Annotated in this window: 57 protein-coding genes and 1 pseudogene (1 of these 58 cut by a window edge); 34 read left to right on the top strand and 24 right to left on the bottom strand. The window is 68.0% G+C overall.

Annotated elements, in window-relative coordinates:
• Positions 1–46: 46 nt before the first annotated feature.
• The 3 genes from glnX to ACJH6H_RS16025 all read left to right on the top strand — a co-directional run bounded on the left by glnX (position 47) and on the right by ACJH6H_RS16025 (position 4,628).
• The gene (gene glnX, locus ACJH6H_RS16035) at positions 47–1,363 is read left to right on the top strand and encodes a protein kinase G-activating protein GlnX (RefSeq protein ID WP_061003639.1); all 1,317 of its coding nucleotides are present in this window, start codon (positions 47–49) and stop codon (positions 1,361–1,363) included.
• 8 nt (positions 1,364–1,371) lie between these two features.
• Positions 1,372–2,325, top strand: coding sequence for a glutamate ABC transporter substrate-binding protein (locus tag ACJH6H_RS16030; protein ID WP_061003644.1), 954 nt, complete (start codon positions 1,372–1,374; stop codon positions 2,323–2,325).
• Positions 2,326–2,453: 128 nt separating this feature from the next.
• Complete coding sequence (locus ACJH6H_RS16025) at positions 2,454–4,628, top strand: serine/threonine-protein kinase PknG (protein WP_406775280.1); 2,175 nt, start codon at positions 2,454–2,456, stop codon at positions 4,626–4,628.
• 36 nt (positions 4,629–4,664) lie between these two features.
• Here ACJH6H_RS16025 and ACJH6H_RS16020 read toward each other — a convergent pair whose 3' ends face one another.
• The 4 genes from ACJH6H_RS16020 to fgd all read right to left on the bottom strand — a co-directional run bounded on the left by ACJH6H_RS16020 (position 4,665) and on the right by fgd (position 9,806).
• Positions 4,665–5,474 carry a cytochrome c oxidase assembly protein gene (locus tag ACJH6H_RS16020; protein ID WP_406775279.1) on the bottom strand — a complete coding sequence of 270 codons (810 nt, stop codon included), beginning with the start codon at positions 5,472–5,474 and terminating at the stop codon, positions 4,665–4,667.
• A 71-nt stretch (positions 5,475–5,545) separates the two neighbouring features.
• Positions 5,546–6,670, bottom strand: coding sequence for an acetate kinase (locus tag ACJH6H_RS16015; RefSeq protein ID WP_406775272.1), 1,125 nt, complete (start codon positions 6,668–6,670; stop codon positions 5,546–5,548).
• Positions 6,667–8,766 (bottom strand): phosphate acetyltransferase, encoded by a 2,100-nt coding sequence (pta, locus tag ACJH6H_RS16010; RefSeq protein ID WP_212807154.1) that lies wholly within the window; start codon positions 8,764–8,766, stop codon positions 6,667–6,669. Before pta ends, ACJH6H_RS16015 begins: the two co-directional genes overlap by 4 nt.
• 29 nt (positions 8,767–8,795) lie before the next feature.
• Positions 8,796–9,806: a glucose-6-phosphate dehydrogenase (coenzyme-F420) gene (fgd, locus tag ACJH6H_RS16005; protein ID WP_318986971.1), complete on the bottom strand. Its 1,011-nt coding sequence runs from the start codon at positions 9,804–9,806 to the stop codon at positions 8,796–8,798.
• A 60-nt stretch (positions 9,807–9,866) separates the two neighbouring features.
• Between fgd and ACJH6H_RS16000 the strand changes: the two genes are divergently transcribed.
• On the top strand, positions 9,867–10,604 hold the full coding sequence (locus ACJH6H_RS16000) for an MBL fold metallo-hydrolase (protein WP_406775271.1): 738 nt from the start codon (positions 9,867–9,869) through the stop codon (positions 10,602–10,604).
• A 12-nt stretch (positions 10,605–10,616) separates the two neighbouring features.
• Here the strand turns inward: ACJH6H_RS16000 and ACJH6H_RS15995 are convergent, their stop codons facing one another.
• A complete protein-coding gene (locus tag ACJH6H_RS15995; protein ID WP_135356045.1) occupies positions 10,617–10,934 on the bottom strand; it encodes a hypothetical protein in 318 nt (105 codons plus the stop codon).
• Between the two features lie 182 nt (positions 10,935–11,116).
• Here ACJH6H_RS15995 and ACJH6H_RS15990 point away from each other — a divergent pair, with 182 nt between their 5' ends.
• Positions 11,117–11,839: a hypothetical protein gene (locus ACJH6H_RS15990; protein ID WP_226519744.1), complete on the top strand. Its 723-nt coding sequence runs from the start codon at positions 11,117–11,119 to the stop codon at positions 11,837–11,839.
• A 9-nt stretch (positions 11,840–11,848) separates the two neighbouring features.
• On the opposite strand, the gene ACJH6H_RS15985 is transcribed toward ACJH6H_RS15990, so the two are convergent.
• Positions 11,849–13,057, bottom strand: coding sequence for an FAD-dependent oxidoreductase (locus ACJH6H_RS15985; protein WP_406775270.1), 1,209 nt, complete (start codon positions 13,055–13,057; stop codon positions 11,849–11,851).
• Between the two features lie 76 nt (positions 13,058–13,133).
• On the opposite strand from ACJH6H_RS15985, the gene ACJH6H_RS15980 reads away from it, so the two are divergent.
• Together ACJH6H_RS15980 and ACJH6H_RS15975 are read left to right on the top strand one after the other, a co-directional pair.
• Positions 13,134–13,988: an SDR family oxidoreductase gene (locus tag ACJH6H_RS15980; RefSeq protein ID WP_406775269.1), complete on the top strand. Its 855-nt coding sequence runs from the start codon at positions 13,134–13,136 to the stop codon at positions 13,986–13,988.
• A 75-nt stretch (positions 13,989–14,063) separates the two neighbouring features.
• Positions 14,064–15,335, top strand: a complete 1,272-nt coding sequence (locus ACJH6H_RS15975) for an HNH endonuclease signature motif containing protein (protein WP_406775268.1) — start codon at positions 14,064–14,066, stop codon at positions 15,333–15,335.
• Positions 15,336–15,388: 53 nt separating this feature from the next.
• Here ACJH6H_RS15975 and ACJH6H_RS15970 read toward each other — a convergent pair whose 3' ends face one another.
• Positions 15,389–15,832: a VOC family protein gene (locus ACJH6H_RS15970; protein WP_133427863.1), complete on the bottom strand. Its 444-nt coding sequence runs from the start codon at positions 15,830–15,832 to the stop codon at positions 15,389–15,391.
• A 128-nt stretch (positions 15,833–15,960) separates the two neighbouring features.
• Between ACJH6H_RS15970 and ACJH6H_RS15965 the strand changes: the two genes are divergently transcribed.
• On the top strand, positions 15,961–16,392 hold the full coding sequence (locus ACJH6H_RS15965; protein WP_061004523.1) for a PaaI family thioesterase: 432 nt from the start codon (positions 15,961–15,963) through the stop codon (positions 16,390–16,392).
• Between the two features lie 3 nt (positions 16,393–16,395).
• Here the strand turns inward: ACJH6H_RS15965 and ACJH6H_RS15960 are convergent, their stop codons facing one another.
• Positions 16,396–17,199, bottom strand: a complete 804-nt coding sequence (locus tag ACJH6H_RS15960; RefSeq protein WP_061004525.1) for a helix-turn-helix domain-containing protein — start codon at positions 17,197–17,199, stop codon at positions 16,396–16,398.
• Between the two features lie 105 nt (positions 17,200–17,304).
• Here ACJH6H_RS15960 and ACJH6H_RS15955 point away from each other — a divergent pair, with 105 nt between their 5' ends.
• The 5 genes and pseudogenes from ACJH6H_RS15955 to ACJH6H_RS15935 form a co-directional block, all read left to right on the top strand.
• On the top strand, positions 17,305–18,195 hold the full coding sequence (locus ACJH6H_RS15955) for an alpha/beta hydrolase (RefSeq protein WP_061004527.1): 891 nt from the start codon (positions 17,305–17,307) through the stop codon (positions 18,193–18,195).
• 12 nt (positions 18,196–18,207) lie between these two features.
• A complete protein-coding gene (locus tag ACJH6H_RS15950) occupies positions 18,208–19,047 on the top strand; it encodes an MBL fold metallo-hydrolase (RefSeq protein ID WP_061004530.1) in 840 nt (279 codons plus the stop codon).
• Positions 19,048–19,060: 13 nt separating this feature from the next.
• A complete protein-coding gene (locus tag ACJH6H_RS15945) occupies positions 19,061–19,771 on the top strand; it encodes a flavin reductase family protein (protein ID WP_061004532.1) in 711 nt (236 codons plus the stop codon).
• On the top strand, positions 19,768–20,163 hold the full coding sequence (locus ACJH6H_RS15940) for a nuclear transport factor 2 family protein (protein WP_406775267.1): 396 nt from the start codon (positions 19,768–19,770) through the stop codon (positions 20,161–20,163). Before ACJH6H_RS15945 ends, ACJH6H_RS15940 begins: the two co-directional genes overlap by 4 nt.
• Before the next feature lie 78 nt (positions 20,164–20,241).
• A pseudogene (locus ACJH6H_RS15935) lies at positions 20,242–21,261 on the top strand (YbfB/YjiJ family MFS transporter); the annotation flags it as partial.
• Between the two features lie 39 nt (positions 21,262–21,300).
• On the opposite strand, the gene ACJH6H_RS15930 reads toward ACJH6H_RS15935, so the two are convergent.
• On the bottom strand, positions 21,301–22,227 hold the full coding sequence (locus ACJH6H_RS15930; protein ID WP_406775266.1) for a LysR family transcriptional regulator: 927 nt from the start codon (positions 22,225–22,227) through the stop codon (positions 21,301–21,303).
• A gap of 120 nt (positions 22,228–22,347) precedes the next feature.
• On the opposite strand from ACJH6H_RS15930, the gene ACJH6H_RS15925 reads away from it, so the two are divergent.
• Positions 22,348–23,061 carry an SDR family NAD(P)-dependent oxidoreductase gene (locus ACJH6H_RS15925; RefSeq protein WP_064857502.1) on the top strand — a complete coding sequence of 238 codons (714 nt, stop codon included), beginning with the start codon at positions 22,348–22,350 and terminating at the stop codon, positions 23,059–23,061.
• The gene (locus tag ACJH6H_RS15920) at positions 23,048–23,407 is read left to right on the top strand and encodes an SgcJ/EcaC family oxidoreductase (protein ID WP_306307986.1); all 360 of its coding nucleotides are present in this window, start codon (positions 23,048–23,050) and stop codon (positions 23,405–23,407) included. Before ACJH6H_RS15925 ends, ACJH6H_RS15920 begins: the two co-directional genes overlap by 14 nt.
• Before the next feature lie 9 nt (positions 23,408–23,416).
• Here ACJH6H_RS15920 and ACJH6H_RS15915 read toward each other — a convergent pair whose 3' ends face one another.
• Genes ACJH6H_RS15915 through ACJH6H_RS15890 form a run of 6 tightly spaced genes read right to left on the bottom strand, consistent with a single transcriptional unit; the run spans position 23,417 to position 27,418 of the window.
• Positions 23,417–23,809: a hypothetical protein gene (locus ACJH6H_RS15915; protein WP_061004543.1), complete on the bottom strand. Its 393-nt coding sequence runs from the start codon at positions 23,807–23,809 to the stop codon at positions 23,417–23,419.
• Positions 23,810–23,820: 11 nt separating this feature from the next.
• Entirely contained in the window at positions 23,821–25,035 is a 1,215-nt protein-coding gene (locus tag ACJH6H_RS15910) for an O-succinylhomoserine sulfhydrylase (RefSeq protein ID WP_061004558.1), read from the bottom strand.
• 5 nt (positions 25,036–25,040) lie between these two features.
• Entirely contained in the window at positions 25,041–25,454 is a 414-nt protein-coding gene (locus ACJH6H_RS15905; protein ID WP_061004545.1) for a rhodanese-like domain-containing protein, read from the bottom strand.
• 20 nt (positions 25,455–25,474) lie between these two features.
• Positions 25,475–25,924: a lumazine-binding protein gene (locus ACJH6H_RS15900; protein ID WP_133427871.1), complete on the bottom strand. Its 450-nt coding sequence runs from the start codon at positions 25,922–25,924 to the stop codon at positions 25,475–25,477.
• Positions 25,925–25,926: 2 nt separating this feature from the next.
• Positions 25,927–27,060, bottom strand: coding sequence for an ATP-grasp domain-containing protein (locus ACJH6H_RS15895; protein WP_406775265.1), 1,134 nt, complete (start codon positions 27,058–27,060; stop codon positions 25,927–25,929).
• Between the two features lie 49 nt (positions 27,061–27,109).
• Positions 27,110–27,418: a UBP-type zinc finger domain-containing protein gene (locus ACJH6H_RS15890; protein ID WP_082762320.1), complete on the bottom strand. Its 309-nt coding sequence runs from the start codon at positions 27,416–27,418 to the stop codon at positions 27,110–27,112.
• A 59-nt stretch (positions 27,419–27,477) separates the two neighbouring features.
• Here ACJH6H_RS15890 and ACJH6H_RS15885 point away from each other — a divergent pair, with 59 nt between their 5' ends.
• From ACJH6H_RS15885 to ACJH6H_RS15860, 6 genes are all read left to right on the top strand, one after another.
• The gene (locus tag ACJH6H_RS15885; RefSeq protein ID WP_133427873.1) at positions 27,478–29,070 is read left to right on the top strand and encodes a Na+/H+ antiporter; all 1,593 of its coding nucleotides are present in this window, start codon (positions 27,478–27,480) and stop codon (positions 29,068–29,070) included.
• Between the two features lie 155 nt (positions 29,071–29,225).
• On the top strand, positions 29,226–29,630 hold the full coding sequence (locus ACJH6H_RS15880; RefSeq protein WP_133427874.1) for a helix-turn-helix transcriptional regulator: 405 nt from the start codon (positions 29,226–29,228) through the stop codon (positions 29,628–29,630).
• Positions 29,627–30,112, top strand: coding sequence for an SRPBCC domain-containing protein (locus tag ACJH6H_RS15875; protein ID WP_406775264.1), 486 nt, complete (start codon positions 29,627–29,629; stop codon positions 30,110–30,112). The genes ACJH6H_RS15880 and ACJH6H_RS15875 overlap by 4 nt, the downstream gene beginning before the upstream one ends.
• 35 nt (positions 30,113–30,147) lie before the next feature.
• On the top strand, positions 30,148–30,609 hold the full coding sequence (locus tag ACJH6H_RS15870; RefSeq protein ID WP_064858708.1) for a VOC family protein: 462 nt from the start codon (positions 30,148–30,150) through the stop codon (positions 30,607–30,609).
• A 99-nt stretch (positions 30,610–30,708) separates the two neighbouring features.
• The gene (locus ACJH6H_RS15865; protein WP_061003966.1) at positions 30,709–30,903 is read left to right on the top strand and encodes a hypothetical protein; all 195 of its coding nucleotides are present in this window, start codon (positions 30,709–30,711) and stop codon (positions 30,901–30,903) included.
• Complete coding sequence (locus ACJH6H_RS15860; protein ID WP_064858707.1) at positions 30,900–31,736, top strand: GH25 family lysozyme; 837 nt, start codon at positions 30,900–30,902, stop codon at positions 31,734–31,736. The genes ACJH6H_RS15865 and ACJH6H_RS15860 overlap by 4 nt, the downstream gene beginning before the upstream one ends.
• Here ACJH6H_RS15860 and ACJH6H_RS15855 read toward each other — a convergent pair whose 3' ends face one another.
• A complete protein-coding gene (locus tag ACJH6H_RS15855; protein WP_064858706.1) occupies positions 31,737–32,252 on the bottom strand; it encodes a MarR family winged helix-turn-helix transcriptional regulator in 516 nt (171 codons plus the stop codon).
• Between the two features lie 35 nt (positions 32,253–32,287).
• On the opposite strand from ACJH6H_RS15855, the gene ACJH6H_RS15850 reads away from it, so the two are divergent.
• On the top strand, positions 32,288–34,261 hold the full coding sequence (locus ACJH6H_RS15850) for an efflux RND transporter permease subunit (protein WP_064858705.1): 1,974 nt from the start codon (positions 32,288–32,290) through the stop codon (positions 34,259–34,261).
• Here ACJH6H_RS15850 and ACJH6H_RS15845 read toward each other — a convergent pair.
• Positions 34,258–34,905: a PaaI family thioesterase gene (locus ACJH6H_RS15845; protein ID WP_406775263.1), complete on the bottom strand. Its 648-nt coding sequence runs from the start codon at positions 34,903–34,905 to the stop codon at positions 34,258–34,260. The two genes, ACJH6H_RS15850 and ACJH6H_RS15845, sit on opposite strands and share 4 nt — an antisense overlap.
• Positions 34,902–36,191 carry an adenylosuccinate synthase gene (locus ACJH6H_RS15840; protein WP_064858703.1) on the bottom strand — a complete coding sequence of 430 codons (1,290 nt, stop codon included), beginning with the start codon at positions 36,189–36,191 and terminating at the stop codon, positions 34,902–34,904. The genes ACJH6H_RS15845 and ACJH6H_RS15840 overlap by 4 nt, the downstream gene beginning before the upstream one ends.
• A gap of 81 nt (positions 36,192–36,272) precedes the next feature.
• Here ACJH6H_RS15840 and ACJH6H_RS15835 point away from each other — a divergent pair, with 81 nt between their 5' ends.
• The 3 genes from ACJH6H_RS15835 (at position 36,273) to ACJH6H_RS15825 (ending at position 38,690) form a co-directional block, all read left to right on the top strand.
• A complete protein-coding gene (locus tag ACJH6H_RS15835; RefSeq protein WP_406775262.1) occupies positions 36,273–36,920 on the top strand; it encodes a peptidase M50 in 648 nt (215 codons plus the stop codon).
• A gap of 9 nt (positions 36,921–36,929) precedes the next feature.
• Entirely contained in the window at positions 36,930–37,703 is a 774-nt protein-coding gene (locus ACJH6H_RS15830; protein WP_406775261.1) for a site-2 protease family protein, read from the top strand.
• Between the two features lie 96 nt (positions 37,704–37,799).
• Complete coding sequence (locus ACJH6H_RS15825; RefSeq protein WP_064857288.1) at positions 37,800–38,690, top strand: cation diffusion facilitator family transporter; 891 nt, start codon at positions 37,800–37,802, stop codon at positions 38,688–38,690.
• On the opposite strand, the gene ACJH6H_RS15820 is transcribed toward ACJH6H_RS15825, so the two are convergent.
• Positions 38,691–39,104: a DUF3151 domain-containing protein gene (locus ACJH6H_RS15820; protein WP_406775260.1), complete on the bottom strand. Its 414-nt coding sequence runs from the start codon at positions 39,102–39,104 to the stop codon at positions 38,691–38,693.
• Between the two features lie 135 nt (positions 39,105–39,239).
• On the opposite strand from ACJH6H_RS15820, the gene ACJH6H_RS15815 reads away from it, so the two are divergent.
• Positions 39,240–39,677 carry a hypothetical protein gene (locus ACJH6H_RS15815; protein ID WP_406775259.1) on the top strand — a complete coding sequence of 146 codons (438 nt, stop codon included), beginning with the start codon at positions 39,240–39,242 and terminating at the stop codon, positions 39,675–39,677.
• A gap of 28 nt (positions 39,678–39,705) precedes the next feature.
• On the opposite strand, the gene fbaA is transcribed toward ACJH6H_RS15815, so the two are convergent.
• Both fbaA and ACJH6H_RS15805 read right to left on the bottom strand, forming a co-directional pair.
• Positions 39,706–40,752 (bottom strand): class II fructose-bisphosphate aldolase, encoded by a 1,047-nt coding sequence (gene fbaA / locus ACJH6H_RS15810; RefSeq protein WP_406775258.1) that lies wholly within the window; start codon positions 40,750–40,752, stop codon positions 39,706–39,708.
• Positions 40,753–40,844: 92 nt separating this feature from the next.
• Positions 40,845–41,858: an alcohol dehydrogenase catalytic domain-containing protein gene (locus tag ACJH6H_RS15805; RefSeq protein WP_406775257.1), complete on the bottom strand. Its 1,014-nt coding sequence runs from the start codon at positions 41,856–41,858 to the stop codon at positions 40,845–40,847.
• A 66-nt stretch (positions 41,859–41,924) separates the two neighbouring features.
• Between ACJH6H_RS15805 and ACJH6H_RS15800 the strand changes: the two genes are divergently transcribed.
• Together ACJH6H_RS15800 and ACJH6H_RS15795 are read left to right on the top strand one after the other, a co-directional pair.
• On the top strand, positions 41,925–42,593 hold the full coding sequence (locus tag ACJH6H_RS15800; RefSeq protein WP_053855402.1) for a DedA family protein: 669 nt from the start codon (positions 41,925–41,927) through the stop codon (positions 42,591–42,593).
• A 119-nt stretch (positions 42,594–42,712) separates the two neighbouring features.
• Positions 42,713–44,116, top strand: coding sequence for a DUF222 domain-containing protein (locus ACJH6H_RS15795; RefSeq protein WP_406775256.1), 1,404 nt, complete (start codon positions 42,713–42,715; stop codon positions 44,114–44,116).
• Positions 44,117–44,175: 59 nt separating this feature from the next.
• Here ACJH6H_RS15795 and ACJH6H_RS15790 read toward each other — a convergent pair whose 3' ends face one another.
• Positions 44,176–45,075: an LLM class F420-dependent oxidoreductase gene (locus ACJH6H_RS15790; protein WP_406775255.1), complete on the bottom strand. Its 900-nt coding sequence runs from the start codon at positions 45,073–45,075 to the stop codon at positions 44,176–44,178.
• Between the two features lie 42 nt (positions 45,076–45,117).
• Positions 45,118–45,873: an IclR family transcriptional regulator gene (locus ACJH6H_RS15785; RefSeq protein ID WP_346416019.1), complete on the bottom strand. Its 756-nt coding sequence runs from the start codon at positions 45,871–45,873 to the stop codon at positions 45,118–45,120.
• A gap of 148 nt (positions 45,874–46,021) precedes the next feature.
• Here ACJH6H_RS15785 and ACJH6H_RS15780 point away from each other — a divergent pair, with 148 nt between their 5' ends.
• From ACJH6H_RS15780 to ACJH6H_RS15765, 4 genes are all read left to right on the top strand, one after another.
• Positions 46,022–46,789, top strand: a complete 768-nt coding sequence (locus ACJH6H_RS15780) for a CoA transferase subunit A (protein WP_406775254.1) — start codon at positions 46,022–46,024, stop codon at positions 46,787–46,789.
• Positions 46,786–47,439: a 3-oxoacid CoA-transferase subunit B gene (locus tag ACJH6H_RS15775; RefSeq protein WP_406775253.1), complete on the top strand. Its 654-nt coding sequence runs from the start codon at positions 46,786–46,788 to the stop codon at positions 47,437–47,439. The genes ACJH6H_RS15780 and ACJH6H_RS15775 overlap by 4 nt, the downstream gene beginning before the upstream one ends.
• An 82-nt stretch (positions 47,440–47,521) precedes the next feature.
• Positions 47,522–48,754, top strand: coding sequence for a cytochrome P450 (locus ACJH6H_RS15770; RefSeq protein WP_406775252.1), 1,233 nt, complete (start codon positions 47,522–47,524; stop codon positions 48,752–48,754).
• A 97-nt stretch (positions 48,755–48,851) separates the two neighbouring features.
• On the top strand, positions 48,852–49,400 hold the full coding sequence (locus ACJH6H_RS15765; protein WP_406775251.1) for an NADPH-dependent FMN reductase: 549 nt from the start codon (positions 48,852–48,854) through the stop codon (positions 49,398–49,400).
• Positions 49,401–49,402: 2 nt separating this feature from the next.
• On the opposite strand, the gene ACJH6H_RS15760 is transcribed toward ACJH6H_RS15765, so the two are convergent.
• Positions 49,403–52,321 carry an RND family transporter gene (locus tag ACJH6H_RS15760; protein ID WP_406775250.1) on the bottom strand — a complete coding sequence of 973 codons (2,919 nt, stop codon included), beginning with the start codon at positions 52,319–52,321 and terminating at the stop codon, positions 49,403–49,405.
• A 135-nt stretch (positions 52,322–52,456) separates the two neighbouring features.
• Here ACJH6H_RS15760 and ACJH6H_RS15755 point away from each other — a divergent pair, with 135 nt between their 5' ends.
• Positions 52,457–53,680, top strand: a complete 1,224-nt coding sequence (locus ACJH6H_RS15755) for a sensor histidine kinase (RefSeq protein WP_138250768.1) — start codon at positions 52,457–52,459, stop codon at positions 53,678–53,680.
• On the top strand, positions 53,673–54,070 hold the 5' portion of the coding sequence (locus ACJH6H_RS15750; protein WP_061005779.1) for a response regulator transcription factor. 253 nt of this gene lie beyond the right edge of the window; 398 of the gene's 651 nt are visible here — the first part of the coding sequence; the start codon lies at positions 53,673–53,675; its stop codon lies off the right edge, out of view. The genes ACJH6H_RS15755 and ACJH6H_RS15750 overlap by 8 nt, the downstream gene beginning before the upstream one ends.

Genomic DNA, 54,070 nt, shown 5'->3' with positions numbered 1-54,070 from the left:
AGTTCGGCAGGGCCAACGGGTCAGGAAAGTTGAGGTCGGCGCACACGTGACGGTGGAGTTGGCGCACCCTTCGACCGAGCCGGTGGTATCTCGGTCCCCCGGGACTCCCGCGCACACTCGATGGTGGTTCATGTGGACCACCCCCGGCCGCATCCTCCTGATCGGGTTGATGCTCGCCAGCCTGGTCCTCGCGTGTGCCTTCGCCACCTCGACCACGATCCACGCCCGCCAGCAGGCCCTGACCACCGTGCTCGACCACACCGAGCCGCTGGCGTTCGCGGCCGGCCAGCTCTACACCACGCTGTCAGTCGCCGATGCCGCCGCCGCGACCGCCTTCATCGCCGGCTCGGAGCCGGTGGATCTGCGGCAGCGCTACGAGCAGGCCATCACGGACGCCGCCGTCGCCGTCACGGCCGCGTCCAGTGGCATCACCGACGAGCCCATGGTCAAGGTGCTCGGGCACATCAATGCCGAGCTGGCGGTCTACACCGGCCTGGTGGAGACCGCGCGGACCAACAACCGCGCCGGCAACCCGGTGGGTTCGTCGTACCTGTCCGAGGCGTCATGGCTCATGCAGACCCAGATCCTGCCCGACGCCCAGCGGCTCTACGAGAACACCTCGGCACGGGTGAACTCGGAGACGAGCGGCTCGTCGCAGGTGCCCGCCCCCGTGATCCTGGTGGTCGCGGCGACGCTGATGTTCGGCTTCTTCTCGAACCGCTGGCTGGCCCAGCACACCCGCCGGCGCGTCAACATCGGTTTCGTCGCCGGCGGCATGGCGGTACTGATCATGATCATCTGGATCGGCGCGACGCTCATCATCTCGACCACCGACACCCGGCATGCCCGCAACGCGGCAGCGTCGCTGCAAACTGTGACGAGCATGGCCATCACCGCACAGCAGGCGCGGGCGGACGAGACGCTGTCGCTGATCCGGCGGGGCGACGAGAGCGTCCGCAAGCAGTCGTACTACCACCGCATCGACGCCCTCCAGCAGCAGCTCGGGGATTACATGCGTCGCCCCGATGCGATCGGCAAGAAGGACCTGGACGGCGCCGATCAGTTGATCCGCCGGTGGCGTGCCGCCGACGACCGGATCAACGCCTACATCTCGACCGGCAACTACCAGTCCGCCACCCAGGTGGCGCTGGGTACCAGCGAAGACGATTCGACGCCGGCGTTCGACAAGCTCGACGAAGCGCTCTCCAAGGCCATCGACGAAAGCCGCAAGCAGCTGCGCAGCGACATCCTGAACGGACGCCAGGCGCTGTCCGGGGCGACGGTCGGTGCGGCCGCGTTGAGCTTCGCCGCGGCACTCGCGGTGGCGCTCGGGCTGTGGCCGAGGTTGAGTGAATACCGATGAGTTTCACGATGCGTTCTCGGTTGGTCCCGGCGATGGTCGCGGTGTTGGTGGCCGCCGGCTGCGGCGAGGCCCCGCCGCCCGTCGCGCCGCAGAGCATCACCATCGCGCCGCCGACACCCGCGGGCATGGAGGTGCAGTCCGCCGTGCCGGAGCTCGGCCCGGAGGACAAGTCCGACTGCACCGCAAGCCTGCGGCCGTTCCCGACGCCCGAGGCCGCCGCGGCGGCCGTCACCAACATCAAGGACCGCGGCCGGCTGATCGTCGGGCTCGACATCGGCAGCAACCTGTTCGCGTTCCGCGACCCCATCACGGGGCAGATCACCGGATTCGACGTCGACATCGCCGGGGAGGTGGCCCGCGACATCTTCGGCACCCCGTCACAGGTCGAGTACCGCATCCTGTCCGACAACGACCGGATCTCGGCGCTGCAGCACAATCTCGTCGACATCGTGGTGAAGACCATGAGCATCACGTGCGACCGGCGCAAGCTCGTCAACTTCTCAGCCGAGTACTTCTCCGCCAAGCAACGGATCCTCGCCACCCGCGACTCCGACGTCCGCAGGCCCGCGGACCTGTCGGGCAAGCGGGTCTGCGTCGTGAAGGCCACCACCTCGAAGGCACGCCTGCAGCGCATCACCCCGCCGCCGGTCCTCGTGGAAGCGGTCACCTGGGCGGACTGCCTGGTGGCGTTGCAGCAGCGGCAGGCCGACGCGGTGTCGACCGATGACGCGATCCTGGCCGGTCTGGTGGCGCAGGACCCGTACCTGCACATCGTCGGCCCCAACATGGCCGAGGAGCCGTACGGCATCGGAATCAACCTCAACAACACCGGTCTCGTGCGGTTCGTCAACGGGACGTTGGAGCGGATTCGCCGCGACGGCACGTGGAACACGTTGTACCGCAAGTGGTTGACCGTGCTCGGCTCGACGCCGAACCCACCCGTACCGAGGTACAGCGACTGATGCCCGACAGCGAAGCGACGACAGGCCCCGTTGAGGCGGGCCCGGTGGATGCGGGTCCGGTGGACGCGGGTCCCGACACCGACCCCGGCACCCAGGCCGTCGAGGTGACGTGGGATTCGCTGGCCACGATGCGGCCGATGGGCACGCAAGCCGTGTTCCGGCCACTGTTCGACGACTCGATGAGCATCCCGGTGCCGGTTCCGCCCGAACGGGATTCCGCGCCGACCGGCCTCGTCACCGCGACCACCCGGGTCTCGCCCATCCGGCGCCTGGGCGGCGGCCTGGTCGAGGTGCCGCGGGTGGTGGACCAGGATCCGCTCGCCGCGTTGATGACCGATCCCGTGGTGGCCGAGGCCAAACGGTTCTGCTGGTCCTGCGGCAAGCCCGTCGGCCGCTCCGAGAACGGCGAACCCGGCCGGTCCGAAGGCTCCTGCCCACACTGCGGCGCCGCGTATTCGTTTCTGCCACAACTGAGTCCGGGCACCATGGTGGCCGACCAGTACGAGGTCAAAGGCTGCATCGCACACGGCGGGCTGGGCTGGATTTACCTTGCCCTGGACACCAACGTCAACAACCGCCCGGTGGTGCTCAAAGGCCTGGTGCACTCGGGCGACGCCGAGGCGCAGGCCATCGCGATGGCCGAGCGACAGTTCCTCGCGGAGGTCACCCACCCGGCGATCGTGAAGATCTTCAACTTCGTCGAGCACGCCGACAAGCACGGTGACCCGGTGGGCTACATCGTGATGGAGTACGTCGGCGGCACGTCGCTGAAACAGGCCAAAGGCGCCAAACTGCCGGTGGCCCAGGCCATCGCGTACATGCTGGAGATCCTGCCCGCACTGGGCTACCTGCATTCGATCGGACTGGTCTACAACGACCTCAAGCCCGAGAACATCATGCTCACCGAGGAGCAGCTCAAACTCATCGACCTGGGCGCGGTATCGCGCATCAACTCGTTCGGGTTCCTTTACGGCACACCGGGTTACCAGGCGCCGGAGATCGTCCGGACCGGACCGACGATCGTCACCGACATCTACACCGTCGGCCGCACCCTCGCGGCCCTGACGCTGAACCTCAAGACCGACAAGGGCCGCTACGTCGACGGGCTCCCCGAGGACGATCCGATTCTGCTGCAATACGATTCGTTCGCCCGGTTGCTGCGCCGCACGATCGACCCCGACCCACGCCGGCGGTTCGGCAGCGCCGAGGAGATGTCCGGGCAGCTGCTCGGCGTGCTGCGCGAGGTCGTCGCCCAGGACACCGGGACGCCGCGGCCGGGTCTGTCGTCGGTGTTCAGCCCGTCGCGGTCGACGTTCGGCGTCAACATGCTGGTGGCCCACACCGACGTGTACATCGACGGACAGCAGCACACCGAAAAGATCACGGCCCCAGAGATTGTCCGGGCGCTGCAGGTGCCGCTGGTCGACCCGGCCGACGTCGGTGCGGCCGTGCTGTCGGCCAGCCTGCTGAGCCAGCCGGTGCAGACCCTGGATTCGCTGCGCGCTGCCCGCGAGGGCTCCCTCGACTCGGAAGGGGTGGACCTGTCCACCTCGGTCGAGCTGCCCCTGATGGAGGTGCGTGCCCTGCTCGACCTCGGCGACGTGGCGAAAGCCAACCGGAAGCTGGAGAACCTGGCCGACCGGATCGGCTGGCACTGGCGGCTGGTGTGGTTCCGCGCCGTGGGCGAACTGTTGTCCGGCAACTACGAGTCCGCGACGAAGGATTTCACCGAGGTGCTCAACACGTTGCCGGGTGAACTCGCTCCGAAGGTGGCGTTGGCGGCCACCGCCGAACTGTCCGGATCGGAAGCCGAACGGGCGTTCTATCAGACGGTGTGGAACACCGACAACGGCATCATCTCAGCCGGTTTCGGCCAGGCCCGGGTGCAGGCGCTGGCCGGCGACCGCGAGGCCGCGGTGCACACCCTGGACGAAGTTCCGGCCACCTCAAGGCATTTCACCACCGCACGGCTGACCAGCGCCGTCACGCTGCTGTCGGCGCCGACCACCGCAGAGATCACCGAACGCCAAATCCGTGATGCCGCCAGGCGCGTGGAGGCGTTGCCGGAAACCGAACCGCGCGTGCTGCAGATCCGGACACTGGTCCTCGGCACGGCTCTGGACTGGCTGGCCGACCACACCGCCAGCACCAATCACATCCTCGGTTTCCCGTTCACCGAACACGGTCTCCGTCTGGGTGTGGAGGCCTCCCTGCGCGGGCTGGCCCGCGTGGCTCCGACCAAGGCGCACCGCTACGCGCTGGTGGATCTGGCCAACAACGTGCGGCCGATCAGTACGTTCTAGGGAGTGAGCCACGCGGCGGAGTGATCGGGCGCCGGGTCAGCGGTAACGGTCACGCAGCTGCGGATCGTTCTGCCACCAGAGTCCGCTCGACGGCGCCTCGAGTTCCGGCTCGGGAGCGTCCAATTCGGCATCGACCTCCGCCGCCTTGCGCCGTTCGTCAGAACCCAGGGCGCGCATCAGCAGCAGGATGAACGGCACGCCGACGACGTCGCCCAGAATCCACAGGATTCCGGCACCGTAGCTCTGGTCCTGGCGGATGGTCGGTCCGAAGTCGCGGTGCAGGCCGGCGTAGTAGTCGTAGGCGATCACCGGGCCCAGCCACAACACCAGTCCGAGAATGCCGTCACCGAGCCCCTCGGCCACGCTGATCCCGATGGACAGCAGCGGCGGGTAGCGGTGCGGCACGAGGTCGACCTGCAGGCGGGCATAGAAGTAGCCGAACCCGAGGCCCAGCAGGACAATTCGCGTCAGCGACGCCAGCGGACCGGTCATCGACGCGACGTACCACGGCGTCAGGTACAGCAGCCACGGCGTCACCAGCATCAGCACCGAGGTCACCGGCGGTGACAGGAGTACGCGCGCGACAACGGAATTCAGCACCGGGTCGAGCACTGCGCCCACCATCGACACCGGCCGGCTCAGTGCCAGGAAGAACGGCACCACGTACAGCAGGAGCAGGACCTGCAGCGCACGTACCCAGAACAACAACGGCGCGTAGACCGCGACGGCGCCGAGGGTCGCCACCGCCCAGACCGCGATGGCGATACCGAGGCACCACCGCTGAGCACGCGACATGCGCCCGCGCAGCCCGACCAGCGCGCTGACGCCGAGCAGCGTCAGCACCACGGCGACGGGGTCGAACGTCCCGGTCAGTAAGGGCACGAGCGCAAGCTACGCCCCGACCCTGGCAGGTTCCTTCAGTCCACCTGGCAGACGTCGACGCAGGCCCGCGCGATGGCCAGTTCTTCGTTGGTGGGGATGACCAGCACGCTCACCGGTGAGCTGTCGGAGGAGATCCGCCGGGCGCCGCGGTTCGGGGAGAGGTTGCGCTCCTCGTCGACCTCGATACCGAGCGCCAACAACCCGGCCAGCGCATCGCGGCGGACCGCGGCGTCGTTCTCCCCCACCCCGGCGGTGAAGGTGATGACATCGGCTCCACCCAGCAGCGCCAGGTATCCGCCGATGTACTTGCGCAGCCGGTGGATGTAGACGTCGTAGGCCAGCTGGGCCGCTTCGTCACCGTCATCCATGCGCTTGTGCAGCTCGCGGAAATCGGTGGCGCCGCCCAATCCCGATACGCCCGAGCGGCGGTTCAGCAGGACGTCGATGTCCTCGACCGACATCCCGGCGGCGCGTGACAGATACATGATGATGCCGGGGTCGACGTCGCCGGAGCGCGTCCCCATCACCAGACCCTCCATCGGCGTCATCCCCATCGAAGTATCGATCGGCCGGCCACCGGCGATCGCCGACGCCGACGCCCCGTTACCGAGATGCAGGACAACCTGATTCACCGATTCGAGGGGCAGGCCGAGGAACTGCGCGGCCTGCTCGCTGACGTACTGGTGTGACGTGCCGTGGAAGCCGTACCGGCGAATGTGCCACTTGTCGGCCACATCCCGGTCGATCGCATACTCGGCGGCCGCGGCGGGCAGGTTATGAAAGAAGGCCGTGTCGAACACCGCGACATGCGGAACATCCGGCAGCAGCTTGCGGGCCGCGTTGATGCCCAGCAGTCCCGGCGGATTGTGCAGCGGCGCCAGCGGGGCCAGCTCTTCGATTTCGGCGATCAGCTCGTCGCCGATCAGAGTCGGCCGGTAGAACCGCCGGCCACCATGCACAACGCGGTGACCGACACACGCGATCTCGCCGGCCGACACCCCGGCCGCACTCACCGCATCGAAGACCTCCTGCAAGGCCTTCGGGTAGTCGTCCACCCGCTCGATCACGCCGTCAGCCAGCGACTCTCCCGAAGCCGGTTGCACCAGGCGGTATTTCACCGACGACGAGCCGCAGTTGAGTACCAGTACCGGCCCGCTCATTTCGCTCCTTGAGCCTGAATCGCCGTGATGGCAACGGTATTGACGATGTCTTCGACCAGCGCGCCGCGGGACAGGTCGTTCACCGGCTTGTTCAGGCCCTGCAGCACCGGGCCGATCGCAATGGCCCCGGCGCTGCGCTGCACGGCCTTGTAGGTGTTGTTGCCGGTGTTCAGGTCCGGGAAGATCAGCACCGTCGCGCGGCCGGCGACCGGCGAATCCGGCATCTTGGTCGCGGCCACCGACGGCTCTACCGCGGCGTCGTATTGGATGGGCCCTTCGACCAGCAGCTCCGGTGCCCGGTTGCGGACCAATTCCGTTGCCGCCCTGACCTTGTCGACGTCGGCACCGGTCCCCGAATCGCCCGTCGAGTAGGACAGCATGGCCACGCGCGGCTCGATGCCGAACTGCGCGGCGGTCTGCGCCGAGCTGATCGCGATGTCGGCCAGCTGCTCGGACGTCGGATCCGGCACGATGGCGCAGTCGCCGTAGGCCAAGACCCGATCTGCCAGGCACATCAGGAAGATGCTCGACACCGTCGAGATGTCGGGCGCGGTGCGGATGATCTCGAATGCCGGCCGCACCGTGTGCGCCGTGGTGTGCGCGGCGCCGGACACCATGCCGTCGACCATGTTGTTGTGCACCAGCATGGTGCCGAAATACGAGACATCGTGGATGATCTCGCGGGCCTGCTCGAGGGTCACGCCCTTCTTCTTGCGCAGTTCGGCGTACTGCGCCGCGAACTGGTCGCACAGCTCGCTGGTACGCGGATCGAGCACCACGGCGGCCGACAGGTCCAGGCCCAGTTCGGCGGCCCGCGCCCGCACCGCCGACTCATCGCCGAGGATCGTGAGGTCGGCAACGGAACGGGCGAGCAGCCGGCTCGCCGCGCGCAGAATCCGGTCATCGTCGCCTTCGGGCAGCACAATGCGCCTGCGGTCCGCGCGGGCCCGGTCCTGCAGCTGGTGCGTGAACATCTGCGGCGTGACGACCGACGGGATCGGAACCGCAAGCTGGGCAAGCAGATCCGCGACATCCACGTGCTCGTCCATCAAGGCCAGCGCGGTGTCGACCTTGCGCAGCGACGTCGCCGTCACCCGACCCTTCGCCGTCGACGCGGCGCGGGCGGTGTCATAGGTACCCAGATCCGTGGCCACGATCGGCAGCCGCAGGCCAAGGCCCGCAACCAGTTTGGCGATCGACGGGTGCAACGGCAGCCCGCCGTTGAGGATGAGACAGGAGATCGACGGAAAGCCGTCCGCCGCATGGGCACTGGCGATGGCCAGCACCACATCGGAGCGGTCGCCCGGCGTGATGACGGCCATGGAATCCCGCAGCCGCTCCAGACAGTGTTCGGCCGTCATGCCGGCGACCATCATTCCCATGACCTCGCGGGTCAGCAGCTCTTCGTCACCGCTGATCAATGTCCCCTGCACCGCATCGCGCAGCTCGGCGACCGTCGGCGCCGCCAGCAACGGCTCCTCCGGCAGCACATAGCTTTTCGGCGTGAACCGCTGCAGCGCGGCAGCGACATCGGCGAGCTCATCCGGAGCGCAGCGGTTGGCGACCACCGCAGCGGTGTGCGCGTGCTGAGCCGCGAGCTCGGCCAGGCACAGCTCGACCACGTGGGCCACCTCGGCGGGTGTGCGATCAGCGGCACGCACCGAGAGCAACACGGGCGCACCGAGATTCACGGCGATGCGCGCGTTCATCGACAACTCGCTGGGCGAGGCGACGTCGGTGTAGTCGCTGCCGACGATCACCACCGCTCCGCACTTGTCCGCGACGCGGTGGTAGCGGTCGACGATGTCGGCGATCGCCGCATCGGGATCGTCGTGCAACTGCTGGTAGGTGACGCCGGCACAGTCGTCGTACTCCAGGCCTGCGGTGCTGTGCGCGAGCAACAGCTCCAGGATGTAGTCGCGGTCGGACCCCGCGCGCACGATCGGCCGGAAGACCCCGACATTGGCGACCGTGGCCGCCAGTCGGTGCAACAGCCCTAGCGCGATGGTCGACTTGCCGGTGTCGCCTTCGGGTGAAGCGATATAGATCGCGGATGAGCGCTCGCGCGAAGACCATGTTCGGGTGGCGTCTGGCACTGAGTCAGCCTATCGAGCCCGGCCGCGCGTCAGCCGAGTTTGCGGAGGCGGGGCTCCAGGTCGGTCTTGAACAGCTCCAGGAACCGGCGCTGGTCCTGCCGCGGGTCGTGGAACACCAGGTGGTTCAGGCCCCAGTCGACGTACTGCTTGACCTTCTCGACGGCTTCGTCGGGGTCAGACGCCACGATCCACCGCTTGGCGACCTGCTCGATGGGCAGCGCGTCGGCGGCTGCCTCCATCTCGATCGGGTCGTCGATGGAGTGCTTCTGCTCGGCGGTCAGCGACAGCGGCGCCCAGAACCGGGTGTTCTCCAGAGCCAGTTCGGGATCCGGGTCGTACGAGATCTTGATCTCGATCATCCGGTCGATGTCGTCGGGGTTCTTGCCCGCGGCCTCGGCGCCCTCGCGCATGGCGGGGATGAGCTTGTCCTTGTACAGCTCCTCGCCCTTGCCCGAGGTGCAGATGAAGCCGTCGCCGGCGCGGCCGGCGTACTTGGCCACCTGCGGCCCGCCCGCGGCGATGTAGATCGGGATACCACCCTCGGGGACGTCGTAGATCGAGGCGCCCTTGGTCTTGTAGTACTCGCCCTCGAAGTCGACGCGGTCGCCGAGCCACAGCTCACGCATCAGGCGCACCGACTCACGCAGCCGCGCGTAGCGCTCCTTGAACTCGGGCCATTCGCCCTCGTAACCGGTGGCGATCTCGTTGAGCGCCTCACCGGTGCCGATGCCGAGGAAGATCCGGTCCGGGTACAGGCAGCCCATGGTGGCGAACGCCTGCGCGATGACGGCCGGGTTGTAACGGAACGTCGGAGTCAGCACCGAGGTGCCCAGGACCAGCCGCTCGGTGCGCTCGCCCACTGCGGTCATCCACGCCAGGGAGAACGGTGCGTGGCCGCCGGTATGACGCCACGGCTGGAAGTGGTCACTGACGGTGGCGCTGTCCATGCCCGCCGCCTCGGCGGCCACCGCCAGCTCGACGAGTTCACGCGGGGCGAACTGCTCCGCCGACGCCTTGTATCCCAGCCTGAGTTCAGCCATGAGTCCCGTTCCTGTTCGTCGCCTCTGCAGTTCCTTTTCTACTCTGCCTACACTCGCCACATGGCGGCAGCCCTGAGCGCGATCACCGAAAATATTCACTTCGCCCAAACCGACCTGGTGAACTGGACCCTGGTCAGCGACGACAGCGGGGTGATCCTGATCGACGCGGGTTTTCCCGGCCAGCGCGATGACGTCCTGCGTTCACTGCGCGACCTGGGCTTCGAGGCCGGCGACGTACGGGCGATTCTGCTCACCCACGCGCACGTCGACCACCTCGGCGCAGCCATCTGGTTCGCCAAAACCCATGACACACCGGTGTTCTGCCACGGCGCCGAGGTCGGTCACGCCAAACGCGAATACCTGGAACAGGTTTCACCGGCCGACCTCCTGACGCGGGCCTGGAACCCGCGGTACCTGGCCTGGTCGATGCACATCGTCGGCAAGGGCGGGCTGGTGCGCGAGGGCATTCCGACCGCGCAGGCCCTCACCGAGGACGTCGCGGCGACGCTGCCGGGCAGTCCGCAGCTGATTCCCAGTCCAGGGCACACCGGCGGACACTGCTCCTACGTCTTCGGCGACGTGCTGGTGGCCGGCGACGCCGTCGTCACCGGTCACCCCCTCCTCACCAAGGGCGGCCCGCAGCTACTGCCTCACATCTTCAACCACGACGAGGCGGCGTGTGAACGCAGCCTGTCGGCGCTCGGTCTGCTGGACACCCAGGTGCTGCTGCCCGGCCACGGGCCCGCGTGGCGCGGCCCGGTGCGGGAGGCCGCTGAACTCGCTTTGCAGCGACGCTGACGCCGGTCGCCGTCACCCGCCGTGTTTGACCAGCTCCAGGAACAGCACGAACAACCCGGCCAGGAGCAGTCCGCCGGCCACGACGACCGCCGGCAGGAAGAGCATGTGATCGAGCTCTTCGTCGTCAAAAGTGTTGTTGCCCTGGGCGTCACGGTTGATCGGGCCGTAGAACACCTTGCCGAAAGTGGACCAGCGCACCGCGCGTGCGCGCCGACGATGCGGGTGATCCTGGGGCGTCCCGCCGATGTACGTGCGCGCCGCCATGCCGGCCCCCAACACCAGCACGGCGGCGACCAGCAGCAGACACCCGACGGCCCAACCGGTAAGCACAAATCAAGCGTATCCACCTGATCGGCGGAGCAACCCGGATTCCGCAGCGCTCGGTTGGGCAGCCGGCCCGATCCTGTCCCGCTCGGTACCAGGAAGATCGCGGCCTCCCACATGCCAATCCACCGAGGCAGGGTCGAGTGTGGACCGCCACCCGGCGGCCGCCGTCTTCAAAGGAGCACGCCATGTCCCTGCTGCACGAAGTCATCTCCGCATCCGGCGGCCAGGAGCGCTGGGAGCAGGTCAACCGCATCAAGATCCATCAGCTCATCGGCGGCGGACTGTGGGGACTCAAGGGCGTCGACGGCATTCTCGATGATTCGCGGGTGGAGATCAGTCCCAAGGACCAGCTCGCCTGGCACCACCCGCTGCCCGAGCCCGGGCTGCATTCCGCGTACAGCCCCGGCCGCGTCGTCATCGAAACCGATGGCGACTCGCCAAAGACTTTGGAAACATTGGATTCTCCTCGTGATTCCTTCGCCGGACACACCCTCGAGACGCCGTGGTCCACGCTGCAGCTGGCCTACTTCGCGGGCTACGCGATGTGGACGTACCTGTCCGAGCCGTCTTCGCTGACACTGCCCGGTGTCCACACCGAAGAGCTCGGCACGTGGCACGAGAACGGCCAGACGTGGCGCCGGCTCGGTGTGAAGTACCCCGATTCCATCGCCACCCACAGCACCCAGCAGACCCTCTACATCGATTCGGACGGCCTGATCCGGCGGCGCGACTACGACGTCGACATCGCCGGCGACTCCCCGGCCGCGCACTACTCGGACAACCACACCGAGTTCGACGGCATCGTGCTCCCGACCAAGCGCGTCGTCTACGTCCGCGACGCCGACGGGCAGCCCGTGCGCGACATGGTCACGGTGACCATCGACATCGACGACGTCACCGTCAGCTGACAGCGTCCGTCATGCCGAGTGGACGTCCGGGGTCCGCACGTGTTCGGGACGGAAACCGCGGCCGACGAGCAGCGGCGGAATGTATTGCAGCGGGCCCTTTCCCACGAATGACGGCACCTTGATCGGTGACAGGTCGCCGGCCAGGTTGGATTCGATGAACTGGTTCTGCGCCAGCACCTGGCCGGCCTGGATGATGCGGGTCGGCAACTCGCGGCGGCGTTGCACCTTGGCCAGATCCGAGTCGGCGAGCAGGCCGTTACGCAGCGGACCGCACAGGATGTTGGCGGCGGCGACCGCGTCGGCCACCGCCAGGTTGATACCGACGCCGCCGGCCGGTGACATCGCGTGCGCGGCGTCGCCGATGCACAGCAGCCCCGACCGCCACCAGGTCTTGAGCCGGTCCACCCGCACATCGAGATGGCTGGTGTCGTCCCACGATTTGAGGTCCTCGACGTGCTCGCGCAGCTGCGGCCGTACAGACACGAGCCGGGCCTTGAAGTCGTCGAGTGAGCCGCCCTGCGGATTGGCGCCCTTCGGCATGAGGTACGCGACCTGCCAGTAGTCGCCGCGATAGATCATCGCCATCAACAGACCCTTGCGGAAGATCCCGAACAGCTCCTGCGGATCGCCGGGGCGCCAGCCCAGCCGGAACCACAGCACATCCATGGGGCTGTGCGCGCTCGCCATGGGGAGCCCGGACGCCGCGCGCACCGCCGACTTACGGCCGTCGGCGGCCACCACCAGATCGGCGCGCACCTCCAGCTCGGGCGTGCGCACGCCGACGACGCGGCCGCCCTCGATGATCAGGTCGGTCACCTCCGCGTTGCGGATCAACCTGAATTCCGGGTAGGCGGAAGCCTTTTCCGCGAGGAAGTCCAGGAAGTCCCACTGCGGCATCAGCGCGATGTAGGGCTCGGGGAACCGCAGCGCCTTCAGGGCGCCGAAACTGCCGAACGTCCGCAGGGTGCCGTCGGTGTCCATGCAGACCCGGTTGATCTTGGTGTGCGGCAACTTCAGGAACTCGTCGATGAACCCCAGCTCGTGCATGATGCGCAACGTGGTGGGGTGGACGGTGTCGCCGCGAAAGTCGCGGAGGAAGTCGTTGTGCTTCTCCAGTACGACGACTTCGATGCCGGCGCGCGCCAGCAGCAGTGCATGCACCAGACCCGCAGGTCCACCACCGGCTACACAAACCTGAGTCCGCAGCGCGCGCGTCATGCCCCCGACAGTAGCACGCCGGGGTGGCCAAATCAGGGCTTCATTCCAAAACTTGACACGTGTAAAGTTTGCGGCCATGGACAACATCCGCGGCAAGACCATCGCCATCACCGGAGCCGCACGAGGCATCGGTTACGCCACCGCCAAGGTCCTTCTCGCCCGCGGCGCGCGCGTCGTCATCGGCGACCGGGACGTCGCAGTACTCGAGTCGGCCGTCTCTGAGCTGGTCAAACTCGGTCCGGCCACCGGGTACCCGCTCGACGTCACCGACCGCGAGTCCTTCGAAGTGTTCCTGGACAAGGCCCGCAGCGACGGCGCCGGCCACCTCGACGTCCTGATCAACAACGCCGGCGTGATGCCGGTCGGCCCGTTCCTGAAGGAGACGGAACAGTCGATCCGGTCTTCCCTCGAAGTCAACGTCTACGGCGTCCTGACCGGCTGTCAGCTCGCGCTTCCCGAGATGGTCAGCCGCCGTAGCGGTCACATCATCAACATCGCCTCGCTCTCGGGCCTCATCCCGCTGCCCGGTCAGGTGGTTTACGTCGGGGCGAAGTACGCCGTCGTCGGCCTGTCCACGGCCCTGGCGGACGAGATGGCTCCCCACGGCGTCAACGTCTCGGTGATCATGCCGCCGTTCACCAACACCGAGCTGATCTCGGGCACCAAGTCCGGTGGCGCCATCAAGCCGGTGGAACCCGAGAACATCGCCGCCGCCATCATCAAGACCCTGGACAAGCCCAAGACCCACGTGTCGGTCCCGCCGCCGCTGCGCTTCACCGCGCAGCTGGCACAGCTGCTTCCGCCCAAGGGCCGCCGCGGGATGAACAAGGCGCTCGGGCTGGACACGGTCTTCCTGGAGTTCGACGCTGCCAAGCGCAAGAGCTATGAGGACCGGGCCCGGACCGCGCAGGGTGTCATCGAGAAGGACTGATCCGGCGTAGACCCGAGTTTCTCGCCCTGCTTCAGGGTGCGAAAACTTGTCGGACCCTTCTGCTTTGATGGTGTTATGTCCAGCACGGCAACGGCTTTCGAGGTTGAGGCGCCGTCGCCGTGTGAGCGTATGGATGCGTACTTCGCGGAGATCGGTGAGCTGACCGGTCAGCGCAACGCAATTGACGGCCGTCTGGTCGAGATCGTGGCCGAGATCGACCGCGACGGGCTGTGGGGCGCGACGGGCGCCCGGTCATTGCCGTCGTTGGTGGCGTGGAAAACCGGTGTGTCGCCGCGTAATGCGGAAGTGATGGTGGCGGTGGCGCACCGGATCGAGGAGTTCCCGGGGTGCGCTGAGGCGATGCGGGCGGGCCGGTTGTCGTTGGATCAGGTTGGGGTGGTCGCCGAGCATGCCGCCGACGGTTCGGATGAGCATTACGCCCAGTTCGCCGAGAGCGCCACGGTCACCCAGTTGCGGACTGCGGTGAAGTTGGAGCCGCGCCCCGAGCCCGAGCCGGAGTCGGCGCCGGAGCCGGAGCGGTCGATCCGCAAGACCAGCCATGAGGACGGGTCGGCCACGTACAAGATCCGGCTGCCGAAGTTGGAGGCGGTGAAGTTCGATGCCGCGGTGGCGTCGCATCAGGATGCGTTGGTGGCGGACTGGAAACGCGACCACGAGAATTCAGAAACCGGTGACCCGGTGTCGGATGTGGTGCCGCCGTTCCCGAACCAGGTCGATGGGTTCATGAGCCTGGTGGAGGCCGGCTGGGACAGCGATGTGGAACGTCGTCCGCATGGGCAGCACACCGCCGTGGTGGTGCACTTTGACCTCGAAAAGCGCGCGGCTGCATTGCATGTGGGGTCGGTGCTCACCGACGACGAACGCCGGCTGTTGTTGTGCGATGCGACGTGCGAGGTGTGGCTCGAGAAGCACGGTCAGCCGATTGGCGCCGGGCGCAGCACCCGCACCATCAGCCGGCGGCTGCGCCGCGCGCTGGAACACCGCGACCGGTGCTGCCGGGTACCGGGTTGCGGGGCGACCCGCGGCTTGCACGCGCATCACATCATTCATTGGGAGAACGGCGGGGAAACCGAGCTGCACAACCTGGTGCTGGTGTGCCCGTATCACCACCGGCTGCATCACCAGCGGGTCATCACCATCACCGGTCCGGCTGATCGGCTGGTCGTCACCGATGCCGCGGGCCGACAACTCGACGGTGGATCCCTGGCAAGGCCACCGACGACGCCCTTTCCTGATGTGCCGCCGTGCCCCGGACCGACCGGCGAACGCGCCCAATGGTGGTGGTACCAACCCTTCGAACCACCACCCACACCGTCGACCAACTGAGTGGTGCATCGAATTAACCTGGGCGCCAGTATCTTCCGTGTTTCCGCTGGCGACTATCGCCCCGGCAACCGCGTGGTGATCTCCTGCAGCACCCAACCGTTGCCGTCGGGATCCTCGAACGAGGCGTACGACGCGTAGCTGCGTCGCTCCGGGTCTGGACCGTCGACCCGGCCGGCCGTCCCGGCGCGGTGGAAGACACCACCCTCGTCGTGAAACACCTCGCTGACTGTGATGCCACGGCCAACGAGCTCAGCACGCGCCGCCACAACATCGTCGACCACCAGGTGCAGCCCGCCCACCGAGCCCGGCACCGCGTCAGAGACGCCGGTACCGAAGATGACCGAAGCACCGGAACCTGGTGGAGTCAATTGGATCACCCGGAAGTCCGCAGCGGTCTCGAAGTCGGCGTCCAGCCGCCAGCCCAACTTCTCGTAGAAGTCCTTGGCCCGGTCGACATCCGACACCGGCAGGACGGCGATCTCGAATTTCATATCCATGCCGGATCAAAGCACCCACCACCTCAGGAGAATTCCCGCCCACCCTGGGGCCACGGGGGCCAGGGTCGCCGGAATGAATACTGCGAACGTGGTGCTCACGTCAGCAGAACCCTGCGACAGGAGCAGTCATGCCAGAAACCACGACGCCCGGACCCACACTCAGTCTCGCCGAGCTCAACAACGGCAGCCCGTTCCTCACCGCGGCCGGGCTGCAAGTCACGGAGGCGACGGGCCGACTCGTCGTCGGCACCATCGAACTGGGCCCCGAGCACCACACGCCGTGGGGCGTCGTGCACGGCGGCGTCTACACGACCGCGGTGGAATCCGCGGCGAGCATCGGCGCCAGTGCGGCAGTGGCCGATCGCGGACAGTTCGCAGTCGGGGTACACAACAGCACAGACTTCGTGCGTTCCACCACCGGCGGGACGGCAACCGTCCGAGCCGTCCCGGTGCAGCAGGGCCGCACCCAGCAACTGTGGGACGTGACGATCACCGACGCGAACGGCAGCCTCCTCGCGCGCGGCAGCCTGCGCCTGCACAACCTCGACCTGCGGCGCTGACGCCTACAGATTCCGCAGCGCTTCAAGGGCTTTCGCGGAGTCGCTACCGGGGTCAGCACGGAATGTGATGACGTGCTGCCCACCCGAGTGCGGCAGGTTCAGTCGATTGCGATGCAGGAAGAGGTCACCGACCACCGGGTGGCGCATGTGGGTGACACCCGGCCGGTAACCGACGTCGGCCCGCCCCCAGAGCTCCCGGAATCGTGTACTGGCAGCGGACAATTCACCGACCATCCTCTGGAGATAGGGATCGTCGGGGTGATCACCCGTCACCTCGCGCAGACCGCCTACCGCGATCTCCGTCGCCTCGTCCCAGTCGACGAAGAAATCCTGGGCCGCGGGATCCAGGAGCCGCCAGGCCAGGATGTTCTGTCCCGGCCGGAAACCGGGCGCCAGCGCACAGGCGAGATGGTTGGCGGCGAGCACCACCTGGTAGCGGTTGGCCACGAAAGCAGGCATCGGGAACTGATCGATCAGCTCGTCCAGCCCGTCGGCGGCCTGCTCCAATCCCGATTTCTCCCAACGGATTCCGGTGGGATTCGCCAGGCGGTACAGATATTCCGTGCCGTTGATGTCCAGCTGCAGCGCCCGCGCCAAGGCCTCGAGCACCTGCGGTGACGGATTCGTGTCGCGGCCCTGCTCGAGTCGCAGGTAGTAATCGGAGCTGATCCCGGCAAGCAGAGCCAGCTCTTCACGGCGCAGGCCGGCCACCCGGCGGCGGGAGCCGGCGATCAATCCGACATCCTCGGGGCGGATCTGTTCACGGCGAGACCGCAGATAGTCGCCGAGCGCATTCCCCTTCGCCATCGTCTGAGCCTAAACCTGGCCCTGCCAATACCAGGATCACCGCGGCGTTCCCACGGACCACGTTCCGGGCTGATCGTGGACATCAGCAGACGAGGAGCGTGGACCATGGAGCGACAGGACGTCGAATTCACCGCAGCCGACGGAGTGACGCTCCGCGGCTGGCTGTTCATTCCGGACGGCGCGGGACCGCACCCGGCGATCACGATGGCCCACGGCTTCGCCGGGGTGAAGGAACACGGGCTGACGCGGTTCGCCGAACTGTTCGCCGGCGCCGGGTTCGTCGTCCTGGTGCACGACCACCGCAGTTTCGGCGCCAGCGACGGGATGCCGCGCGGTGACGTCGACCCGTGGACGCAGGTCGCGGACTGGCGGCGCGCCATCTCGTTCCTGGAGAGCCACCCGTCGGTCGACCCGACGCGAATCGGCCTGTGGGGCACCAGTTATGCTGGTGGGCACGCCATCGTGCTGGGCGCCACCGACCGGCGGCTGCGGGCCGTCGTCGCGCAGGTCCCGACCATCAGCGGCTATCAGCAGAGCCTGCGGCGCGTCGCTCCCGAACACGTGGCGGCGCTGGAAGCCGCATTCATCGACGACGAGCGCCGCCAGTTCCGCGGCGAACCACCGGCTGTGCAGGCCGTCGTCGGTGCCGACCCGGCGGTGCCGGCCGCCTACCGGTCCGCGGAGGCCATCTCCTTCTACACCCAGCCGGTGCCGGACGGCGTGTGGGACAACACGATGACGGTGCGCTCGTCACGTGCGGCGCGCATGTACGAGCCGGGCACCTGGATCGCGCGCGTCTCGCCCACGCCGCTGCTCATGATCGTCGGACTGCGCGACACCGTCACCATGACCGATCTGGAACTCCACGCCTACGAGCAGGCGCTCGAACCAAAGAAGCTCGTCACCGTCGACGGCGGGCACTTCGCCGCCTACCTCGACCAGTTCCCGAAGGCCGGCGGCGCCGCCCGCGACTGGTTCACCGAACACCTCGCCTGAAAGGACCTCGTCATGACCACCCTGAACTACGACGTGCTGGTGCACGACGGACTGCGCCGCTACCGCGACCAGCGACTGCCCGACGGCAGCCCCATCGTGTCCTCCCCGGTGTCGTCCACGCTCATCTTCGGCGACCACGACGCCGTCCTCGTCGACCCGCCGTTCACCCACGAGCAGATCAGCCGCGTCGGCGACTGGATCGAGAACTCCGGCAGGCGGCTGACGGCGATCTACGCCACGCATGGCCACGGCGACCACTGGTTCGGCACCGATGTTCTGCTGCAACGCTTTCCCGGTGCCGTCGCCTACGCGACCGCCGGCACCATCGGCAAGATGCACGAGCAGGCCGTGGCGGGCCGCGCCCAGATGTGGGACGTCGACTTTCCCGGCATGATCCCACCGAGCCCCGTTGTCTACCAACAGGTTCCCCCCGAAGGGTTCGAGTTGGAAGGTCAGCGCCTGGTGCCGATCGAGGTGGGCCACACCGATACCGACGACACGACCGTGCTGCACGTGCCGTCGATCGGACTGGTCGTCGCCGGCGACGTCGCCTACAACGGCGTGCACCAGTACCTGCTGGAAAGCGATCACGGTGGCATCCGGTCGTGGTTGCAGGCCCTCAACCAGGTCGCCGCACTCCGGCCCCGCGCCGTGGTCGCAGGACACAAGAACAAGGACCTCCCCGACGATCCGGCGATCATCGACCAGACCCGCGACTACCTGCTCGACGCCCAGCGGCTGCTGGCCGGAAAGCCCAGTCCCCGTGAGTTTTTCGACTACATGATCCGGCTGTATCCGGACCGGCTGAACGTCGGGCCCGTCTGGTACAGCGCCCTGGCCCTCCTGTCCTGAAAGGCATTCCGTCATGGTCATCGACCCCACCGATCTCGATCCCACCTCGAGCTACAAGCTGCTGATCGGCAGCGTCCTACCCCGGCCCATCGCCTGGGTCAGCACCGCCTCGACCGCAGGCGTCGGCAACATCGCGCCCATCTCGTTCTTCACCGTTGTCGGCCGCATGCCACCGATGCTGTCCATCAGCCTGCAGCCGCGGTCCGACGGCGTCACGCTGAAAGACACCTTCGTCAACATCCGCGACACAGGCGAGTTCGTCGTGAACATCGCGACGATCGACAATGCGGACACCGTGCATCGCTCGGCATTCGAATTCGACCATGACGTCGACGAATTCGAGGCGCTCGGTCTCCACAAGGCCGCGTCGGAGACCATCTCGGCACCGCGTATCGCCGAGGCCCCGATCTCGTTCGAGTGCGTGGTGGACCGCATCTTCGAGATGCCGCCCCTACCCGATCACGTCGTGTGGGGGCGGGTGAAGAAGATTCACGTCCGCGACGAGCTCTACCTGCCGAACGGACGCATCGACGTCGGCGCGCTGGGCGCGTTCGGGCGCCTGGCCGCCGAATACTCGCTGATCGACAACATCTTCACGACGCCACTGCCCGACGACGTCGTCAAGACGCTCGGCACCCGGCGGGCCGGCCGCCTCGACGGCAGGCCGACCGACTTCTCCCCCATCGACACCGCCGCCTGGTCCGCCTCCGGAGCGACGAAATGAGCGGCTGGCAGGACGGTTTCGCGCAGCAATCCCGGACCACGTTCGCCGCGGAGTTCGCCGACGACATCGTGCTGGATGCCACCGCACTGATGGCCCCAATCCGGGGCAGAGAACTCGTCGCCACCGTGATGGCCACCGCGAGTTCGATCTACGAGACGTTGGAGTTCACCGAGTCCGCGCACGCCGGGTCGACCAGCTACCTGCAGTGGCGAGCAACCGCTTTCGGTGGCCTGGCGATCCGCGGTATCACCATTCTCGATCGCGATGCCGAGGGCAAGGTGACCAGTGCGGCGATCCACCACCGGCCACTGCCGATGGTCCTGCGGTTCTCCGCCGAGCTGGGAGATCGGCTATCCGGTGTCCTCTCCGGCGAGCACTTCGTCGCGCCATGAGTCGCGTGTGAGGCAATTCCTCACAGCTGCAAGGAGAGAAGTCGTGGCGGGTGACGCCGCCGCCACACACCATGAGGCATGCCCAAGTCCGCCTGGCTCTCGATCGCCCGCGCCGCGGCAGCCCTGGCCGCGGCGATGGGCATCGGCCGCTTCGCCTACACGCCCATCCTGCCGCTGATGACGGCCGACGCCGGCCTCACCGCGCAGGCCGCTGGGCAGCTCGCCACCGCCAACTACGTCGGCTACCTGATCGGCGCGGTGGGCGCCGCGGCCTCGCCACGGCTGGCCCGCTCCGTGCTCGCGTGCCGGGTGTCGTTGGCGATCCTGGTCGCGACGCTCGCGGCAATGGCGCTCAGCACCAACGTCATCGAGTGGGGCGCCCTACGGTTGGTTGCCGGCATCGCCAGCGCACTGGTCTTCGTGATCGCCGTCAACACACTGATGGATCACGGTCATCCGGCCCACCACGCCGGCTGGGCGTTCAGCGGCGTCGGTATCGGCCTCGCGTTGTCCGCGGCCCTGCCCGCCACGAAAGACTGGCAGGTCGCCTGGTGGGCGGCGACGGCCTTGGCCGCACTGCTCAGCGCGTTCGCCTGGCACATGCGCCCCGGGACCTCCGGCGACACACCGAAAGTCCGTGCCGACCAACAGCGCAGCGCCCGTGGTCCGCTGGCGCTGCTGATGGCGAGCTACACCCTCGAAGGCGTCGGCTACATCATCGCCGGCACATTCCTGGTCGCCGCGGTCGCGCAGCAGTCGCCGGGCGGACTCGGCAGTGCGGTGTGGCTGTTGGTCGGCCTGGCCGCCGCACCGTCGGCTGCGTTGTGGGCGCGGTTCACCGGCCGCTTCTCCTATCCGGCGCTGCTCGTCGCGGCGTTGTTGCTGCAGGCTGCCGGAATCGCCTGGGCGGGAACGGGGAACAGCGTTGCCGCACTCGCCGGCGCGGTGCTGTTCGGTGGCACGTTCATCGGCATCAGCACCCTGGCGCTCGCCGCCGGCCGCGCGTTGCAGTTCCCGGGCGCCGTCGCACTGTTGACGACGGGATACTCCGTCGGCCAGATCGTCGGGCCCGTCGCGGTGGCACCCCTGCTGCACAACGGTTTTCAGCAGGCATTGCTCGCCGGTGCCGCTGTCGTGCTACTGGCGGCCCTGGCCGCGCTGTTGATGTGGATCAGTGGACGGCAACCACGCTGTGTCGTCGATCCCGACGGCGGCGTCCCGCGTGAGCGCGTCGACGACAGCGTGCACGGCAGGGTTGTCTTCTCCCCGCCGCCACACCAGTGACCAGGTCCACAGCGGAGTCGGTTGAATCACCGGACGGCGCACGAGGTCTCGCGGCAGGGCGTCGGTCTGCCCCCTGGGGTTGTTGAGCACCGGACGGCCCAGCTGGCGGACATGCTCGAAGAACGTCGGGCCTGTGACGCCGCCGTCGTCGGTGCGCATCACCCGGGCACCGGTGTCGGCGGCGAACTGCTCACCGTAGCGGTTCCACGACTCCCAACTCGCCGTATCCGAATCCACCAGCACCAGTGTGTCTTTCGCCGGCACGGGAGAGTCGTCGGCGCCGACACACAGCGCGAAGAGCCGGTCCACCCCCATCAGCCGGGCTTCCAGTTCGAGGTCCTCCAGGTCACCGGTCTGCACCCAGCAGATGGCCAGATCGAGGATGCCCTCGGCAACCCGGGCCGCCTGCGCGTGCGACGGCATCACCCACGTGTCGACGCGCAGCTGCGCGACACCGGCCGCGCGCTCGGCCAGGTCGGTCGGGCACCAGTTGACGTAGCCGATCCGGATCGGTTCGGAGTTCGACAAACCGATTGCCCGCCTGCGTAATTCATCGGCCTGCGCCACCAGGGACCGGGCGTGCGGCAACAGCGACGCGCCTGCCGCGGTCAGGCGCACCGATCGCCGGTCCCGGTCGAACAGCTCCACCTTGAGGTCACGCTCGAGCGCCTTGATCTGCTGCGACAGTGACGGCCCGGCGATACGCAACCGTTCGGCGGCACGCCCGAAATTCAGCTCATCGGCAACGGCGACGAAGTACCGAAGTTGCCGCAGCTCCATGTCGACAGCGTAGTAGGCAGAGCCTCTCAGCAGGAAGCGAACAAGTCCCGTGGCAGCGGCATCGATGTGGGCCGGCCGAGGTTGTGATGGGCAGCAACGTCAACCGAAAGGAACACCCCGATGAGCACCACAACCCGCGTCGCGATCGTCACCGGCGCATCCCAGGGCATCGGCGAAGCCCTGGTGGCCGGCTACCGCAAGCTGGGCTACGCCGTCGTCGCCAACTCCCGCACCATCGCCGAGAGCGACGATCCCATGGTTCTCACCGTCGCCGGTGACGTCGCCCAGCCGGGCGTCGGCCAGCGGTTGGTCGATGCCGCGGTCGAGCACTTCGGGCGCGTCGACACCGTCGTCAACAACGCCGGCATCTTCATCGCCAAGCCCTTCACCGAGTACACCGACGCGGACTACGACGCCATCACCGGCGTGAATTCCCGCGGCTTCTTCGAACTGACCCGCGCCGCCATCAGGACCATGGAGGCCCAGGGCGACGGCGGGCACGTCGTCACCATCTCGACCAGCCTGGTGGATCAGGCCAACTCGCAGGTGCCCTCGGCGCTGGCGTCACTGACCAAGGGTGGCCTGAACGCCGCGACCAGGGCGCTGGCCGTCGAATACGGCACCCGCGGAATCCGGGCCAATGCCGTCGCCCTGGGCATCATCCGCACTCCGATGCACGCGCCGGAGACGCACGAGTTCCTCTCGGCGCTGCACCCGGTCGGCCACATGGGTGACATCTCCGACGTCGTCGACGGCGTCCTGTACCTGGAGAACGCCAAGTTCGTCACCGGCGAGATCCTGCACGTGGATGGTGGTCAGAGTGCCGGGCACTGACGTGGTCCGCGAGGTCCTGGACCGGTGGCAGGCGGGCATCGCCGCCCACCGGCCGGACCAGGTCGCGGCGGTCTTCACCGACGACGCGATATTCCAGGGGCTGCGGCCCTACACCGTGGGGCGCCAGGGCGTCTTCGACTACTACGAATCTCAGCCGGTCGGCCTGACGGTCGACTACCGCATCAACGAGATCCGGGAGCCCGCGGCCGGCGTCGTCCTGGCCTACACCCGGGCCGACTTCACCCGCCCCGACGGCGCGGTGATCAGCCTGAACCTGAGTGTCCTTGTCACACAAGGAGACAATGGCTGGCAGATCGCGCACTATCAGGTCTCGCCCGTCGGCTGACGGTCGAAATCAGAACTGCGGAACCGGCTCCCCGACGCGGTAGGCCTCGATGACATCCAGGTTCGCCATCAACTGCTCGACCGTGAAGCTGTAGATCTCGCCGTCCTCTTCGGTACCGACGAGGATGAGCTGCGGCTGGTCCGGATCGGAGACCCAGATCCGCGTCACCAACTCACGCGGATCGTCCTCGGTGGATTCGAAGCCCGACGGCGGGTAGTACCAGATGAGGTACTCGTCGTTGGAGTAGTCCGAATCGAATACCCAACCGCGCGGCAGGATTTCGCCCGCGATCCGCCCGACGGCCTCGACTTCGGCATGCACCTCGTCGGGCAGCCAGTTGGCGTTGCGGGTGGTCTGCCGCTTCTTGCGACGGGCCTTCTTGGCCGCTGTCTGCTTGGACATGCTCCAGCCCCCTAGCTCAGCGCCTGGTCCAGGTCGGCGATCAGATCCTCGGTGCCCTCGAGGCCGACGGAAATCCGCACCACGCCGTCGCCCAGCCCGATCGCGGCCCGGCCCTCCGGCCCCATCGCGCGGTGCGTGGTGGTGGCCGGGTGGGTGATCAGTGTCTTGGAATCGCCGAGGTTGTTGGAGATGTCGATGACCTGCAGCTTGTCGAGCACCTCGAACGCCCGGTCCTTGCCGCCGTCGAGCTCGAAGGTGACGACGGTGCCGCCGCCGCGCATCTGTCGCTTGGCCAGGTCGTGCTGCGGATGTGACTGCAGGAACGGGTATTTCACCCAGTTCACGCCGCGCACACCTTCCAGGAACTCGGCCACCCGCTGCGCGGACCGGTTCGAGTAGTCGACCCGAATGGCCAGCGTCTCAAGGCCTTTCAGCATGGTCCAGGCATTGAACGCGCTGATCGCCGGGCCCGTATGCCGCATCAGCTGCTGCACCGGCCCGGAGATGTACTCCTTGTCGCCGAGGATCGCACCACCGAGCACGCGGCCCTGGCCGTCGATGTGCTTGGTACCCGAGTACACGACGACATCGGCGCCCAGTTCCATCCCCTGCTGCAGCAGCGGCGTCGCGAAGACGTTGTCCAGCACCACTTTTGCGCCGGCGGCGTGCGCCAGCTCCGAAACCGCGGCGATGTCGACCAGCGACTGCATCGGGTTGGACGGCGTCTCGAAGAACACCGCGGTGGTCGGCACCGACAGTGCCTCCTCCCACTGCGACAGGTCGTCGCCGTCGACGAAGACGGTCTCGACGCCCCAGCGCGGGAGAATCTCGTTGCACACCACGAAGCAGGACCCGAACAGGCTCCGTGCCGCGACCAGCCGGTCGCCGGCGGCGAGCAGCGCGCCCAGCGCGGTGAACACCGCCGCCATGCCGGTGGCCGTCGCGAATGCGGCCGGCGCCCCTTCGATGAGCCGCAGCCGTTCCTCGAACATCTGGATGGTCGGGTTGCCGTAGCGCGAGTACACGTAGCGGTCGATCTCACCGGTGAACGCCTGCTCCGCGGCAGCCGCCGACTCGTAGACGTACCCCGAGGTCAGGAACATCGCCTCGGCGGTCTCCTCGAACTCGGACCGCAGCAGGCCGCCGCGGACACCGATGGTCGCCTGGCTCACGCCGTCGGGCAGCGGCGCCGGGACCCGGACCGAGGGGACGCCGTCGGCGTTCAGGCCCCTCACGACTGCACCCACGGCAGTCCGATGGCGCGCCAGCCGCTGCCACCGCGATGCCCCTGCTCGTCCAGGTGACCCTCGAAGCCGTCGAGCACGTTGTACGACGGGCCGATGCCCGCCGCCGTCGCCGCCTCGGCGGCACCGATCGAACGGTTACCCGAGCGACAGAGGAACACCACCGGCCGCTCGCCGGGCGTCACACCCGCGGCCAGCAGGTCGTCGACGAAACCCGTGTTGCGTTTGCCGTCATTCGACACCCACTCGATGTACACAACGTCACGTCCGAGGCTGGAGATGTCGGGCACGCCCACCCAGCGCCATTCGGCGTCGGTCCGGCAGTCGACAAGCACCGCCTCGGGGTTCTCGCTCAGCAGTTCCCAGGCCTGCTGCGGCGTGATATCTCCCGCGTAGCTCACGGATGCGAGTCTGTCACAAACTAGCTCGGGACCGGCGAGCACACCTTCCACGCGCCGTCCTCGTTCACCAGCACCACCGGCGCCGTGGGCTTCTGGTCCGGCGTCTTGTCGAAGTGATACATCAGCACGGCGGTGGCCTTCTGGCCGTCGAACTTGATGTCGCGCACCTCGTCGACATAGCGCTGCCCGTTCTTGGCGGCCGAATCCTCCTGCTTGGCAAGCACATCCGCCTCGGTACCGGCCTGGGCCTTGCAGGTGTACGTCTGGAAGCGCGCGTAGTCCTTGCGCTGCAGCCCGTCGTTCTGGCCGACGACCGCGGTGCGCACCAGCTGCTCCGGCGTCGGATCGTTCCGGCCGAAGACCCCGATCGCGTTCAGGACGGCGATTATGACCACGAGGACCACAATCAGCGCCAGCGCGGCCAGGAACGGGCCCAGCGTCTGCCGCGGGTGCGATTCCGATTCGGTCATGGTCACGTCCCCGTCTGGTTGATCGCCGCCGAGTGGTTGAGCACAGCGGCCACCTGATGCGCGCGGTCGCGCGCCCGCACGACGTCCGGCGCCGTCGCCAATGCCACGCACACCTCACCCGAGAGCCGCACGTCGCTCTCGGCGATCGCCAGCGCATCCGGCAGTGCGCGCACGAGCGCGGCCCTGTCGGCCGCCGGCCGGCTCACCTCACCGGCGGCCGGCGAGATCATGATGGTGTCGACGGGCAGTCCGAGGATCGCCCGTGCGTGCAGGTCGAACTGCGACAGCCGCTGCGAGCGCGTCGTCACGAAGCCCGCGCCCGTCAGCATCGGATGGACCGTCGCGAAATAGACCTCCTCGGCCCCGGACTCCGGGTCGGCACCGAGCAGCAGGTCCACCGTGAACAGCCCCGTGCCGCCCAGCTTGTTGACGATCCGGGCGGCGATCGAGCGCGCCGCGTCCAGCGCCGGCTCCGACAACAGCTGCGGCTGCCACAACTCCAGCGGACCGCCCGTCTCGTGGCGGTGACCGATCGGCTCACAGAACTGCACCACCGGACCCGCCTGACCCTGCGTCCGCACCGTCAGCATGGTGAACTCCGCGGTCACGTCGACGGCCGTCTCGGCCATCACGCGGTCGCCGCCCGCGGCCACCGCACGGTGCCACGCCACGTCGACGTCCTCGAGACGCGACAGCACCGAACGCCCCGCGCCCTCGTTCGCGGCATGCGTCACCGGCGTGATGGTGAGCGGCAGCCCGGCGTGCTCGGCCACCGCGGTGAGTTCGTCGACCGATCCGGCGAACCAGAACGGCGCCGTCGGCAGCCCCAGCTCGTTGGCCGCCAGGGTGCGCAACGCCTCGCGGTCGGACGCGAGCCGCAAGGCACCCGGCGTCGGGAACACCGCGACTTCCTCGAGCCCGGCCAGCGCCTGCACGACGTCGGCGCCGAGATCCGCCGCCGGGGACTGCACGACCACCACCTGTGGGGTGTGCCGGTCGATCAGGGTCCGTAACGCCGCCGCTCCGGTCGGCGCGGGCACCGCGGTCGCCCGCGTCCCCAGCCGCTGGAACGACAGCACCAGTTCACTGCTCAGCTCACCGGCACCGAGCACCAGAACCGTTGTCCGGTCTACCAAGTCACCAACCTCCCCCGTCGCTCCGCTCGCCCCGCCGGCCAATCTCCCGTCAACCCAACCTGATGTCGACGTAGCACCACCGCCAGCTCTCCCCCGGCTCGACCGAGCGCATCACGGGGTGGCCCGTGCGACGGTAGTGCTCGTTGGCGTGTTGGTGCGGACTGGAATCACAACAGCTGACCTGTCCGCAGGTCAGACACATCCGAAGGTGCGCCCACGTATCCTCCCCAAGTGCCGCACAGTCACCACAGCGGCCGGGCGTCTGCGGCTCCGGTTCTGCTTGGCCGACGGCGTCGGCGAGGTGCGTGCAGGTGGTCGGGGAATTTTCTTCACGCGGACGCGTTGCCCGTGACTGCATCCATTTCCCCAGCATGTTGAACAAGGATAGGGCCCGGCTGACCGAGGAGGTTTGAGGACATGGGTGCCCCACTGCTGGCAGTGCTGGTGGCCTCGGTGTTGTTGGCCGCGCTGGCCCGCCGTTACGACGTCTCCGCGCCACTGGGACTCGTCGTCGCCGGACTGGCCGTCGGGCTGATCCCCGGCGTGCCGGCCATCGAGATGCAGCCGCAGTTGGTGATGTTCGTCGTGCTGCCGCCGCTGCTGTGGTCGGCCGGGCTGGAGAGCAGCTACCTGGCCCTGCGCAAGAACGTGCGTCCCATCGGGCTGCTCGCGGTCGGGCTGCCACTGGCCACCACCCTGGTCGTGGGGTTCGTCGCGTTTCACACCGTCCCGGAGCTGACGGTCGCCGCGGCGCTCACGCTGGGCGCCATCGTCGCGCCGCCCGACGCGGTGTCGGCCGCGGCCATCGGCCGGCGCCTGGGACTGCCCCGCCAGATCATGACGCTGCTCGGCGGCGAGAGCCTGCTCAACGACGCCACGGCGCTGACCGCCTACAAGGTCGCGCTGGCCGCCGCCGTCGGCGCGGCAGCGACCTGGCAGGGCGCGCTGGGCACGTTCGCGCTCGCCGCGCTGGGCGGTGTCGTGATCGGCGGGCTGATCGGGTGGCTCATCGAATTCATCCGGACCTGGCTGGACGACCCGCTGGTGGAGAGCGCCATCGGGCTCGTCGCACCGTATTTCGTCTACTGGCTGGCCGAAGAAGCGCACGGCTCCGGCGTGATCGCCGTGGTGGTCGCGGCGCTGCTGCTCGGACAGCGCGCGACGCGGGCGTCGTACGCCACCCGCCTGCAGGACGACGCGGTGTGGAAGTCGATCCAGCTGGTACTGGAATCCTTCGCGTTCCTGATGATCGGACTGCAGCTGCCGACCGTCATCGACGAGCTGACCGGCATCCGCGCCGTCACCCTCGCCGTGGCGTCGGCCGCGGTGCTGGCGACGGTGATCGCCGTCCGCATCGTCTGGGTGTACGTCATGGCCTACACGCCACGGATGCTGTTCCGCGGGGTCCGGGACCGAGAACCCGCCCCGACCCCGTCGCAGGTCTTCATCGTGGCGTGGGCAGGCATGCGCGGTGTCGTGTCACTGGCCGCGGCGTTCGGTGTGCCTCTCGTGACACTGAGCGGGGACCCGTTCCCGGGGCGGCCGCAACTGGTGTTCCTGACGTTCGTCGTGGTGATCGGCACGCTGCTGCTGCACGGCCTGACGTTGCCGTGGCTGATCCGCACGCTCGACGTGCGCAGCGAGGCCGAGGCCCATCAGGATGCCCTGGAGCAGGCCGCGGCCTCGAGTCGCGCGGCGCAGGCGGCGGCCGACCGGCTCGACGAATTGCTGGCTCGCAGTAGCGATTCCAGTGCCCAACAGCACGTCGGCGAGGTGCTGCAGAGCTGGAACGACCGGCGTCGCAACGCGGTGTGGGAACGGCTCGGGCGCAGTGACGACGACATCGGCGAAAGCCCGGCGTCGGCCATGCGCCGGCTGCGGCTCGAGATGCTGGCGGCCGAGCGCGAGACGTACATCGCCGAACGCGACGCCGGGAACATCGACGACGAGGTGCTGCGCTCGGTGCTGCACGGGCTGGATCTGGAAGAAGCGGCGCTCAACCGGGAGTAGCGCTTGGCTCCCGCGCCGAGATTCCAGTTGAGCCTGCAGTGAGGGCGCAGCCTACTCGCACAAATACGCCCTGGATACAGGGTCAACGGGCCACCGTGCACTTCGACGCAACCCGCCCTTGACGCCGCCACGACGCCGGCCTAATCTACAACCAAATGGTTGTAGATACTTTTCGCGAAGCATTCACCGATGCGGAGATCGACCGGATCTTCCACGCATTGGCGGACGCCACGCGCCGCGACATCGTCGCCCGCACCATGCGCAGCGACCAGTCGGTGAGCGCGCTCGCGCGTGGCTACGACATGAGTTTCGCCGCGGTACAGAAGCACGTCGCGGTACTGGCCGGAGCCGCGCTGGTGCATAAAGAGCGCCGCGGCCGGGAACAACTCGTGCGTGCGGTGCCAGAAACCCTGCACCGAGCGGGCGTGCTCCTGGAGCGCTACGCGGCGCTCTGGCACGACCGCGCCGCGAGCATCGAGGCGATCCTCGCCGAAGACGGCTATCCGCCCCACCAAACATCAAGCCGCACAACACCACCCAACCGAAAGGACCACCGATGACGGTGACCAGCAGCGCCGCCGACCCGCATGCCCTCACCATGACCTTCGTGGCCGAGTTCACCGCGCCGCCAGCGCGCGTCTGGCAGGTATGGGAAGACCCACGCCAGTTGGAGCGCTGGTGGGGTCCGCCGACCTGGCCGGCCACCTTCACCCGGCATGAGCTCACCCCGAGCGGGCAGTCGCGCTACCACATGACGGGCCCCGAGGGTGAGAAGGCGCCGGGCTGGTGGACGACGCTCGAAGTTGACGCACCATCGCGACTGCTCATCGAAGACGGCTTCTCGCAGCCCGACGGCGAGCCCGACCCCGAGATGCCCACCATGCGTCTGGAGGTGTCGTTCGACGCGACCGACACCGGTACCCGGATGACGATCGTCACCCGGTTCACCGACCTCGAACAACTCGAGAAGGTGACCGCGATGGGCATGGTCGAGGGCATGACCGGCGCCCTGGGTCAGATCGACGCGCTGCTGGCCGCCTGATCCACCGAAAACGACTGACAGACAAGGAGAACGACATGCCGACCGCCATCCAGCCGTGCCTCTGGTTCAACGACCAGGCCCGCGAGGCCATGAACTATTACGTCGAGGTGTTTCCGAATTCCCACGTCATCTCGGTGGAGGAGTACCCGGACGAAGCACTTGACGAACATTTCAAGGGCATGTCGGGCAAGGTGCTCAACGGCCGATTCAGTTTGAACGGTGTCGATTTCGTCTGCCTCGACGGTGGGCCGCTGTTCACCTTCAACGAATCGATCTCGTTCGTCGTCGAATGCGCAGACCAGACCGAGATCGACCACTACTGGTCCAAGCTCTCGCATGTGCCCGAATCCGAGCAATGCGGTTGGTGCAAGGATCGATTCGGGATCAGCTGGCAGATCATCCCGGCCAGGATGGACCAGCTGCTCGGCCGGCCCGAACAGATCCAGACGATGATGCGACAGAAGAAGATCGTCATCGCCGAACTGGAGAACGCCTGACCGACCCAGCCGCGGAGATCGCGCTATCGTGGAAAGTGGCCCGCCGAAACGAGATTCTAAGCGGGACAAGACCTCTACGGTAGAAGGCGAGGATTCGCTATGAACGCGGCGGGCAAACCCGAAGCCCTCGGCGAGATGTGCGAGCAGGCGGGCGCCGTCGCCACGGCGACGCATGACAGCGACGGCCGGTTGCAGTGGACGGTGCAACTCAGCGACGGATCCACCGCCGATACAAAGGCTTTGGCGAGCACCACCAGTTGGACGCCGGTGAATCCGGAGACGGTGCTGCTGTGACCCTGTACGGCCCCGACACGTCGAACAACAACTTCCGTTCGGCCGCCGACGCCATCACCTTCGTCTCCCAGCTGCCCGGACAGGGCTTTTCCTGGATCGAGCAGAAGGTGTCCGAGGGCAGCTATTACCGGGATCCGTACTGGCCGGTGATCGCACAGTGGTGCCGCGACAACCACTTTCCCCACATCGGCTATCACTACGTCACCACCAACAGCCCGGCGGCGCAGGCGCAAACGTGGCTCAGCAACAACGGTGGCAAATACGCGATGCTGGACTTCGAGGCGAATTCCGGTGACATCCACAACTTCTGGGCCGTGGTCAATGCCTTCAACGCCGTCGGCGTGACGATCTCGCTGTCGTACATCCCGCACTGGTACTGGCAACAGATCGGCTCGCCCGACATCTCTCAGGTACCGGGCCTCATCGCATCGAACTACGTCAACGGCACCGGCTACGCGTCAAATCTCTATCCCGGCAATGACAATCAGCGTTACTGGTTCCCCTACGGCGGAGCCACGCCGCAGATCCTGCAATTCACCGACGCCGCGCTGATCGGGAATCTCTCGTTGGACTGCAACGCATTCCAGGGCACGCTCGATCAACTCATCTCACTGCTGCAGGGAGGCACCGTGACTCAACCCGACCCCACCACCGCGGCTCTCAACCAGATCCTGGCCATCGTGCAGGACATTCAAACCCAGCTCCGCGGCCCGAACCTCAACGGCTGGCCGCAGCTCGGCCACAACGCCGCCGGCCAGAACCTGACGGTGGTGGACGCGCTGGCCGCACTCCGGGCAGACGTCGACGCCCTCAAGGCCTCGTCTGCCGTGTGATCACGGCGCCTCCGGTGCCGGCTCGGCCCGGAACGTCCGCATCGCACCGGTGAGCGCCAAGAAAACCCGGTGCGCCGCCTCGAGGTCCGCATCGGGCAGGTCCGCCAGGGCCTGCGTGTTGAGGTGCGCCAACGGGCTGAAGAATTCGCGGCCGGTGGCGAGGCCCTTGTCGTCGTTCCGGAGGATGACCTTGCGCCGGTCGGCCGGATCGGCTTCGCGGCGCAGATGCCCGGAAGCGATCATCCGCTCCACCAGGTAGGTGATGGCCGCACCCGACGTGCCCATCAGCTTGCGTAGCTCACCGGCAGTCAGCGGTGTCCCCGCGGATTCGGCGACCATGATGTGCAGCAGCGCCCGGAAGTCGTTGGCGCCCAGTTCGTTCTGCACCGCGAAAGCCCGGCCGATCTGGTCGGATTCAGCCGTCAACGCCCGCACGTCGGCGGCGATCTGCGCCTCCAGGTCGGCGCGGTCGGACGGCTTCGGCACGCGGAGAGCATAGCGCCCGTCGAATTTCATTTGATTAATAGTTAAGTATTTGAAATATTTTGGGGGTGTCCACCCGAATCGCATGGGCGTCGGCCCTGATCGTCCTGTTGCTCTCCGGCGTTGCCATGGCATTGCTCGGCGCCGGGGATTCGTCGTCGCAATCGCCGGTGGCGGTGCCCGCCGGTGCCGAGTCCGCCCGCGCCGACGCCCTGCGCGCGCAGTTCCCGGGCGGCGATACCGCGCCGGCGATCATCGTCGTCACCCGCAGCGACGACGCGCCCCTGACGCCGGCCGATATCGCCGCGGCCGGGGCGGACGCGCGGGTATCCGAGGACGGCAAGGCCGCGGTGCGGGTGGCGCCGCTGGCGGGCGACCTGTCCGGCTTCGCACTCCGCGACAAGGTGCAGGAGCTGCGGTCGCAGGTGTCGGCTTCGCTGCCCGACGGCCTACGCGCTCAGGTCACGGGCGGGCCCGCATTCGGCGCCGATATCGCGAATTCCTTTGCCGGCGCAAACTTCACGCTGCTCGCGGTGACCGCAACCGTCGTGGCACTACTGCTCATCGTGACGTACCGCTCCCCCATCCTCTGGCTGATCCCCCTGTTGGTGATCGGCTTCGCCGACCAGGTGGGCGCGGTCGTCGGCACCGCGGTGGCCGCGGCGACGGGCCTGAACCCGGACGGTTCGACGGCGGGCATCACCAGCGTGCTGGTGTTCGGCGCGGGCACCAACTATGCGCTGCTGCTCATTTCGCGCTACCGGGAGGAACTGTCCCGGCGCAGCGACCATCGCGACGCCCTGCGAGCAGCGTGGCGCGCGGCGGCCCCGGCGATCATCGCCAGCAACGCCACCGTGGTCCTGGCGCTGCTGACACTGCTGCTGGCCTCGGCGCCGAGCAACCGCAGCCTCGGGGTGCAGGCGGCGTCGGGCCTGGTGGTCGCGGCGGTGTTCGTCCTGCTGGTGCTGCCGCCGCTGCTCGGGCTGTTCGGCCGCCGGCTGTTCTGGCCCTTCATCCCCGAAACCGGGTCGCACGCCGCCCCACTCACCGACAGCGGCCTCTGGCACCGCATCGCGGCGGGCGTGTCCCGCAGGCCGGGCCGCGTCGCCACGGTGGCATTGGCCGGCTTGGCCGCGCTGTGCGTCGGTCTGGTGAATCTGCCCATCGGGCTGTCCCAGACCCAGCAGTTCCGCGTGCAGGCCGAGTCTGTCGCCGGCTATGACACCCTGGCCGCGCACTTCCCCAGCGGCCTGACCAATCCGACCACCGTCATCGCGGCCGCCCCCGCGGTGGGCGATGCCATCACCCGTACCCCCGGCGTGGTGTCGGCGATGCCGGCCGGGCACTCGGCGTCGGGCCTGACGCAGTGGTCGGTGGTTCTGGCCGCTGCACCGGCCTCCGCGGAAGCGTTCAAAACCATTGACACCCTCCGTGATTCGGTGCGCCAGATCGATGCGCAAGCAGTCGTCGGCGGCCCAGACGCGCAGGCCCGCGACGCCGCAACGGCGGCTCAGCACGACCGGAAGATCGTCATCCCGGCGATCCTGCTGGTCGTCCTGGCCGTCCTCTACGTCCTGCTGCGCTCGGCGCTGGCACCGCTGCTGCTGGTGGCGGTGACGGTGCTGAGCGCGCTGGCGGCGCTCGGGGTCGGCGGCTGGGCCAGTGTGCACCTGTTCGGTTTTCCCGCGCTGGACAACGGAACTCCACTGTTCGCGTTCCTGTTCCTCGTCGCGCTCGGCGTCGACTACACGATCTTCCTCGTGACCAGGGCGCGGGAAGAGACACCGGAATTCGGCAACCGCGAGGGCATCGTGCGCGCGGTCTCGGCGACTGGGGCGGTGATCACCAGCGCCGGCATCGTGCTGGCCGCGGTGTTCTGCGTGCTCGGCGTGCTGCCGCTGATCGTGCTGACGCAGCTGGGCATCATCGTCGGCCTCGGCATCCTGCTGGACACCTTCGTGGTGCGCACCGTGATCATCCCGGCACTGTTCACGTTGATCGGGCCCCGCATCTGGTGGCCCGCGCTGCGCGCCGAGCCTTAGGGCTGGCCGGGCAGCAGGCTCACCATCAGGCCGTTGGCCTCGGCCAGCAGGTTGCCCTCGGGGTCGAACAGCTCGGCGGCGACGAACGTCTTACGGCCGTCGACCTCGGTGACATGCGCCTTGGCGGTCAGCACCGTGTCGATGGGGGTGACCTTGCGGTAGTCGACGTGCAGATACGCGGTGCGGCTCATGGGCCGGTTGACGGCGTGGATCAGCATCCCGAAGGCCTGGTCGAACAGCAGCGGCAGCACCCCGCCGTGCACGGCGTAGTTGCCGCCCACGTGGTACCGGCTGAACTCGACCTCCATCTCGACACCCTCGGGCGAGAACTTCGTGACGGTCCACGGCGGCATCAGCAGGCTGCCGGCACCCGGCAACGACGGCACCCGGATGGCCGGGCCGACGCCCTCGGCGGCCTGGAACGGCCCCAGCAGCTTCACCAGCTCTTCGACGCGGTCGGCAGCGTCATCCCAGGTGTCGCTGTCCGGGTTGGCCGAGACCGCCAGATCCTGCAGCCGCCTCATGCCCTCGAGGAAGCGGCCGAACCCCGGGCCGGGGTCGGCAACCTCGAATCGAGGGAACCCGCCGTGCTGATCGATGAAACCTTCGGGTTTCCCCGTCGCTTCGCTCGCCCCGTGGGTCACCCGAGGATGTCCCGGCGCACGATCGTCTGGTCCCGGCCGGGGCCGACGCCGATGCACGACACGTGCGCTCCGGACAGTTCCTCGAGGCGCAGCACGTAGTCCTGCGCCTTGGCCGGCAGATCGGAGAACTCGCGGGCCCCGGAGATGTCCTCCCACCAGCCCGGCAGCTCTTCGTAGATCGGCTCGGCGCGGGCGATGTCGGCCTGCGTCATCGGCATCTCGTCGGTGCGCTTGCCGTCGACGGTGTAGCCGACGCAGATCGGCACCGTCTCGAGGCTCGACAGCACGTCGAGCTTGGTCAGGAAGTAGTCGGTGATGCCGTTGACGCGGGTCGCGTACCGGGCGATGACGGCGTCGAACCAGCCGCAGCGCCGGGCGCGTCCCGTGGTCACGCCGACCTCACCGCCCGTCTTGGACAGGTACGCGCCGTACTCGTCGAACAGCTCGGTCGGGAACGGGCCCGAGCCCACGCGGGTCGTGTAGGCCTTGAGGATGCCCAGCACCGTGGAGATGCGGGTGGGGCCGATGCCCGAGCCGACGGCCGCGCCGCCCGCCGTCGGGTTGGACGACGTCACGAACGGGTAGGTGCCGTGGTCGACGTCGAGCAGGGTGCCCTGCGAGCCCTCCAGCAGGACCGTCTCGCCGCGCTCCAGGGCCTGGTTCAGCAGCAGCCGGGCGTCGGCGATGCGGTGCTTGAAGCCCTCGGCCTGCTGCAGCAGGCTCTCGACGACCTCGGCCGGGTCGAGTGCCTTGCGGTTGTAGATCTTGACCAGCACCTGGTTCTTGAACTCCAGCGCGGCCTCGACCTTGGCGGCCAGCTGCTCCTCGTCGAGGACGTCGGCGACCCGGATACCGATGCGCGCGATCTTGTCCTGGTAGCACGGACCGATGCCGCGACCGGTGGTGCCGATCTTCTTGCTGCCCGCGTACCGCTCGGTGACCTTGTCGATGGCCACGTGGTACGGCATGAGCAGGTGCGCGTCAGCCGAGATCATGAGCTTCGAGGTGTCCACACCGCGGTCCTCGAGCCCCGAGAGCTCACTGAGCAGCACGCCCGGGTCGACCACGACACCGTTGCCGATGACGTTGGTGACCCCGGGTGTCAGGATGCCCGACGGGATGAGGTGGAGAGCGAAGTTCTCCCCCGTGGGCAGTACCACCGTGTGCCCGGCGTTGTTGCCGCCCTGGTAGCGAACCACCCATTGCACACGTCCACCGAGTAGATCGGTGGCCTTACCTTTGCCCTCGTCACCCCATTGGGCCCCGATGAGCACGATTGCCGGCATCGTTTTGCCTCCCGCATTACCTGCCTGAATACAGTGGCAGCCGGTGAGCAACCTTATCCCAGCAGGACGAGAGGAGAGGCCTTGACCGCCAGAGAGGTCTCCGGCGAGGTTTCCGACCGGGTCGTGGCGCTGGTCTTCGGCGACCGCCGGACACCCCGCGCGCTGGCGGATCTGACCGCCCTCCAGGTGCCGCCAACCGGCGCTCCGACGATCCCCGACGGCACGGTGCGGGTGATCGTCGTGGGCGGTCACGCCGACCTGTCAGCCACCCTGGCGCGGCTGCTCCGCGACGACCGGCTCGACGTCGAGGTCGGCTTCGTCCCACCCCTGACCCGCGGCGGGTTCGGTGCCGCGCGGCGCGCCAGAGACGGTGTCGCCCAACGTGTTCCACTGATCCGCGACGAGACCGGCGCCGTGATCGTCCGGTCCGCGCGCTGGCTGCCGACGGGCGGCGACGCCATCACCGGCGAGGCCGTCGTCGACGACACGGTGCTGTTCGACGGCGAGTCGACGGGCGTCGTGATCGAACCGCTGCCCGGCATGCCGGGGCTGCGCGCCCGGGCCCTCGGGCGCGGACGTTCGGGGCCGGGGCGGGGCTGGGTCGCCGGCCGCGCGGCGCAGCTCGGCAGCACCGGAGTTTTGGTTGAGCGCGACGGCGTGGCGGCCGCCCGTCCGGCGCGCCGGTCGGCGTTCTACCGCCATATCCAGGGTTGGCTGCGGGTCGGCTAGTTTGCAGTCATGACCATGCCTGTGCGGCGCGCTGTCCGTCCCAGCCCTGTCTTCTGGGCGATCGTGGCCCTGACCGTCGCCGGTGGCGCCGTGGCCTGGTTCTGCGGCGCCGAGGTCCGGCCGCTGGCCTACGCCGGCGTCTTCGTGTTCGTCATCGCGGGCTGGACGGTCTCGCTGTGCCTGCACGAATTCGGCCACGCCTACACCGCCTGGAAGTTCGGTGACCGCGACGTCGAGCTGCGCGGCTATCTGACGCTGAACCCCGCGAAGTACGCCAGCCCACTGCTGTCACTGGGCTTGCCGGCGCTGTTCATCGCCCTCGGCGGCATCGGCCTGCCCGGCGGCGCGGTGTACGTGCGCACCGAATACATGACGCCGCGGCAACGCACCCTGGTCAGCCTGGCCGGACCGTTCGCCAACCTGGTACTTGCCGTCATCCTGCTGGTCGCGACCGCGGTGCTGTTCGACAACGACCATCCGGTGTTCTGGGCGGGGCTGGCGTTTCTGGGGTTCCTGCAGGTGACGGCGCTGTTCCTGAACTTGCTGCCCATTCCGGGGCTGGACGGCTACGGCGCACTGGAACCGCACCTGAGCGCCGACACCCAGCGCGCACTGCTGCCCGCCCGGCAGTGGGGCTTCCTGATCCTGATGCTGCTGCTGATCGTCCCCGAACTGAACCGGATGTTCTTCAACGTCGTCTACTCCGCCGTCAGCCTGACCGGCGTGCCGCCACGGCTGGCGATGATCGGCAGCGCCCTGACCCGCTTCTGGTCCGCCTGGTAGGGATTTGTGCACGATTTTCCGCGCTCACCGCGGATGATCGTGCACAAATCCCAGGGCGCCTTGCGACATATGCGTAGTTCTGCATATATTGCTGGCATGGGTGCCGGACACGACCACAGCCATGGCCCGAACGCGCGCGCCAGCCGCATGATCATCGCCGCGGCCGTGCTCAGCGTCTTCTTCGTCATCGAGCTGACCACGGCGCTGCTGATCAACTCGATCGCGCTGTTGGCCGACGCCGGCCACATGCTGACCGACCTGGTCGCGATGTTCATGGGTCTGGGCGCCGTCCTGCTGGCCCGCCGTGGGTCGACGTCTGCCGCCCGCACCTACGGCTGGCACCGCGCCGAGGTCTTCACCGCGGTCGCCAATGCCGTCCTGCTGATGGGCGTCGCGGCGTTCATCCTCTACGAGGCCGTGGAGCGCATCGGCAACGCGCCGGAGATTCCCGGTGTGCCGATGATCGTCGTCGCCCTCGCGGGACTGCTCGCGAATCTCGTCGTGGTGCTCCTGCTGCGCTCCGACGCCGACAGCAGCCTCGCCGTCAAGGGCGCCTACATGGAGGTCGTCGCCGACACCGTCGGCAGCATCGGCGTACTGATCGCCGGCATCGTGAACGTCACGACCGGCTGGCCGTACGCAGACGTCGTCGTCGCCGTGCTGGTCGCGCTTTGGGTGCTGCCACGCGCCATCGCGCTGGCCCGCGCCGCGCTGCGCATCCTGTCCGAGTCCTCCCCCAGCCACATCGACGTCGACGAGCTGCGCGAAGCGCTCGCCGCCGTCGACGGCGTCACCGATGTGCACGACCTGCACGTGTGGACCCTGGTGCCCGGCAAGGACATGGCCACCGCGCATCTGACGTCCAGCGCGGACTCCGCCCGCGTGCTGGAATCGGCGCGCGCCGTGCTGTCCGCTCGCGGACTCGACCACGCCACCGTCCAGGTGGAGCCGCCGGAGGCCGACGGCTGCCACTGCGAAGCGGACTAGTTAGAGACCCAGCTCGCCACGGGCCGCCGGATCGCAGTCGTCCAGCAGGTCCAGGCAGCGCAAGTACTCGTCCTGCTCGCCGATGGATTCCGCGGCCTTCGCCAGCACAGCCACGCAGCGCAGGAAGCCCTGGTTCGGTTCGTGCGCGAACGGCACCGGGCCGAAGCCCTTCCAGCCGTTGCGACGCAGCTGATCCAGGCCGCGGTGGTAACCGGTACGCGCGTAGGCGTAGGCAGTGATGGTCTGACCGTCGGCCAGCGCGGCCTCGGCGAGGGCGGCCCACGCGACAGAGGCCGTCGGCTGCGCCGCAGCAACGTCGGTCGGCGATTTACCGGCGGCGAGAGCGTCCTCGGCCTCGAAGTTGGCAGGCAGCAACACCGGCTCCGGACCCAGCAGATCACCCATTCGCGTCATGAGCGCCATTGTGCCGTGCGGCCGCTCACGGAGATCCCGCAGGCGGGAGATTAAGCTCCAGGTAGGACGTCGCGGCCTGCTCCAGGACGCATCGGCCCCAGTGCGCGATCTGATCTCGGGAGGACAGTCACCCCCATGTCGAACCCAGCCGCCATGTCGAACCCGACGGGACCGGACGGCCGTCGTGATGCCGATCAGCGCGCTGCCTCGACGGGCGACGACGCCGCGGCGGCAACCGAGATCTTCGAGCCCGCAGATCCAGCGACCGACCCGACGATCCCGGTGCGGCGCTTCACCGCGCCGTCGGGCTTCGACGGCAAGACGCAGATCATCACACCGCTGCCGGACCCGGAAACCGAACTGATGCCGCCGGCCGCGCCGCAGGTGATCCCCGGCGCCGTCAAGCCGCCGAAGGACAGTCGCAGCTGGGGCTGGGTCATCGCGCTGGTGCTGGTGATCGCGGCCATCGCCGCCGTCGCGGTGCTGGGCACGGTGCTCCTCACGCGCGGCCACTCGGCCATGAACGCCGAATGGCCGGTCACGACACAGGGTTTCGCGATTCCTGCGTCATGACCGGCCAGTCGGCGGTGTCCAGCTTTGGCTACTTGCCGAGCCCCGCGGAGACACTGCGGCCCGTGCTGTGCAGGTCGTTGCACGCTTCGATGACACGCTGGGTCATCGAAGCCTCGGCCTTCTTCAGGTAGCTGCGCGGGTCGTAGACCTTCTTGTTGCCGACCTCGCCGTCGATCTTCAGGACGCCGTCGTAGTTGGTGAACATGTGCGCCGCCACCGGACGGGTGAACGCGTACTGGGTGTCGGTGTCGACGTTCATCTTCACGACGCCGTAGCGCAGCGAGTCCTCGATCTCGGACTTCAGCGAGCCCGAGCCGCCGTGGAACACGAAGTCGAACGGCTTGGAGCCGGCGGGCAGACCGAGCTTGGCGGCGGCCACCTTCTGTCCCTCGGCCAGCACCTCGGGCTTGAGCTTGACGTTGCCCGGCTTGTAGACACCGTGGACGTTGCCGAAGGTGGCGGCCAGCAGGTACTTGCCGTTCTCGCCGGAACCCAGCGCGTCGATGGTCTTCTCGAAATCTCCGGAGCTGGTGTACAGCTTCTCGTTGATCTCGGCCTCGACGCCGTCCTCTTCACCGCCGACGACGCCGATCTCGACCTCGAGGATGATGTTGGCGGCCGACGTCAGCTTCAGCAGCTCCTGCGCGATCTCCAGGTTCTCGTCGATCGGCACCGCGGAGCCGTCCCACATGTGCGACTGGAACAGCGGGTTCTCGCCGCGGGCGACGCGCTCGGCCGAGATGGCCAGCAGCGGCCGGACGAAACCGTCGAGCTTGTCCTTGGGGCAGTGGTCGGTGTGCAGCGCGACGGTGATGTCGTACTTGGCGGCGACGACGTGGGCGAACTCGGCCAGCGCGACCGAGCCGGTGACCATGTCCTTGACCCCCAGGCCGGAGCCGAATTCGGCACCGCCGGTGGAGAATTGGATGATGCCGTCGCTGCCTGCGTCGGCGAAACCTTTGATCGCCGCGTTGATGGTTTCCGACGACGTGCAGTTGATGGCCGGAAACGCGAAAGAGTGTTCCTTGGCTCGGGCCAGCATCTCCGCGTAGACCTCGGGCGTGGCGATGGGCATGTTTTTCCTCTCGGCGAACCTGCAGTCTGGGCCAGTATGTCAGTCACGTGGAGCTGAAGTGCGGCACCCGGGGACACCGTCAGCTCATGTGGTCAGACGGTCAAGACCATCCGGTAGCGCGCGTGGCCGCCGTTCATCCGCTCGAAGGCCTCGGCGGCCTGCGCGAGCGGTCGTTCCTCGATGACGGCCCGCACGCCCGTCAGCGCGGCGAAGTGCAAGGTCTCCTCGATATCGCGGGAGGTGCCCGACGGATGCCCGGTGACCGAGAAGCCGCCGTTGATGAGATCGAGCGGACTGATCGGCAGTGGCTCGGGGGTGACGCCGACCGTCACGAGTTGCCCCTCGGGTGCGAGCCCGGCGACGGTCGCGGCCATCGCCGTCGCGCTCGCGGCAGTCGCGAGCACCACAACCGCCCCGCCGAGACGCTGCAGTTCGGCGGCGACGTCCGCGGTTGTCGAATCGATGTAGTGATGGGCGCCGAGTTCCTTGGCGGCGGCCTCGCGCTCCGGCCCGCGGGCGATCGCCACGGTCTCGAAGCCCATGGCCCGGGAGAACTGCACGCCGAGGTGGCCGAGGCCACCGATCCCGATCACCGCAACCAGATCACCGGACTTGGCGCGCGTCTTGCGCAACCCCTTGAACGTCGTCACCCCCGCGCAGCCCATCGGGGCAGCCTCGGCGAACGAGAATCCGTCCGGGATTCGGGCCAGTGCGGTCGCGGGCGCCGTGACCGATTCGGCGTAACCGCCGGGATAGTGCCAGCTCGGCACCTCCATGCGGACGCACTGCATGAAATGGCCCTGGCGGCACGGCACGCACCGGTTGCAGTTGCCGCCGAACCAGCCCACCGCGACGCGATCACCGACGGTGAAGTCCTCGACGCCGTCGCCCAGCTCGGCGACGGTGCCCGCGATCTCGTGGCCGAGGGTTATCGGCCATGACAGTCCAGGAAAGTGGCCCGCGTGGAACTCGCGGTCGGTGCCACACACCCCGCATGCGGCGACCGCGATGCGGACATGGTCGCGCGGCGGCGAGACGGTGTCGATGTCCGTCAGTGCGAGCGGACCGTCGGCCTGCGCAACGTGAACTGCCCTGTGAGTGGCCATGCGCCGACCCTACGAGGGATGTGCGGTTGACGGAACCACCTGCAGACACCGGTATCTTTGGGCCCCATGACGACCACCATCTCCGCCATGCCGGGTTTCCTGGACCCGATGACGCTGATCGGCTACTTCGGGACATGGGCGCTGGTCGGGTTGCTGGTGGTCATCTTCATCGAGTCCGGCGTGCTGTTCCCGGTGCTGCCCGGCGACTCACTGCTCTTCGTCGCCGGCCTGTTCGCCGCCAAACTGGCCGCCGGCACCGCCGATGACAAGATGCAGGAGGCCAACTTCCAGCTCTGGCAGCTGCTCGTGTTCATCCCGATCGCGGCAGTCCTCGGTGGCCTCGTCGGCTATTTCGTCGGCCGGTTCATCGGCGTCGAGATGTTCAAGCCGGATGCGCGGTTCCTCAAGCAGAAGTATCTCGACGAGGCGCACGCTTTCTTCGAGCGGCGCGGCCCCTTCGCGATCGTCATCGCCCGGTTCGTGCCGATCGTGCGCACGCTGGCACCGCTGACGGCCGGGGCGGCAAAGATGAACTTCGCCGTGTTCACCATTTACACCGTTCTCGGTGCTGTGGTGTGGGGCGTCGGGCTGACGCTGCTCGGCTACTGGCTGGGCCAGTTCGCCATCATCCAGAAGCTCATCGAGCCGATCTTCATCGTCATCGTCGTCGCGTCGGTGACGCCGATGATCTGGCACTGGTACCAGCGTCGCAAGGCCGCCGCCTCGCAAGGCTGAGCCGCCTCGGCAAACGGGTTCGAAAAACTTTGGTCACTTTGTTTGCGCTGGTAACAGTGGGCAACTAGCGTCACATTTCCCGCGGCTTCTTGTCGGTGGCTCGAACTAGTGTTCGATGTATGGGATTGACCGACTTAGCTGTCATCGACGAGGTCTACACCGGCCTCGACGTGGCGCAGGCGCGGGTGGCGTGCCTGGATTACCGCACCCTGTCAGTGCCCGAGTTGTTGGCGCTGCAGTCCCACCGCGAACAGCTACGGTGTGCCGCCGAAGCCGTGGACCACCAGATCCTGACCGCGCTGCAAACCCACACCACGGCGAAAGACATCGGGGCGAAAAACTGGGCCGACGTGCTGCGCACCCGGGACCGGCTCGGCCTGGAGGAATCCCGCCGCCGGGTCCGGCACGCCGAGCTGCTCGGCCCCCGCTGGTCATTGACCGGGGAGCCACTGCCGCCGCTGCGGCCGCATGTCGCGGCCGCGGTCGCCGCCGGGGCGATCAATGGTGATCATGTCGATGTCATCGAGTCGTTCTTCACGAAACTGCCCACCTGGGCCAACTTGGTCGCCGTCGACGAGGCGGAGCTGGCGCTGGTGGCCGCTGCCCGCAATCTGACCCCCGAATCTCTGCGGTCGGTGGTCACACGCAAGCTGTACGAGCTGGACCAGGACGGCCCCGAACCCGACGGCCGGGACCCCGAACCGTACCGCGACCGCGCGCTGGTGTTATCGAATCAGCGTTCCGACGGCACCTCGGAGTTGCGCGGTGTGCTGACCCCGACCGCCCGCGCCGTCTACGAAGCATTGATGGTCAAATACGCCGCTCCCGGGATGTGCAACCCCGCCGACCCGGTGCCCTGCGTGTCGGGCGCCCCGACGCAGGAGCAGATCGACAATGATCACCGCACCCTGGCACAGCGTCAGCATGATGCCTGGGAAACCATCGGCCTGCTGCTGCTCTCCGGGGATTTGGGGGAACGCAACGGGTTCCCGGTCACCATCGTGGCGACCTGCACCCTCGAGCAGCTCGAGGACCGGGCCGGGGTCGCCGTGACGCACACCGGCAGCACACTGCCGGTCAAGGACCTGGTGAATCTGGCTGCCCGCACCGGGGCAAGTTGCTATCTCACGGTGTTCGACAACCATGGTGATGTGCCGTTGTATCTGGGGCGGGCGCGGCGCACCGCCACCACCGGACAACGCCTGGCCCTGTTCACCCGGGACTTGGGCTGCACCCGCCCCGACTGCAGTGTCCCGGCCGCGGGCTGCCAGGCCCATCACATTCCCGGCTGGACACGCGACGGTCAGACCGACGTCACTACCATGGCCCTGGCCTGTGGCGGCGACAACCGACTCGAAGACACCACCGGCTGGACCACCACCATGAAAAACGGCCGAGCCCACTGGACCCCACCACCACTACTCGACACCGGCCAACCCCGCACCAACCACTACTGGCACCCAACGCTCTACCCACCCGAGAGCGGAGACGAGGGCGGCGAAACAGACAGTCCCACAAGGTGATACGGCGCGCAAGGGCGCCGTTCATCCACGACGCCTCGCTGCGCCGCGCTGCCGGCCGGCTACAGGCCCAGCGCGCCGGCCAGTTCACGCAGGCCCGGCCGCGGGTCGGCGGTCGGATGCTCCGCGAGCACCTGGACCACGACGTGGTCGGCGCCGGCATCGAGGTGCGCCTTGACCTTGGCCGCGGCGTCTTCGACGCTGCCCATCCCGACCAGGGCGCGCGCCAGTCGCTCGGATCCACCGCGGACCAGATCGCTGTCGTCGAAGCCCTGGCGCAGCCACGAGTTCCGGTAGTTGGGCAGGCCGCTGTAGACGTTCAGGTGCTCGTGGGCGCGGCGCAGCTGGTCGGCGTCATCGCCACCGATCGCCACAGCCTGTTCGGAGACGATCCACTTGTCCGGCCCGAGGATTTCCCGCGTCGTCGCTGTGGCGGACGGCAGGACCAGGTAAGGGTGCGCACCGTCGGCCTGGCTGCCCGACAGTTCGATCATCTTGGGGCCCAACGCCGCGAGCAGTCGCGGCGGTCGGCCCACGCCGGGTTCGATGGCGTCCGGCACGGCGGCCATGCGCTCCAGGTAGCTGCGCATCGTCGCGAGCGGCTTTTCATAGGTGCCGCCCATCCCCCGCTCCACCAGCGGGCCGTGACTGACGCCGAGGCCCAGCACGAACCGTCCCGGGTACAGCGCGGTCAGCGTGCGGGCACCGGCCTCGGCGGCCGACGGCAGGCGCACGTGAATGTTGGCGATGCCCGTACCGACCACCAGCCGGTCGGTGGCCGCGAGGAACGCCGCCGATTCGGTGAGGCATTCCTTGCCGACGGTTTCGGGCAGGAACAACGAGCCGTAGCCCATGGCTTCGATGTCGCGGGCCACGGCCTGAGCTTCCGGCATGGCCCAGCTGTCGCTGGCCCACCAGACGCCGATGCGGGACGGAAAGTCGATGCGCGCGCGTTCAGTCACCAGTCCACAATCGCCTACCGCCACGCGGGCGGCGACGCGGGGTCACCCCTGCAGCCGGCCCGACAGCTCGTGAGCCTGCTCGAGAAGCAGCCGCCCCAGTTCACGTCGACGCCCGGCACGGAACCGGGTCTCGACACCGGTGAGGCTCAGGGCCCAGCCGGGCAGGCCGCGTCGGTCGAACACCGCGGCCGCCATGCCCCAGCTGCCTTCCACCAGGAGCGCGGGATTGACGGCATAGCCGGCGCGCCGGGTCTGCTCGATGCGCTTGCGGATGGCCGCTTCGGAATGATTTGGCCCCCAATTGGTTTCCGGCTGTTCGCGGGAGAAGTAGTCGTCGACGTCGGCGGCCGGTAGGTGGCTGAGGATCGCCAGCCCGGCGCTGGCCACCCCGAGCGGAAACCGGATACCGACCTGCAGGACGTGCGAGCGCAACGGGAAGCTGCCCTCCTCGCTCAGTACGCACACGGTCTGATCGCCGCGACGGGCCGAGAAGAACGCACTCTCGCCGGTCTCGCGTGCCAGCCGCGTCACCACCGCACGCGCCTGATCGGTCACGTCGTGGTGTTGGGCCGCACCGACCCCGAGCAGATACAGCTCGGGTCCGAGTGACCAGCGGCCGGTCTTCTGATCCCGGCTGACCAGATGTTCGTCGGCCAGCGCCGTGAGCAGCCGGTGTGCCGTCGGCCGGGCCAGCCCCGCCAGTTTTCCGAGCTCGGTGGTGGAGGCGCCTTCGGGTTCGGCCGTGGCCACTGCCCGCAGCATCGCCCCCACGCGGGCGACGACATTCGGACCGGTCATCACCACATCCTAGGCGTTCATTCAGTGAACGCACACAGCGTCAATGCTCGCCATGTGAACACTTTCGACCTGCTTCGAGCAGAGACTTGCCTTGTCAGCGGCGTGCCGTGTTGAGTGGGTCACGCGTTTACTGGATGAACGGAGTGTCATGACCTCGAAGGTGTACGCCTCGGCTGCCGCAGCGGTCGCCGACATCGGTGACGGCGCCACGCTGGCTGTCGGCGGATTCGGTCTATGCGGCATCCCCGACCAACTCATCGATGCCATCGCCGCGTCGAGTGCCACCGATCTCGAGGTGTTCTCGAACAACTGCGGCGTCGACGGCGTCGGCCTCGGCGTGCTGCTGGGCCTCGGCAAGGTCCGCCGGGTCACCGCGTCATACGTCGGGGAGAACAAGGAGTTCGCCCGCCAGTACCTGTCCGGCGAGCTCGAGGTGGAACTCACCCCGCAGGGCACGCTGGCCGAGCGGATGCGCGCCGGCGGCGCCGGCATCCCCGCGTTCTACACCCCGGCCGGCGTCGGCACCCCGGTCTCCGACGGCGGTCTGCCGTGGCGCTACGCGGCCGACGGTTCCGTCGCAGTTGCCTCGCCGCCCAAGGAGATTCGCGAATTCAACGGCAAGCGCTACGTGCTCGAGGAGTCGATCAACGCCGACTTCGCGCTCGTGCACGCGCTGCGCGCCGACACCGCGGGCAACCTGGTCTTCAACAAGACCGCGCGCAACTTCAACCCCCTCGCCGCGATGGCCGGCCGGATCACCATCGTCCAGGTCGAGGAACTGGTGCAGCCCGGCGAGATCGACCCCGACGACGTCCACCTGGCCGGCGTGTTCGTGCAGCGCATCGTGCACACCGGGCCGCAGGACAAGCAGATCGAGAAGCGCACCGTGCGCGCGAACGAGGGAGCCGCGAAGTGACCGCGCCCACCGGCTGGAACCGTGACCAGATGGCCGCCCGCGCCGCGGCCGACATGATCGACGGCGAGTACGTCAACCTCGGCATCGGCCTGCCCACCCTCATCCCCGGCTTTCTGACAGGCGACGTCCACGTCACCCTGCACTCGGAGAACGGCATCCTGGGGACGGGCCCCTACCCCACCGAGGACGACGTCGACCCCGACCTCATCAACGCCGGCAAGGAAACCGTGACGGTGAATCCCGGTGCGGCGTACTTCGATTCGTCGCTGTCGTTCGGGATGATCCGCGGCGGCCACATCGACACCGCCGTACTCGGCGGCATGGAGGTCTCGCGCACCGGCGACCTGGCCAACTGGATGGTGCCCGGCAAGATGGTCAAGGGCATGGGCGGCGCCATGGACCTGGTGCACGGCGCGTCGCGGGTCATCGTGCTCATGGAGCACACCGACAAGGCCGGTAACCCCAAGATCGTCCCGGTCTGCACGCTGCCGCTGACCGGTCAGGGTGTGGTCGACCGGATCATCACGAACCTGGCCGTCATCGACGTGCCCGGCGACGGCACCTTGATCCTGCGCGAGACCGCCCCGGGCGTGAGCGTCGACGATGTCATCGCGGCGACCGGCGCCGAGCTGACCGTGCAGCTCGACTAGGTGGTTAATTACGCCGTTCGGCTGATGTGTTGCGCCCCGCTCGGCCCGATAGTGACTTCTATCGGAGCCGAGGGAGACATCGATGACCATCGCCACGAACGCCGTCGTCGACGTCTCGGATGCCGGCCTGCCCAGGATCGATTACGAAACCATCGATGATCCGGCGGCGGCCCACCGGATGATCAAGGAGGTCCGCCGGCAGTCGCCCGTGGCCATCGGGCCGCACGCACCGGAGGTGCTCAGCTACGAATTGGTCCGTACGGTCCTGCGCGACTCGCGGTTTCATCAACCCGGCGTGCGCGGGCTGGTGCCGCGCGGAGTCACCGGAGGTCCGTTGTGGGATCGCATCGGCAGTGCACTGCTCAGTCTCGACGGTGATGAGCACACTCGGCTGCGGAAGCTGGTGTGCAAAGCGTTCACCGGCAAGGCCGTCGGCCGGCTCGATTCGCTGATCGACTCCATCCTGGCCGAGTTGGTCGATCCCGTTGCCGCCGTGGGGCATTGCGACATCGTCGCCGACGTCGCCCAGCCCTATCCCATCCCGGTGATCTGCGCACTGTTCGGCGCGCCGCGTACCGACTGGCGGATGATCTCGGATTGGACCGACGACATCTTCAAGATGTTCTGGTGGGATGTGGCGGCCCACGAATCCGAAATCCTCACGGCCTGGCAAAAGTTCGACGACTACATCGACGCGATGATCACGGACCGCCGCGCCGCGCTGACGGACGACCTGCTGTCGGGCCTCATCCGGGCGGAGGACGACGGCGACCGGCTCAGCCACTCCGAACTGCTCATGCTGTCCATGGGGATCCTTGCGGCCGGGACCGACACCACACGCAACCAACTCGCCGCCGCCGTCGACACCTTCTGCGACCACCCGGACCAATGGGCGCTCCTGGCAACACATCCCGAGTTGGTGCCCCAGGCGGTCGACGAGGTGATGCGGTTCGCGCCGATCGTCCTGAACGTGCCACGGTATGTCACCGAAGACGTGGAGCTGTCGGGGTTCTTCTTTCCGCGCGACTCGCTCGTCGTCGCCAATACCGCTGCGGCGAACCGTGATCCGCTGGTGTACGACAACCCCGATCAGTTCGACATCACGCGGCATGACGTACCGCCGATGCTCACGTTCGGCGGCGGTGTGCACTACTGCCTCGGCTCGCATCTCGCGCGCCTGGAACTGGTCCGCGCACTCACCGTGCTGACGCAGCGGATGCCGAACATTCGCCGCACGGGTCCGGCACCGTGGAAGCCGCTGATGGCGGTCAGTGGGCCGCAGACGCTGTCGGTGGAGTTCGACGCCGGGCATTGATTGTGTGAGTGGTTGCCATTCTTCCGCGCGGGTACCCCGAGTTCGGCAGGCTGTCAGGAGCCGCCATCGGGGTCACGACGCAGAAGAGGAGCACTACATGAAAATCGGCATCATCGTGGGATCGATTCGGGACGGGCGCGCCGGCGCCGGCGTCGGCACCTGGGTTGCCGAACAGGCGGCCGGGCGCGACGACGCCCAGTTCGAGATAGTCGACCTGAAAACCTTCGACGTGCCACTGCTCACGTCCGCGACCGTTCCCGCCGCGGCCAAGAAGCAGTACGAATCGGAGAACGTGCAGCGGTGGAGCGCGACGATCGATGCCTGCGACGGATTCATCTTCGTCACCCCCGAGTACAACCACGGTGTCCCTGGTGCGTTCAAGAACGCGGTGGACAGCCTCGGTTCTGAATGGTTCGGCAAGACAGTGGCTTTCGTGTCCTACGGTGCCGACGGCGGGGTGCGCGCCGTGGAGCAGTGGCGGCAGATCGTCGCCAACTTCCAGATGCTCGACGTCCGCGCTCAGGTGTCGTTGTCCCTGTTCACCGAGTTCGGCGCCGACGGCTTCACCCCGCTGGAGCGGCGTGCCGGAGAACTGGCCGGGCTATTGGACCAACTGATCACGTTGACCGCGAAGGTGAGCGGCTGAGTTCAGCCCGCGGCACCCTGCAACACTTCTCGACCCGGCGCCGTGCCGGCGATCAACGGCAGGTCCCGCCGCGGTCGCGACGGCCGACGCGTGAACGTCCGCGACAACACTCCGCGCACCAGGGGAACCGGGGACCACCAGAACCACCGGCCGAGCAACCCCGCGATGCCCGGCACGACGAAGGTCCGCACGATCAAGGTGTCGATGAGCAGACCGACGCCGATGGTGGTACCGACCTGCTCGATGCTCAGCACGTCGCTGGACAGCATCGCGAACATGGTGATGCCGAAGACGATTCCGGCGGTGGTCACCACGCCGCCGGTACCGCCGAACGTCCGGATCATGCCGGTCTTCAACCCCGAGTCCGGCCGGCTCACCTCTTCACGCAGCCGCATCGTCAGCAGCAGGTTGTAGTCGGCGCCGACGGCCACCAACGCGATGAGCGCGATCGACGGCACCGCCCAGTGCAGCTCTCTGCCCAGGAGGTCCTGCCAGATGAAGCTGCTCACCCCGACCGCCGACGCGTAGGACACCACGATGGTGCCGATCACCACCGCGGCCGCCACCGGGCTGCGCAGCATGATGAGGATGATCAGGAACACGAGCGCGAGCGCGACGCCCGCGAGCAACAGGAAGTCGTCCGACACATAGCCACGGAGCTCCGCGGTGCCGGTGCCGAAACCGGTGACAAAGACGGTGTTTCGGACCAGGGTGCCCTCCTTCGTGGACTCCTGGACCGCGGCCAGGATCTCGGGCGAGCGCAGCGCCCCGTCCGTGCCGAACACCTTGCCGTCGCCGTAGACGAGCAGCCGCGTCGACCGGCCGTCGGGCGCGAAGTACAGCCCGGCCGCACGCTGGAAGCGCGGGTCCTGCCACGCGCGCTGCGGCAGATAGAAGCCGCCCTCGCTACTGTCCTGGAAGTCCGCCCGCACGCCGCGCAGATAGTCCGTCAGGCCGGAGAACATGCCGCGGGTCTCGCCGACGGTCTTGGTCAATTGTGTTGTGACTGCGCCGAGTTGGTCGACCGCGGCCCGCATCGAGCGCACCGAGGCCTGCGCGCCGGTCAGCGACTTGGCCATCTCGGTGGTGCCCGCGCTGAAACCCACTGTGCTGTCAGTCAGCGTGCTGGTGGCCGCCACCACGGAATCCATGGGCTCGACGACCTTGAGCACCAGCGAGCAGATGGCATCGCCCGCGCAGTTCGGGTTGGCATTGGTGAAGCCGCGCAACGGATCCATGTACTGAGACACCGAGGTGACGTTGTCCCGCAACTGCTGCATGCCGCCGTGCATGGCGTCGATTCCCGAGCCCAACTGCCCGAGGCCACGGACGCTGCCGCCCAGCCCGTTCTGCAATTGCGTTATGGCCGAGGAGAACTGGTCCAGCGTCGCGGACAGCTGGTTGACGGCGCCGAGCCGCTTGCTCAGCTGGGCCACCCCGTCGTCGAGCTGGTCGGCGATGGTGCCGGCCTGATCGGTCAGGGCCGCCTGCTCGGGCAGCGAACCCGCCGGCCGCGATGCCGACTGCACCATGCGAATCCCGGGAATCTCCATGATCTTCCGGGTCACCCGTTCGACCGCGATGACGCCCGCCGGGTTGCGCAGGTCGTGGTCGGTCTCGATCGAGACGGTCTCGGGCAACAGCCGGTTGGGCGGGAAGTGCCGGTCCATGGCCTGGTAGCCCCGGTTGGCATGCGTGGAATCGGGTTGCGCGGCAAGCTCGTCGAAGCCCAGACGGATGCCGGCCACCGGGATGGCACAGACCACCAGAACCAGCGACGACGCCACCAGTACCGGCCCCGGCCACCGGGCGACGACGGTCCCGACCCGGCGCCAGCTCCGGCCGGGCACCTTCGCCGCGGCACGACGGCGGGGCTGCGCCAGGCCATGCCGCCCGGCCAGCCCGATGAACGCCGGCAACAACGTCAGCGATGCGAACATACCGGTGAGAATGCCTATGGCGCAGGGCAATCCGGCACTGCGCAGCATGCCGACCTGAGCGAACCGCAGGCACGACAGCGCCGCCGCGATGGTCAAGCCCGACGCGGCGATCACCGGCGCGACGCTGCGGTTCGCTATCACCAGCGCTTGCTCGTGATCGACGCCGGCGCGGCGCTGCTCGTGATAGCGGCCCAGCAGGAAGATGCCGTAATCCGTTGCCGCCCCGAGCACCATCGCCGCCAGCAGCGACACCGAGAAGATCGACACCTCGATCAGGTCCCGCTCCCCCAGGAACGCCACGACGCCCCGCGCGACCCCGAGGCCCAGGCCGACGGTCAGCAGCGGGATCGCCGACGTGATCACCGAGCGGTAGACGACGAACAGCAGCACCGCGATCAGAACGACTGTGACACCGGTGATCATCAGCATCTGCTTGTCGATCGCGCTGAGCTCGTCGGCGATGGTGGCGCCCGGTCCGGTGACGTACGCGTGCAGGCCCGCAGGTGCGGGAGCGGCCGCGACGATCCGCCGCACCGCGTCCAGTGCGGCGTTCGCCTTTGCGGCACCGAGCTCGCCGCGAATCCGCAGCATCGTGTACACCGCCTTGTCGTCGGTGCTCTGCGCGCCGGCCGCCGTCACCGGGTCGGACCACAGGTCCATCACCGAATCCACATCCTCGGTATCCGCGCGCAAGGTGCTCAGCAGGCGGTCGTAGTAGGCCCGCTCCGGCGCGCCGAGCGGGTGATCGCCCTCCAGCACCAGGTAATTGAGGTTGCCGCCGGACCCGTCATGAAACTGCTCGTCCATCTGGACGCCGGCGAGGTTCACCGGGGCATCGGCGGGCAGGAAGCCCCGCGCGTGGTTGTGCGCGGTGGTTTCCACCTGCGGCACAAGCAGATTGCCCGCCGCCGCGGCCAGCACCCACAATCCGATGATCAGGACCGCGAAGCGGCTGCAGAATCTTGCGATGACATCCCACATGGATTCCGAACCTACGAGCGGCGAAGGCCCGGAAGCGTCGTGCTGCGGACGAGACCGGGCCTCCTACCGTGGTAGGAGGCCCGAGCCGTCCCGCGAATGATGTGTAAATCCCGGCACCGGCTCTACGCTGGCGGTATGGCCTGGCTCCGTGACTTCGCGCTGCGTCGGCGCGAGCTCGTGGCCTACCAGTACCCGTTCACGGTCCCCATCGTGATGTACACCGGCACGCTGGTGGTCGCGGCAACCGCCGCGACGCAGCGGGATTTCACCAAGCCGTGGCTGCTGCTCGTCGCCGTCGGGCTCGTGTTCGCGCCGATCCTCGCGTTCATCGTCGGCGGCTACAAGCCGTCGACTGCGGTCAGCGCGGCGTCGGTGCTGGCCGGGGTGGCGCTGCTGTTGTTGTGCTGGCCGCCGGTCTTCCTCGACGCAGCGCCGTTCCTGCTGATGTTCATGCTCGGAGAGGTGTTCGCGCTGGGTCCGATGCGCATCGGCCTCGCGAGTCTGCTCGCCAGCGCGCTGCTGTTGATCGGCGCGTCCCGCACGGGACACCTCAGCACGTTCGTGCCCTACCTGCTGTTCTTCCTGGCCATCGCCGCGATGATGGGGCACATCCTGCAACTGCAACAGCGTCTCGTCATCGAGGAACGTGCCCGTCAGGACGTCCTCACCGAACAGGCCGCAGCCGACGAGCGCCGACGCATCGCCCGCGAAGTGCACGACGTGATCGCCCACTCCTTGTCGGTCACCATGCTGCACCTGACGGGCGCCCGGCGCGCCCTGCAGGAGGACAGCGACGTCGACGAGGCGGTGGACGGCCTGCTCGACGCCGAGCGTCTCGGCCGGCAGGCCATGTCGGACATCCGGCAGACGGTCGGTCTGCTCGGCGCGCGCGACGCCGCCCCGTTGCGGCTGGCCCCCGAACCGGGGTTGTCCGACCTGCCCGATCTGGTGACGAGTTTCGCCGACGCGGGCTTGCGCGTGGAGTCGAGCATCGAGGTCGACCCGGCGTCGGTCACTCCCGGGATCGGTCTGGCGCTGTACCGGGTGGCGCAGGAGTCACTGGCGAACGTCGCCAAGCACGCCCCGTCCTCGGCGGCGCGGCTGCGGCTGTATGTGGAGAAGGGCGCAGCCGTCCTGTCGGTCGACAACGAGCTACCGAGACCCGTGGCCGGCGCAACAGCCGGTGCGGGGCTCCCCGGGATGCGTCAGCGCATCGCGTTGCTCGACGGCGAATTCGAGGCCGGTCCCGGACCGCAGGGGTGGACGGTGCAGGCGCGTGTACCGGTCGCCACGGCAACCGCCGCGCACTGCGCCATGCACCGAATCCGGCTGTCACGCAACGAGGTTCGCCATGACTGACGTTGACGTCCTGCTGGTCGACGATCAGGAGCTCGTCCGCTCGGGCCTGCGCCGGATCCTGCGCCGCAAGGACGGCTTCTCGATCGTCGGTGAATGCGCCGACGGCGACGAGGTGCCGCGCGAAGTGCTCCGGTGCCGCCCCGATGTGGTGGTGATGGACCTGCGGATGAAGCGCGTCAGCGGCGTCGACGCGATCCGCGCGCTGCGCGCCGGCGGCGGCCCACCGGCCTTGGCGCTCACCACGTTCGACGACGACGACCTGCTGTCCGCGGCGCTGCGCGCCGGGGCGTCGGGCTTCGTCCTCAAGGACTCACCGGCCGAGGAACTGATCCGAGCCGTGCACGCCGTCGCACGCGGCGAAGCATACCTCGACCCGGCCGTCACCGCGCG

This window comes from Mycobacterium sp. SMC-21 (assembly GCF_045310825.1).
GTDB lineage: Bacteria > Actinomycetota > Actinomycetes > Mycobacteriales > Mycobacteriaceae > Mycobacterium.
This window is presented reverse-complemented; position numbering and strand designations above follow the sequence as displayed.

Excerpts from the sequence above, each read along its gene's own strand:
- ACJH6H_RS15800 (WP_053855402.1), top strand. The coding sequence starts at position 41,925 with ATGACGACCACCATCTCCGCCATGCCGGGTTTCCTGGACCCGATGACG.
- ACJH6H_RS15830 (WP_406775261.1), top strand. The coding sequence starts at position 36,930 with ATGACCATGCCTGTGCGGCGCGCTGTCCGTCCCAGCCCTGTCTTCTGG.
- ACJH6H_RS15890 (WP_082762320.1), bottom strand. The coding sequence starts at position 27,418 with ATGCAGTCACGGGCAACGCGTCCGCGTGAAGAAAATTCCCCGACCACC.
- ACJH6H_RS15755 (WP_138250768.1), top strand. The coding sequence starts at position 52,457 with ATGGCCTGGCTCCGTGACTTCGCGCTGCGTCGGCGCGAGCTCGTGGCC.
- ACJH6H_RS15855 (WP_064858706.1), bottom strand. The coding sequence starts at position 32,252 with ATGAAATTCGACGGGCGCTATGCTCTCCGCGTGCCGAAGCCGTCCGAC.
- fgd (WP_318986971.1), bottom strand. The coding sequence starts at position 9,806 with ATGGCTGAACTCAGGCTGGGATACAAGGCGTCGGCGGAGCAGTTCGCC.
- ACJH6H_RS15990 (WP_226519744.1), top strand. The coding sequence starts at position 11,117 with ATGTCCCTGCTGCACGAAGTCATCTCCGCATCCGGCGGCCAGGAGCGC.
- ACJH6H_RS15930 (WP_406775266.1), bottom strand. The coding sequence starts at position 22,227 with ATGGAGCTGCGGCAACTTCGGTACTTCGTCGCCGTTGCCGATGAGCTG.
- ACJH6H_RS15950 (WP_061004530.1), top strand. The coding sequence starts at position 18,208 with ATGACCACCCTGAACTACGACGTGCTGGTGCACGACGGACTGCGCCGC.
- ACJH6H_RS15880 (WP_133427874.1), top strand. The coding sequence starts at position 29,226 with ATGGTTGTAGATACTTTTCGCGAAGCATTCACCGATGCGGAGATCGAC.
- ACJH6H_RS15975 (WP_406775268.1), top strand. The coding sequence starts at position 14,064 with ATGTCCAGCACGGCAACGGCTTTCGAGGTTGAGGCGCCGTCGCCGTGT.
- ACJH6H_RS15875 (WP_406775264.1), top strand. The coding sequence starts at position 29,627 with ATGACGGTGACCAGCAGCGCCGCCGACCCGCATGCCCTCACCATGACC.
- ACJH6H_RS15940 (WP_406775267.1), top strand. The coding sequence starts at position 19,768 with ATGAGCGGCTGGCAGGACGGTTTCGCGCAGCAATCCCGGACCACGTTC.
- ACJH6H_RS16025 (WP_406775280.1), top strand. The coding sequence starts at position 2,454 with ATGCGGCCGATGGGCACGCAAGCCGTGTTCCGGCCACTGTTCGACGAC.
- ACJH6H_RS15960 (WP_061004525.1), bottom strand. The coding sequence starts at position 17,199 with ATGGCGAAGGGGAATGCGCTCGGCGACTATCTGCGGTCTCGCCGTGAA.
- ACJH6H_RS16030 (WP_061003644.1), top strand. The coding sequence starts at position 1,372 with ATGCGTTCTCGGTTGGTCCCGGCGATGGTCGCGGTGTTGGTGGCCGCC.
- ACJH6H_RS15780 (WP_406775254.1), top strand. The coding sequence starts at position 46,022 with ATGACCTCGAAGGTGTACGCCTCGGCTGCCGCAGCGGTCGCCGACATC.
- ACJH6H_RS15785 (WP_346416019.1), bottom strand. The coding sequence starts at position 45,873 with ATGACCGGTCCGAATGTCGTCGCCCGCGTGGGGGCGATGCTGCGGGCA.
- ACJH6H_RS16000 (WP_406775271.1), top strand. The coding sequence starts at position 9,867 with ATGGCGGCAGCCCTGAGCGCGATCACCGAAAATATTCACTTCGCCCAA.
- ACJH6H_RS15970 (WP_133427863.1), bottom strand. The coding sequence starts at position 15,832 with ATGGATATGAAATTCGAGATCGCCGTCCTGCCGGTGTCGGATGTCGAC.
- ACJH6H_RS15900 (WP_133427871.1), bottom strand. The coding sequence starts at position 25,924 with ATGACCGAATCGGAATCGCACCCGCGGCAGACGCTGGGCCCGTTCCTG.
- ACJH6H_RS15840 (WP_064858703.1), bottom strand. The coding sequence starts at position 36,191 with ATGCCGGCAATCGTGCTCATCGGGGCCCAATGGGGTGACGAGGGCAAA.
- ACJH6H_RS16015 (WP_406775272.1), bottom strand. The coding sequence starts at position 6,670 with ATGAGCGGGCCGGTACTGGTACTCAACTGCGGCTCGTCGTCGGTGAAA.
- ACJH6H_RS15805 (WP_406775257.1), bottom strand. The coding sequence starts at position 41,858 with ATGGCCACTCACAGGGCAGTTCACGTTGCGCAGGCCGACGGTCCGCTC.
- ACJH6H_RS15945 (WP_061004532.1), top strand. The coding sequence starts at position 19,061 with ATGGTCATCGACCCCACCGATCTCGATCCCACCTCGAGCTACAAGCTG.
- ACJH6H_RS15980 (WP_406775269.1), top strand. The coding sequence starts at position 13,134 with ATGGACAACATCCGCGGCAAGACCATCGCCATCACCGGAGCCGCACGA.
- ACJH6H_RS15815 (WP_406775259.1), top strand. The coding sequence starts at position 39,240 with ATGTCGAACCCAGCCGCCATGTCGAACCCGACGGGACCGGACGGCCGT.
- ACJH6H_RS15770 (WP_406775252.1), top strand. The coding sequence starts at position 47,522 with ATGACCATCGCCACGAACGCCGTCGTCGACGTCTCGGATGCCGGCCTG.
- ACJH6H_RS15870 (WP_064858708.1), top strand. The coding sequence starts at position 30,148 with ATGCCGACCGCCATCCAGCCGTGCCTCTGGTTCAACGACCAGGCCCGC.
- ACJH6H_RS15955 (WP_061004527.1), top strand. The coding sequence starts at position 17,305 with ATGGAGCGACAGGACGTCGAATTCACCGCAGCCGACGGAGTGACGCTC.
- ACJH6H_RS15865 (WP_061003966.1), top strand. The coding sequence starts at position 30,709 with ATGAACGCGGCGGGCAAACCCGAAGCCCTCGGCGAGATGTGCGAGCAG.
- fbaA (WP_406775258.1), bottom strand. The coding sequence starts at position 40,752 with ATGCCCATCGCCACGCCCGAGGTCTACGCGGAGATGCTGGCCCGAGCC.
- ACJH6H_RS15985 (WP_406775270.1), bottom strand. The coding sequence starts at position 13,057 with ATGACGCGCGCGCTGCGGACTCAGGTTTGTGTAGCCGGTGGTGGACCT.
- ACJH6H_RS15820 (WP_406775260.1), bottom strand. The coding sequence starts at position 39,104 with ATGACGCGAATGGGTGATCTGCTGGGTCCGGAGCCGGTGTTGCTGCCT.
- ACJH6H_RS15915 (WP_061004543.1), bottom strand. The coding sequence starts at position 23,809 with ATGTCCAAGCAGACAGCGGCCAAGAAGGCCCGTCGCAAGAAGCGGCAG.
- ACJH6H_RS15760 (WP_406775250.1), bottom strand. The coding sequence starts at position 52,321 with ATGTGGGATGTCATCGCAAGATTCTGCAGCCGCTTCGCGGTCCTGATC.
- ACJH6H_RS15965 (WP_061004523.1), top strand. The coding sequence starts at position 15,961 with ATGCCAGAAACCACGACGCCCGGACCCACACTCAGTCTCGCCGAGCTC.
- ACJH6H_RS15765 (WP_406775251.1), top strand. The coding sequence starts at position 48,852 with ATGAAAATCGGCATCATCGTGGGATCGATTCGGGACGGGCGCGCCGGC.
- ACJH6H_RS15925 (WP_064857502.1), top strand. The coding sequence starts at position 22,348 with ATGAGCACCACAACCCGCGTCGCGATCGTCACCGGCGCATCCCAGGGC.
- ACJH6H_RS15795 (WP_406775256.1), top strand. The coding sequence starts at position 42,713 with ATGGGATTGACCGACTTAGCTGTCATCGACGAGGTCTACACCGGCCTC.
- ACJH6H_RS15825 (WP_064857288.1), top strand. The coding sequence starts at position 37,800 with ATGGGTGCCGGACACGACCACAGCCATGGCCCGAACGCGCGCGCCAGC.
- ACJH6H_RS15885 (WP_133427873.1), top strand. The coding sequence starts at position 27,478 with ATGGGTGCCCCACTGCTGGCAGTGCTGGTGGCCTCGGTGTTGTTGGCC.